The sequence below is a fragment of the Haloferula sp. A504 genome (assembly GCF_044385805.1).
Taxonomy (GTDB): Bacteria; Verrucomicrobiota; Verrucomicrobiia; order Verrucomicrobiales; family Akkermansiaceae; genus Haloferula.
In genome coordinates this window covers 1-57,671 of record NZ_JBISBU010000021.1, presented here as the reverse complement: position 1 = coordinate 57,671, position 57,671 = coordinate 1, and the positions used below count along the sequence as shown (strand labels likewise).

The 57,671-nt window shown below is 64.8% G+C and carries 47 protein-coding genes (1 of these 47 running past the window's edge); 30 read left to right on the top strand and 17 right to left on the bottom strand.

Features of this window, described 5'->3' with window-relative positions; all coding sequences use genetic code 11:
- The 16 genes from ACG2LG_RS11975 to map form a co-directional block, all read left to right on the top strand.
- Positions 1 to 256: the final stretch of a hypothetical protein gene (locus ACG2LG_RS11975; RefSeq protein WP_396259276.1), read on the top strand. The gene continues 470 nt to the left of window position 1, outside the view; 256 of the gene's 726 nt are visible here — the last part of the coding sequence; its start codon lies off the left edge, out of view; it ends in the stop codon at positions 254 to 256.
- Between the two features lie 32 nt (positions 257 to 288).
- Entirely contained in the window at positions 289 to 678 is a 390-nt protein-coding gene (gene rplV / locus ACG2LG_RS11970; RefSeq protein WP_396259274.1) for a 50S ribosomal protein L22, read from the top strand.
- A 21-nt stretch (positions 679 to 699) separates the two neighbouring features.
- Positions 700 to 1,398, top strand: coding sequence for a 30S ribosomal protein S3 (rpsC, locus tag ACG2LG_RS11965; protein ID WP_396259273.1), 699 nt, complete (start codon positions 700 to 702; stop codon positions 1,396 to 1,398).
- Between the two features lie 44 nt (positions 1,399 to 1,442).
- Positions 1,443 to 1,862 carry a 50S ribosomal protein L16 gene (gene rplP / locus ACG2LG_RS11960; RefSeq protein ID WP_396259271.1) on the top strand — a complete coding sequence of 140 codons (420 nt, stop codon included), beginning with the start codon at positions 1,443 to 1,445 and terminating at the stop codon, positions 1,860 to 1,862.
- Between the two features lie 23 nt (positions 1,863 to 1,885).
- Positions 1,886 to 2,089: a 50S ribosomal protein L29 gene (gene rpmC, locus ACG2LG_RS11955; protein ID WP_396259269.1), complete on the top strand. Its 204-nt coding sequence runs from the start codon at positions 1,886 to 1,888 to the stop codon at positions 2,087 to 2,089.
- A gap of 28 nt (positions 2,090 to 2,117) precedes the next feature.
- A complete protein-coding gene (gene rpsQ / locus ACG2LG_RS11950; protein WP_396259267.1) occupies positions 2,118 to 2,387 on the top strand; it encodes a 30S ribosomal protein S17 in 270 nt (89 codons plus the stop codon).
- A gap of 107 nt (positions 2,388 to 2,494) precedes the next feature.
- Positions 2,495 to 2,860 carry a 50S ribosomal protein L14 gene (gene rplN, locus ACG2LG_RS11945; protein ID WP_396259266.1) on the top strand — a complete coding sequence of 122 codons (366 nt, stop codon included), beginning with the start codon at positions 2,495 to 2,497 and terminating at the stop codon, positions 2,858 to 2,860.
- Positions 2,861 to 2,886: 26 nt separating this feature from the next.
- Positions 2,887 to 3,111, top strand: a complete 225-nt coding sequence (rplX, locus tag ACG2LG_RS11940) for a 50S ribosomal protein L24 (protein WP_396259264.1) — start codon at positions 2,887 to 2,889, stop codon at positions 3,109 to 3,111.
- A gap of 67 nt (positions 3,112 to 3,178) precedes the next feature.
- On the top strand, positions 3,179 to 3,757 hold the full coding sequence (rplE, locus tag ACG2LG_RS11935) for a 50S ribosomal protein L5 (protein ID WP_396259262.1): 579 nt from the start codon (positions 3,179 to 3,181) through the stop codon (positions 3,755 to 3,757).
- Between the two features lie 32 nt (positions 3,758 to 3,789).
- Positions 3,790 to 4,188, top strand: a complete 399-nt coding sequence (gene rpsH, locus ACG2LG_RS11930) for a 30S ribosomal protein S8 (protein ID WP_396259260.1) — start codon at positions 3,790 to 3,792, stop codon at positions 4,186 to 4,188.
- A 27-nt stretch (positions 4,189 to 4,215) separates the two neighbouring features.
- Positions 4,216 to 4,755: a 50S ribosomal protein L6 gene (rplF, locus tag ACG2LG_RS11925; RefSeq protein WP_396259258.1), complete on the top strand. Its 540-nt coding sequence runs from the start codon at positions 4,216 to 4,218 to the stop codon at positions 4,753 to 4,755.
- Positions 4,756 to 4,775: 20 nt separating this feature from the next.
- A complete protein-coding gene (gene rplR, locus ACG2LG_RS11920) occupies positions 4,776 to 5,132 on the top strand; it encodes a 50S ribosomal protein L18 (RefSeq protein ID WP_396259257.1) in 357 nt (118 codons plus the stop codon).
- Positions 5,133 to 5,333: 201 nt separating this feature from the next.
- Positions 5,334 to 5,819 (top strand): 30S ribosomal protein S5, encoded by a 486-nt coding sequence (gene rpsE, locus ACG2LG_RS11915; protein WP_396259256.1) that lies wholly within the window; start codon positions 5,334 to 5,336, stop codon positions 5,817 to 5,819.
- A gap of 53 nt (positions 5,820 to 5,872) precedes the next feature.
- Positions 5,873 to 6,328: a 50S ribosomal protein L15 gene (rplO, locus tag ACG2LG_RS11910; RefSeq protein WP_396259254.1), complete on the top strand. Its 456-nt coding sequence runs from the start codon at positions 5,873 to 5,875 to the stop codon at positions 6,326 to 6,328.
- 104 nt (positions 6,329 to 6,432) lie between these two features.
- The gene (secY, locus tag ACG2LG_RS11905; RefSeq protein WP_396259253.1) at positions 6,433 to 7,944 is read left to right on the top strand and encodes a preprotein translocase subunit SecY; all 1,512 of its coding nucleotides are present in this window, start codon (positions 6,433 to 6,435) and stop codon (positions 7,942 to 7,944) included.
- Positions 7,945 to 7,961: 17 nt separating this feature from the next.
- Positions 7,962 to 8,756 carry a type I methionyl aminopeptidase gene (gene map, locus ACG2LG_RS11900; RefSeq protein WP_396259251.1) on the top strand — a complete coding sequence of 265 codons (795 nt, stop codon included), beginning with the start codon at positions 7,962 to 7,964 and terminating at the stop codon, positions 8,754 to 8,756.
- A 59-nt stretch (positions 8,757 to 8,815) separates the two neighbouring features.
- On the opposite strand, the gene ACG2LG_RS11895 is transcribed toward map, so the two are convergent.
- Positions 8,816 to 9,889 (bottom strand): substrate-binding domain-containing protein, encoded by a 1,074-nt coding sequence (locus tag ACG2LG_RS11895; RefSeq protein ID WP_396259250.1) that lies wholly within the window; start codon positions 9,887 to 9,889, stop codon positions 8,816 to 8,818.
- A gap of 170 nt (positions 9,890 to 10,059) precedes the next feature.
- On the opposite strand from ACG2LG_RS11895, the gene ACG2LG_RS11890 reads away from it, so the two are divergent.
- The 5 genes from ACG2LG_RS11890 (at position 10,060) to ACG2LG_RS11870 (ending at position 16,279) form a co-directional block, all read left to right on the top strand.
- Positions 10,060 to 10,752, top strand: coding sequence for a PEP-CTERM sorting domain-containing protein (locus ACG2LG_RS11890; protein WP_396259248.1), 693 nt, complete (start codon positions 10,060 to 10,062; stop codon positions 10,750 to 10,752).
- An 81-nt stretch (positions 10,753 to 10,833) separates the two neighbouring features.
- Positions 10,834 to 11,664 (top strand): PEP-CTERM sorting domain-containing protein, encoded by an 831-nt coding sequence (locus tag ACG2LG_RS11885; RefSeq protein WP_396259246.1) that lies wholly within the window; start codon positions 10,834 to 10,836, stop codon positions 11,662 to 11,664.
- 130 nt (positions 11,665 to 11,794) lie between these two features.
- Positions 11,795 to 12,820 (top strand): hypothetical protein, encoded by a 1,026-nt coding sequence (locus tag ACG2LG_RS11880; protein ID WP_396259245.1) that lies wholly within the window; start codon positions 11,795 to 11,797, stop codon positions 12,818 to 12,820.
- Positions 12,821 to 12,915: 95 nt separating this feature from the next.
- Positions 12,916 to 14,457 (top strand): arylsulfatase, encoded by a 1,542-nt coding sequence (locus ACG2LG_RS11875; protein WP_396259243.1) that lies wholly within the window; start codon positions 12,916 to 12,918, stop codon positions 14,455 to 14,457.
- A gap of 34 nt (positions 14,458 to 14,491) precedes the next feature.
- Positions 14,492 to 16,279 (top strand): FAD-dependent oxidoreductase, encoded by a 1,788-nt coding sequence (locus tag ACG2LG_RS11870; RefSeq protein WP_396259242.1) that lies wholly within the window; start codon positions 14,492 to 14,494, stop codon positions 16,277 to 16,279.
- 38 nt (positions 16,280 to 16,317) lie between these two features.
- Here the strand turns inward: ACG2LG_RS11870 and ACG2LG_RS11865 are convergent, their stop codons facing one another.
- On the bottom strand, positions 16,318 to 17,379 hold the full coding sequence (locus ACG2LG_RS11865; protein ID WP_396259240.1) for an N-acetylmuramoyl-L-alanine amidase: 1,062 nt from the start codon (positions 17,377 to 17,379) through the stop codon (positions 16,318 to 16,320).
- Between the two features lie 128 nt (positions 17,380 to 17,507).
- On the opposite strand from ACG2LG_RS11865, the gene ACG2LG_RS11860 reads away from it, so the two are divergent.
- A complete protein-coding gene (locus tag ACG2LG_RS11860) occupies positions 17,508 to 18,608 on the top strand; it encodes a hypothetical protein (protein ID WP_396259238.1) in 1,101 nt (366 codons plus the stop codon).
- Positions 18,609 to 18,695: 87 nt separating this feature from the next.
- Here ACG2LG_RS11860 and ACG2LG_RS11855 read toward each other — a convergent pair whose 3' ends face one another.
- From ACG2LG_RS11855 to ACG2LG_RS11825, 7 genes are all read right to left on the bottom strand, one after another.
- Positions 18,696 to 19,580 (bottom strand): thiamine pyrophosphate-dependent enzyme, encoded by an 885-nt coding sequence (locus tag ACG2LG_RS11855; RefSeq protein WP_396259236.1) that lies wholly within the window; start codon positions 19,578 to 19,580, stop codon positions 18,696 to 18,698.
- 36 nt (positions 19,581 to 19,616) lie between these two features.
- Positions 19,617 to 21,383, bottom strand: coding sequence for a 2-oxoacid:acceptor oxidoreductase subunit alpha (locus tag ACG2LG_RS11850; protein WP_396259234.1), 1,767 nt, complete (start codon positions 21,381 to 21,383; stop codon positions 19,617 to 19,619).
- A gap of 131 nt (positions 21,384 to 21,514) precedes the next feature.
- Positions 21,515 to 23,791, bottom strand: a complete 2,277-nt coding sequence (locus ACG2LG_RS11845; protein ID WP_396259232.1) for an FAD-dependent oxidoreductase — start codon at positions 23,789 to 23,791, stop codon at positions 21,515 to 21,517.
- Positions 23,788 to 25,518 carry a Na+:solute symporter gene (locus tag ACG2LG_RS11840; RefSeq protein ID WP_396259230.1) on the bottom strand — a complete coding sequence of 577 codons (1,731 nt, stop codon included), beginning with the start codon at positions 25,516 to 25,518 and terminating at the stop codon, positions 23,788 to 23,790. Before ACG2LG_RS11840 ends, ACG2LG_RS11845 begins: the two co-directional genes overlap by 4 nt.
- A 96-nt stretch (positions 25,519 to 25,614) precedes the next feature.
- The gene (locus ACG2LG_RS11835) at positions 25,615 to 31,068 is read right to left on the bottom strand and encodes a hypothetical protein (protein ID WP_396259229.1); all 5,454 of its coding nucleotides are present in this window, start codon (positions 31,066 to 31,068) and stop codon (positions 25,615 to 25,617) included.
- Between the two features lie 180 nt (positions 31,069 to 31,248).
- Complete coding sequence (locus tag ACG2LG_RS11830; protein WP_396259227.1) at positions 31,249 to 33,321, bottom strand: hypothetical protein; 2,073 nt, start codon at positions 33,319 to 33,321, stop codon at positions 31,249 to 31,251.
- Positions 33,322 to 33,520: 199 nt separating this feature from the next.
- Positions 33,521 to 34,684, bottom strand: coding sequence for a substrate-binding domain-containing protein (locus tag ACG2LG_RS11825; RefSeq protein WP_396259225.1), 1,164 nt, complete (start codon positions 34,682 to 34,684; stop codon positions 33,521 to 33,523).
- Between the two features lie 110 nt (positions 34,685 to 34,794).
- Here ACG2LG_RS11825 and ACG2LG_RS11820 point away from each other — a divergent pair, with 110 nt between their 5' ends.
- On the top strand, positions 34,795 to 35,508 hold the full coding sequence (locus ACG2LG_RS11820) for a PEP-CTERM sorting domain-containing protein (protein ID WP_396259223.1): 714 nt from the start codon (positions 34,795 to 34,797) through the stop codon (positions 35,506 to 35,508).
- 316 nt (positions 35,509 to 35,824) lie between these two features.
- On the opposite strand, the gene ACG2LG_RS11815 is transcribed toward ACG2LG_RS11820, so the two are convergent.
- Complete coding sequence (locus ACG2LG_RS11815; protein WP_396259222.1) at positions 35,825 to 36,238, bottom strand: hypothetical protein; 414 nt, start codon at positions 36,236 to 36,238, stop codon at positions 35,825 to 35,827.
- Between the two features lie 266 nt (positions 36,239 to 36,504).
- On the opposite strand from ACG2LG_RS11815, the gene ACG2LG_RS11810 reads away from it, so the two are divergent.
- Both ACG2LG_RS11810 and ACG2LG_RS11805 read left to right on the top strand, forming a co-directional pair.
- Entirely contained in the window at positions 36,505 to 37,158 is a 654-nt protein-coding gene (locus ACG2LG_RS11810) for a PEP-CTERM sorting domain-containing protein (protein WP_396259220.1), read from the top strand.
- Positions 37,159 to 37,266: 108 nt separating this feature from the next.
- Complete coding sequence (locus ACG2LG_RS11805) at positions 37,267 to 40,437, top strand: GDSL-type esterase/lipase family protein (RefSeq protein WP_396259218.1); 3,171 nt, start codon at positions 37,267 to 37,269, stop codon at positions 40,435 to 40,437.
- Positions 40,438 to 40,441: 4 nt separating this feature from the next.
- Here the strand turns inward: ACG2LG_RS11805 and ACG2LG_RS11800 are convergent, their stop codons facing one another.
- From ACG2LG_RS11800 to ACG2LG_RS11780, 5 genes are all read right to left on the bottom strand, one after another.
- Positions 40,442 to 41,851 carry a hypothetical protein gene (locus tag ACG2LG_RS11800; RefSeq protein ID WP_396259216.1) on the bottom strand — a complete coding sequence of 470 codons (1,410 nt, stop codon included), beginning with the start codon at positions 41,849 to 41,851 and terminating at the stop codon, positions 40,442 to 40,444.
- A 372-nt stretch (positions 41,852 to 42,223) separates the two neighbouring features.
- On the bottom strand, positions 42,224 to 42,751 hold the full coding sequence (locus ACG2LG_RS11795) for a DUF6036 family nucleotidyltransferase (protein ID WP_396259214.1): 528 nt from the start codon (positions 42,749 to 42,751) through the stop codon (positions 42,224 to 42,226).
- A 1-nt stretch (position 42,752) separates the two neighbouring features.
- Positions 42,753 to 43,058 (bottom strand): hypothetical protein, encoded by a 306-nt coding sequence (locus ACG2LG_RS11790; RefSeq protein WP_396259212.1) that lies wholly within the window; start codon positions 43,056 to 43,058, stop codon positions 42,753 to 42,755.
- A gap of 253 nt (positions 43,059 to 43,311) precedes the next feature.
- Complete coding sequence (gene ppdK / locus ACG2LG_RS11785) at positions 43,312 to 46,140, bottom strand: pyruvate, phosphate dikinase (RefSeq protein ID WP_396259210.1); 2,829 nt, start codon at positions 46,138 to 46,140, stop codon at positions 43,312 to 43,314.
- A 262-nt stretch (positions 46,141 to 46,402) separates the two neighbouring features.
- Positions 46,403 to 48,067, bottom strand: a complete 1,665-nt coding sequence (locus ACG2LG_RS11780; RefSeq protein WP_396259208.1) for an esterase/lipase family protein — start codon at positions 48,065 to 48,067, stop codon at positions 46,403 to 46,405.
- A gap of 162 nt (positions 48,068 to 48,229) precedes the next feature.
- Here ACG2LG_RS11780 and ACG2LG_RS11775 point away from each other — a divergent pair, with 162 nt between their 5' ends.
- Positions 48,230 to 49,060 (top strand): YihY/virulence factor BrkB family protein, encoded by an 831-nt coding sequence (locus tag ACG2LG_RS11775; protein WP_396259206.1) that lies wholly within the window; start codon positions 48,230 to 48,232, stop codon positions 49,058 to 49,060.
- A gap of 21 nt (positions 49,061 to 49,081) precedes the next feature.
- Here the strand turns inward: ACG2LG_RS11775 and ACG2LG_RS11770 are convergent, their stop codons facing one another.
- The gene (locus ACG2LG_RS11770) at positions 49,082 to 50,311 is read right to left on the bottom strand and encodes a mechanosensitive ion channel domain-containing protein (protein ID WP_396259205.1); all 1,230 of its coding nucleotides are present in this window, start codon (positions 50,309 to 50,311) and stop codon (positions 49,082 to 49,084) included.
- A gap of 178 nt (positions 50,312 to 50,489) precedes the next feature.
- Between ACG2LG_RS11770 and ACG2LG_RS11765 the strand changes: the two genes are divergently transcribed.
- Genes ACG2LG_RS11765 through ACG2LG_RS11750 form a run of 4 tightly spaced genes read left to right on the top strand, consistent with a single transcriptional unit; the run spans position 50,490 to position 57,115 of the window.
- Entirely contained in the window at positions 50,490 to 53,162 is a 2,673-nt protein-coding gene (locus ACG2LG_RS11765; RefSeq protein WP_396259203.1) for a PD-(D/E)XK nuclease family protein, read from the top strand.
- A complete protein-coding gene (locus ACG2LG_RS11760; protein ID WP_396259201.1) occupies positions 53,159 to 56,164 on the top strand; it encodes a UvrD-helicase domain-containing protein in 3,006 nt (1,001 codons plus the stop codon). The genes ACG2LG_RS11765 and ACG2LG_RS11760 overlap by 4 nt, the downstream gene beginning before the upstream one ends.
- 56 nt (positions 56,165 to 56,220) lie before the next feature.
- Complete coding sequence (locus ACG2LG_RS11755) at positions 56,221 to 56,664, top strand: antitoxin Xre/MbcA/ParS toxin-binding domain-containing protein (protein ID WP_396259199.1); 444 nt, start codon at positions 56,221 to 56,223, stop codon at positions 56,662 to 56,664.
- Between the two features lies 1 nt (position 56,665).
- The gene (locus ACG2LG_RS11750) at positions 56,666 to 57,115 is read left to right on the top strand and encodes an RES family NAD+ phosphorylase (protein ID WP_396259197.1); all 450 of its coding nucleotides are present in this window, start codon (positions 56,666 to 56,668) and stop codon (positions 57,113 to 57,115) included.
- 9 nt (positions 57,116 to 57,124) lie between these two features.
- Here ACG2LG_RS11750 and ACG2LG_RS11745 read toward each other — a convergent pair.
- The coding region (locus ACG2LG_RS11745) for a hypothetical protein (RefSeq protein WP_396259195.1) at positions 57,125 to 57,671 on the bottom strand (547 nt) is incomplete at its 5' end.

Sequence of the window (57,671 nt, the reverse complement as noted above, 5' to 3'; positions counted from 1 at the left end):
TCAAACCTCGGTTTCGCCCCGTCGGGCCAAGGTGCTGAGCATCGATTCGGAAAGCGGCATGCTGGTTCTCAACATCGGGGAACAGCAGGACGTCCGGATCGGATCCACCTACCGCCTCCACCGAGGCGACCAGCCCTACGGCACCGCGATCATCGCCGACGTTCGTCGACGGATCTCCGGTGCCTTCGTCGAGTCTATGGAATCCGGTCAGGGTCCCGTGCGCCTCGGCGACATCGCCCTTCTCGAAATCGAATAAGCCTTTCTCCCAACCCCTCATCCCACCGTCTGATGGAAGTCAAGAGCACCACCAAGTTCGTCCGCCTGTCGCCGAAGAAGGCGCGTGACGTTGCCCGTGAGATCCAGGGCCTGCCGGTCTCGGCCGCGCTGGACATTCTCGCCTTCACCCCGAAGAAGGCCGCGTTCCTGATCAACAAGACCCTCAAGACCGCCATCGCGGACGCCGAGAACAACTTCGCGCTCGACGCCGAGAGTCTCTACGTCAAGGAGGCGGTCATCGGCGAGGGTCCCACCTTCAAGCGCTTCAAGCCCCGTGCCCGCGGCTCCGCCGGCGCGATCCTCAAGCGCACCAGTCACATCTTCGTCACCCTCGCGGAAACTCCGGAGGAAGAGGAAGCCAAGCCGAAGAAACGTCACCTTTCCCCCAAGGCAGAAGCCTGATTTCCCGAACCTCGATTTATCATGGGCCAAAAAGTCAATCCCATCGGATTCCGTCTCGCCGTCAACAAGGACTGGCGCTCGAAGTGGTATGCCTCCGGCAAGGACTACGCCGAAAAGCTCCACGAAGACCTGAAAATCCGCAAGTATCTCTCGGAGCGCCTGCAGTTCGCCGCCCTTTCGAAGGTCGTGATCGAGCGTGCCTGGGCCAGCGTCCGCGTCACCCTCCACACCTCCCGCCCCGGCCTCATCATCGGCCGCAAGGGTTCGGAGATCGAGCGCATGACCAAGGACCTCCAACAGCTCTGCTCGGAGGGCAACGTCAAGATCGACATCATCGAAATCCGCAAGCCGGAACTCGACGCCCAGCTCGTCGCCGAGAACGTCGCCGTCCAGCTTGAGCGCCGGATCTCCTTCCGCCGGGCCATGAAGCGGGTCGTGCAGACCACCATGGACTTCGGCGCCGAGGGCATCCGGATCCGCTGCGGCGGCCGCCTGGGTGGCGCCGACATCGCCCGCGCCGAGTGGTATCGCGAGGGCAAGGTGCCGCTCCAGACGCTCCGCGTCCCTCTCGACTACGGTTTCGCCGAAGCCCGGACCGTTTACGGGATCATCGGGGTGAAATGCTGGATCAACAAGAAGGAGGACGCCGACAAGGGTGCCCTGCCGCAGGGAGTGGAGCGCCGCCCGCGCCGCCCCCGCAACAACGCGCCTTCCGCCTGAAGCCCTGTTTTCAAACGACAACCTACCCCTAGGAGGACCAAGCCATGCCTTTGATGCCCAAACGCACGAAGTTCCGGAAGTCGCACCGCGGCTCCCGCGCCGGTAATGCCCAGCGCGGCACGACCGTCGCATTCGGTGACTTCGGACTTCAATGCCTCGGTCGCGGATGGATGACCAACCGCCAGATCGAAGCCTGCCGTATCGCGATCAACCGTTACCTCAAGCGTAAGGGGAAAGTCTGGATCCGGATTTTCCCGCACAAGTCGATCACCCGCCGTCCCCCGGAAACCCGGATGGGTAAGGGCAAGGGCGCCGTCGATGCCTGGGTGGCCGTGGTGCGTCCCGGCAACATGCTCTTCGAGGTGTCGGGGGTCCCCGAGTCGCAGGCCCGTGAGGCCATGCGCCTCGCCTCCTACAAGCTGGGCGTTCCGACCCGCTTCGTTGTCCGCAATCCGCATTCCTGAACGACTCCAACCGCTTTCCGATCATGGCATCGACCAAGACCAACGAATTCGCCGAGCTCACCGTCAAGGAGCTCGAGGCCCGCATCCGCGACCTCAAGGAGGAGGCCTTCAACCTGCGCCTCCAGAAGGCCACCGGCCAACTTGAAAACTCGGCCCGCATCCGGCAGGTCCGCCGCGACACCGCCCGGGCCATGACTTACCTCAACGCACGCCGCCGCGAGGCCTGAACCGATTCCATCCCATCACTCCCAAGCCATGAGCGAGACCCAGCAGGACAGCCGTCCGCACCTCCGCAAGACCCGCGTCGGCGTGGTCGTGTCCGACAAGATGAACAAGACCATCGTCGTCGAGCACGTCGCCCGCGTTCCGCATCCGGCCTTCAAGAAGATCGTCAAGAAGTCCAAGAAGTACTACGTCCACGACGAGAACGGCGAAGCGGCCGTCGGCGACAAGGTCCGGATCGTCGAAACCAAGCCGATCTCCAAGTTGAAGTGCTGGAAACTCGCGGAGGTCCTCAGCCACTAGTTCCAGCAAAAGCTGAAAATCGGAAATGCTGAAATCACTCAGTCCGGCATCAATTCCAGTTTCAGCGTTCTAGTTTTCAAAGTTTCAGCATTTACCCCACTACTGCCATGCTCCAGATGGAATCCCTCGCCTCGGTCGCCGACAATACCGGTGCCCGTTCCGCCAAGATGATTGGCGTCCTCGGCAAGCGCTCCCGCAGCGCTGACGTCGGCGATATCATCACCGCCCACGTCCGCGATGCCATCCCCACCGCTTCGATCAAGAAGGGCACGGTGGTCAAGGCGGTGGTCGTCCGCACGGCGGCGCCGATCCGCCGCTCCGACGGTTCGATCCTGCGTTTCGACAACAACGCGATCGTCATCATCGACAAGGACAACAATCCGCGCGGCACCCGCATCTTCGGACCGGTCGCCCGCGAGCTTCGCGAGAAGCAGTTCATGAAGATCGTCTCCCTCGCTCCCGAGGTCCTCTGATTCCTATCCCATCCCACCGTTTTCCCATGAAGACCCACGTCAAGAAAGGCGACGAAGTCGAAGTGATCGCCGGCAACCACAAGGGCAAGCGCGGCACCGTGATGCTCGTCAATGCATCCAAGGGCCAAGTGGTCGTCGAAGGTGCGCGCAAGGTCAAGAAGGCCGTCCGCCGTTCCGAGAACCATCCCGATGGAGGAATCATCGAGGAAGACGCCCCCATCCATATCTCCAACGTCAAGAAACTGGGCTGAGTCCCGACCCTGTCGGGGTCCGGCCCGCGCTTAAGCGCCACAACCAAAGCGCTGACCCGCTGAAAAAATGAGCACACCAGTACTGAAACAACACTACCTGGACAAGGTGGTGCCGGCTCTCAAGGAGAAGCTCGGCTACACCAATCCCCACCAGGTTCCGCAGATCGAGAAGGTCGTCCTGACCACCTGCCTCGGCAACGAGCCCGACCGCAAGGTGGCGGTCGACGATGCCGTCATCGAAATCGCCAAGATCACCGGCCAGAAGCCGTCGATCACCTTCTCGAAGAAGGCGGTCGCGAACTTCAAGTTGCGCGCCGGGGAGCCCCTCGGTGCCAGGGTCACCCTGCGTGGCGAGCGCATGTGGGAGTTTCTCTACCGCTTCATCAACGTCACGGCGCCGAACATCCGCGACTTCCGCGGCATCAGCCCGAGGGGCTTCGACGGCCGCGGCAACTTCGCCATCGGCTTCCCGGACCAGTCGATCTTCCCCGAGATCGAGCTCGACCAGATCAAGCGTCAGATCGGCTTCGACCTGATCGTCGTGACCACCGCCACCACCGACGACGAGGGCCGCGCGCTGCTCAAGGAGATCGGCATGCCGTTCCGCGAAACCACCAAATCCACCGAGGAAGGCGCCGCCGCCTGAGTCCCTCCGACGCAACTTCAGCTTACAAGAAAATGGCAGTTCTCACCGATCCCATCTCCGATTTCCTGACCCGCTTCAAAAACTGCTGCCGGGCCGGAAACGAGGAGTTCACCGCGCCCTATTCGCGGATCAAGGCCGACATCGCCAAGATCCTTCAGGAAGAGGGCTACATCTGGGGCTACGAGGTGGTCACCACCGAGAAGTTTCCCGAGATCAAGGTCAAGGCGCGCTACGTCGACGGACGCTCCGTGCTCACCGATCTGAAGCGTGTTTCCAAGCCGGGCCGCCGCGTTTATGCCGGGGCCGATGACATTCCGCGTGTCCTCAACGGACTCGGTATCGCGGTCGTCTCGACCTCGAAGGGCGTGATGTCCGGAGCCACCGCCAGGCGCCAGCGTCTCGGCGGAGAGATCCTCGCCAACGTCTGGTAACCCCAACCCGAGAAAGGAACCGATACCATGTCACGAGTTGGACTCAAACCCATCGCCTTGCCCGACAAGGTGAAGTTGAATATTTCAAACGGCAGTGTCGCCGTCGAGGGACCCAAGGGGAAACTCGACCTCGACCTCCCCAAGGGCGTTTCGGTCGCCGAGGAGGACGGCCAGGTCGTCGTCTCCCGCGCCTCCGAGCTGCGCGAGCACCGCGCCCTCCACGGCACCGTGCGCAGCCTGATCAACAACATGATCACCGGCGTCACCGATGGCTTCGTCAAGGAGCTTGAGATCCAGGGCGTCGGCATGCGTGCCGCGGTCAAGGGCCAGGCCCTGGACCTCGCGCTCGGCAAGTCGCACCCGATCCTGCACCCGATCCCGTCCGAGCTCACCGTCAGCGTCGCCGACAACACCAAGATCAAGGTGGAAGGCATCGACAAGCAGATGGTCGGGCAGTTCGCGGCCGAAGTCCGCAGCTTCTATCCGCCGGAGCCCTACAAGGGCAAGGGCGTGCGCTACGCAGGCGAGCGCGTCCGCCGCAAGGAAGGCAAGAGCGTCGCCAAGTAATCCGCAAACATCCACGAGTCATGAGTCAATTGAATCGCAAGGAAGTGCGTCGCCGGATCCACAAGCGGATTCGTCGCAAAGTCGAGGGCACCGCCGAACGCCCCCGTCTCGCGGTCCACTATTCCAATCAGCACATCTACGCCCAGGTGATCGACGACGAGGCCGGCAAGACCCTCGCTTCGGCCTCGACGCTCGACAAAAGCGTCGAGAAGTCGGCATCGAATGTTGCCTGTGCCTCCTCAGTCGGTCAGCTTGTCGCCGAGCGCGCCAAGGCGGCCAACATCAGCGCCGTGGTCTTCGACCGCGGTGGCCATCTGTATCACGGCAAGATCAAGGCCCTCGCCGACGCCGCGCGTGAAGCCGGCCTCCAGTTCTAAATTCCAGACAAGCGCAAATCCATCGTCATGGTGACTACCAACGAAACACCCCCCGCCTCCTCGCCCAAACCGGACCAGCCTGCAGCGCCTGCCGCCGCTGGTGACTCGGGTGATGCCGCCAGGTCTGGACCATCTGAAGCAAGACAGGGCCGCGGTCGTGGTCGCGGCCGCGGGCCTCGCCGGGAAGAACGCGCGCCGGCCATGGTCGACGGCAAGGAAGTGACCGAGAAGGTCGTTTTCATCAACCGCTGCGCCAAGGTCGTGAAGGGCGGTCGCCGCTTCAGCTTTTCCGCCCTGGTCGTCGTCGGCGACAAGGAGGGCAAGGTCGGCCTCGGCTTCGGCAAGGCCAACGAGGTGGCCGACTGCATTCGCAAGGCGAGTGAGGCCGGCCGCAAGTCGCTCAATCCGATGAATCTGGCCGATGGCACGATTCCTCACGAAAGCTACGCCGAGTATGGTGGTGGCAAGGTGCTGCTGAAGCCCGCCTCCCCCGGTACCGGCATCATCGCCGGCGGCGGGGTGCGCGCGGTCTGCGAGGCCGTGGGCATCCGTGACGTGCTGGCCAAGTCGCTGGGCTCCGCCAACCACGCCAACGTGGTCAAGGCGACCCTCAAGGCCCTTTCCCAACTCCGCACCCGCGACCAGATCTACGCGGCCCGCGGCAAGGCGAAGAAGGAGTCGATCTAACCGAAATTTGAACATCGAACGTCCATTCCTGCACGCGCGGGAAAAATCGAATCATGAAACTCCACACTCTCAAGCCCAACAAGGGCGCCAAGCACCGGAACAAGCGTCTCGGTGCGGGTGAAAGCTCCGGTCGCGGCAAGACGGCAGGCAAGGGCCACAAGGGCCAGAAGGCCCGCTCGGGTGGGTCCATCCGTCCCGGTTTCGAAGGGGGCCAAATGCCCCTTCACCGCCGCCTTCCGAAGAAGGGCTTCAACAACATCGACTTCAAGACGAAGGTCTCGGTCGTCAACCTCGCCCAACTCGAGCGATTCTTCGAGGAGGGAGAGACGGTCAACGAGGAAAGCCTGCGGGCGAAGGGCCTCGTGAGCCGCAAGTGCGACATCGTCAAAGTCCTTGGCCAGGGCCAGCTCAACAAGAAGCTGACCATCGCGGTGGATGCCGCGAGCGCCTCGGCCAAGGAGAAGATCGAGAAGGCGGGTGGCACGCTCGAACTGCCGGCCGCCGGGTGATCCCGATCCCCAGCCGACCATGATTCCGAGTCGTTGGGGAAGCGCTGGCACGCTTCCTCAACGTGTTTGAAAGAGAGCCTTTTTCCCGACCGACCCACACACCCATGATTTCCGCATTCGCGAATACCTGGAAGGTTCCCGAACTCCGCGACCGCATTCTCTTCACCCTTGCAATGATCGTGATCGTGCGCCTCGGCGTGCACGTCACCCTGCCGGGCGTCGATGCCTCGGTGATCGACGCATGGATGCAGGATGCCAAGGAGCAGAGCGACGCCACCACCGCCGGTGGACTGCAGGCGATTCTCGGGATTTTCTCCGGTGGTGCGCTGCAGCAGGCGGGTGTGTTCGCCCTCGGCATCATGCCCTACATCTCGGCATCGATCATGATGCAGCTGATGTCGGCCGTGGTGCCCAAGCTCTCGCGGCTCCGCCGCGAGGACGGCGGCCAGCAGAAGATCACCCAGTACACCCGCTACCTCACCATCGCCATCGCGCTGGTGCAGGGGGTCTTCGTCGCCAAGGCACTGATGGCCCCGGAGAGCAATCCACTGATGGGCGGCATCGGCGACACGATCAACCGCCTCGGTCGGGATCTCGTGCCCCAGCCGGACGTGTTGTGGCAGATCATCACGGTGCTGACCATCGTCGCGGGCACGCTGCTTCTGATGTGGATCGGCGACCAGATGACCGAGCGGGGCATCGGCAACGGCACTTCGATCATCATCACGGTAAACATCATCGCCGCCCTCCCCGGAGCGCTGCTCCAGACCTGGCAATACTTCGTGGCCCGTGAGGGTGCCAGCACCTTCGAGGTCATGATGCTGGTGGTCATGATTGCCATGCTGCTGCTGGTGATTGCGGGAACCATCGCCATCACCCAGGCCCAGCGGCGAATCGCGATCCAGTACGCCAAGCGGGTCGTCGGCCGCAAGCAGTTCGGTGGCCAGACCCAGTATCTCCCGCTCAAGGTGAACTACGCCGGCGTCATGCCGATCATCTTCGCCACCGCGGTGCTGTCGTTGCCGACCATCATCCTGACCCAGATGTTTCCGAATGCCGGCTGGTCGCGCAGCCTCCAGGACGCGCTCCTCGGCGGCACCTGGTATTACGTGCTCGGAGCGATCTTCATCTTCTTCTTCTCCTACTTCTGGGTGGCGACGATGTTCCAGCCCTCGCAGATCTCGGAGGACCTCAAGCGCAACGGCGGCTACATCCCCGGGGTGCGCCCCGGCAAGCCGACCGCCGACTTCCTCGACTTCACGATGACCCGCCTGACCTTTGCGGGTGCGATTTTCCTGACCCTCATCTTCTTCCTGCCGGTGGCCATCGGGAAACTGGTGGGCCTGCCTCCGGGCTCGATGGTGCTCCAGTTCTTCGGCGGCACCAGTCTGCTGATTCTGGTTGGCGTGATCCTCGATGTCATGCGCCAGGTGGAGACCCACCTCCTCCAGCGCCACTACGACGGCTTCCTGCGGAAGGGCAAGCTCAAGGGCCGCTACGACCGGCTCTCGCAAAACTCCGGCACTGCCGGCGCCGGCACCGCGATCGTCTACCTGTGGGCCTTCATCGGCCTGCTGTTGGTGATCGGTGCGGTCGCCTGGATCGCGAGGGGCTGATCCGCGGTTCATCAGCGATGGCCAAGCGACACAAGATCCGGATCAAGGGCCCGCGTGAGATCGAGCACATGCGGGTCGCGGGCCGCACGGCCAGTGCGATTCTTCAGGAGATTGTGGCAGCGGTGAAGCCGGGGGTGACGACCGGCGAGATTGACGAACACGCGGCGAGCCTGATCAAGCGCGAGGGGTGCAAGAGCGCTTTTCTCGGCTATCGCGGCTTTCCCGGGCACACCTGCATCTCGGTGAACGAGGAGGTGGTGCACGGCATCGGCGGACCCCGCGTCGTGCATCCCGGCGACATCCTCAAGATCGACGTGGGGATCGTGAAGAACGGCTGGATCGGCGACAATGCGACCACCTTCCCGGTCGGTGAGATCCCTGCGGACACGAAGCGCCTGCTGATGGCCACCGAGCAGTCGCTCTACGAGGCGATCGACAAGGCGCGGGCCGGACTCCGTCTGGCGGAGCTTTGCGGAGCCGTGGAAGAGTATGTGAAGCCGCTCGGATTTTCCGTGGTCCGCGAATTCGTCGGTCACGGGGTTGGGCGGGAACTCCATGAGGAACCCCAGATTCCGAACTATCGGCCGGCCGGCAAGACCCCCATTCTCCAACCCGGCATGATTCTCGCCATCGAGCCCATGGTGAACGCCGGGACGCCGCATGTCCGGATTCTCGACGACGGCTGGACGGTGATCACCGCCGATCGTCGGCCATCGGCGCATTTCGAGCACACGGTCCTGGTCACGGATGGCGACCCCGAACTCCTGACCGACCGGCCTCGCATTGCGACGCGCGAGTTGCTGGGGATTTGAGAGCATGGGGCGAGCGGCTTTGCAGGCCGCCGCGTGGTGGTGCCGGATGCTCCGGTCGCTCACCGGCCCTTCGGCACCGGGCCGATGGTGGCACCCTCGACGAAACTTCCCTTCGTCAGGGACTTCCGCGGGTCCTCCTGGCCGCGGCTGGCCTTGTCGGCCCACCGGACGATGCGTCGAATCATCGGCTTGAGATCCCAGCGGATGTGCGAGATCGGAGGGTGGCTCCACATGAAGGCCGGATCGGGGTCGGTCGAAATCAACGAAACGTCCTGCGGAATCCGGAGGCCGTTGGCCATGCAGAACTGCAGCGTGGGAACCACGAACAACGCTTCGTCCAGCAGCATCGCCGTGGGCGGAGTGGTTCGGAACAGTGACCTGAGCCCCGCCTGGTAGCCCTCGACCCCCTCCGTCCAGTCCGGCAGGTTGTAGCGCCCCGTCACCACTCCCTGCGCCTCGAGTTCATTGAGGAAGGTCCGCTCGGTCAGGCCCGGATCCGGAATTCGGCGGATGGGGCGCGACATCAGGACGATCCGACGGTGCCCGAGTTCCACCAGGTGCCGCAGCGCCGCGCGCATCGGCGTCAGCTTGTCCGGAGCGACGCTCGGCAGTGCGATCCGGTTGGCCCGGCCCGCCAGGGCGAATGCCGGTCGCGGTCCCTGCGCGAACCATTCCAGCACCGGGCGCGTGGCGCACATCACCACCCAGGCGTCGGTGGCGGACTGCTCGACGAAACGCGCCACCCGCCCGGGCTTGTCGTTCATGCCGGCCAGCGTCTTCCCCGCGACACCCGCCAGGTGACCCGCATCCTGCAGCGCGCGCACCAGTTGATAGATGATGGGCGAATTCCGGTCGGCCGCGTCCCCCGCAAGGACCGTCACCCGGAACCTCCGCTGGCCGGCCGGGTGAACCCCGGAACCGATGGCCCGTCCGCGTCCCGGTCCCTGGGCGTGCAGCACCCCGGCGTGCTCCAACTCCCGCAGCGCCTCTTCCACCAGGTCCCGCGACGCGCCGAGTTCGCGGGCCAGCCGGATGACCCCGGGCATCCGGCCCTGCCACCGGCCCTCCTGCAACTCCGCGCGCAGGTAGGCGGCGAGCTGCAGCTTCTTCGACACCGGTCTCCATTCCGCCATGCCGCCCAAAGCACAGGGGAAAACAGGATAGTGGGCAAGGGCCAAAATTCTGGAATCCCGGGGTGGCCCTGTTTCCCTTGAGCCGCAATCGAAAGCCTCTTCAAGGCCGACCGGAGGTTCGCTGCGCGGACCCTCCGAACGACACAAGGATTGAATCACGCCCCCGAATCATGAATCACAAAGCACTTACCCTGGCAGCAGCTCTGGTGATCACCCCGGCAGCCCATGCGGCCGTGATTGCGGAGACGAACTTTGACTCGGCGACGAAGTCGAGTGCCAGCGAGACCATGACCGGCATCGTCTGGACGGGCGATGACCTGGTGAATGTGACTCCTGGCACGTCGGCAAGTTACACACTGCTCGACAGCGATGCGGGCTTCGATCCCGCCGGTTTTTTCACCACCGGTTATGGCAAAGAGGCCTTTGCGCCCGCCCTGAATGTGCAGAACACGGGCGACTGGGCGGCAACCTTCCAGTTTGATTTGGCTGCCGGCGCGACAGGCACCCTGACCTCGATATCGTTCGGTTACCAAGGCCTGACAAACGCGGGGGCGAACCAAGGCGGGGGCCGGGCCATCCCGATGAATGTCACGGTCAACGGCACCGCCTTTGACGCGACCCTTTCGACTTCGACGATTTCCTCCGGGGGGACGCTGAGCTTCACCGACAGCGAAGCACTGATCAGCGGTACCAATACGATTGTGATTTCGACGGATGCCTACGAGAACAAAGACGGCTGGAATATCGGCATCGACAACCTCTCGTTCGCGGGCACCATTCAGGTCATCCCCGAGCCTTCGGTGGTCCCGCTGTTGGGAACTCTCGGCGTGCTGATGCTCCTGCGCCGTCGGCGTGATGCGTGAAGAATGTTCAAGCCGGAACCATCACCCCTTCAAGTCCGGGTCCCCACCGACCGCCCCCTGAAAAGCGATCCATCAACCACCATGCGCTTCCCCGCCCCGACCTCCATTACCCTTGCGCTTGCCGCAGGCACTCTTTCGGCGTTCTCGGCGGCTGCCGGTGCCGCCATTGTGAGCAGCATTCCTTCGGCCGTGACCCCGTCGGCTCCGACGAGCGGCAACGGGCAGCACCAGTACCGGCTCGACTCCACGACCGGCACGGTCCAGTTCGACACAGACGGCGGCAACAACTCCTTCGTCGACACCGACAAGAGCGGGGGCGACTGGATCCTGAACGGCTTGAATGTCTGGCAGTCGTTCAACAACGAGGTGCTGCAGTACATCCCCGGTTATCCCTCCGGCGGCAACCTGCGGGCGAACCTTCTCTTCGTCGAGGATGGGGGAGCCACCATCAGCCCGCAGACTGTCGGAATCGACGTGTATCTGAACGACTTGACGCACGGGACGGATTCAAACGGGCCGCTCTACCTGTGGTTCGAGGTGTTTGCGTGGAATGCCGGGGAAACCGGCCCCGTCCTGAGTGCCAACGGTCCGAATGCGAGCATTTACAACCCATGGCTCCAAGGCGATGCGGTGAAGCTTCTGGACGTCAAGGTGGCCCAGACGGGGAGCGGGATCGCCGGTGCCAAGGAGGTCCCCGCGGAGTACACGACCGTCGAGCTAGGTGAGATCGATGTCGGCGACGGCTATGACTTCTACGCCTGGCGGATCGGCGCGGCGGGCTATGATGGAAATGACGGGACGACCGGCCCCGACCAGTTTCGCCTGAGCAACATCACCGCGGTTCCGGAGCCGTCCTCCGCCTTGTGTCTGGCGCTGCTCGGCCTGGCGACCGGCTTGCGGCGTCGCCGTTGAGGCGGCTTCCGCGTTCCCGCCACGATCCCGCAATACCGGGTGCCATCCCCGACCCGCCGCCTTGTCCGACCGTCGCTGCTGTCCCACCCAAGCCCGTCGTTCTGTCCAACCTCCCTCAGTCCAAAGCATCATGAAACCTGCTTTCCAGCCGATGAAGCCGCTCTGCCCGCTTTTCGCCCTCGCCCTGTCATCCCTTGTTTTCACTGCCAATGCCGACGTGGTGACCGGCATCCCTTCGGCCGTGACCCTGTCGGATCCGTGGAGCGGCGACGGGAGGCACCAGTATCGGCTCGACACCACGACCGGCACGGTCCAGTTCGACACCGACGGCGGCAATGATTCCTTCGTCGACACGGACAAGAGCACGGGCGACTGGATCCTGAACGGCTTGAATGTCTGGCAGTCGTTCGGCAACGAGGTGCTGCAGTACATCCCGGGTTATCCCGCCGGTGGCAATCTGCGGGCGAACCTCCTCTTCGTCGAGGATGGCGGGGCCACCACCACCCCGCAGACCGTCGAAGTCGACGTGTATCTGAATGACTTGACGCACGGGGCGGATTCGAACGGGCCGCTCTACCTGTGGTTCGAGGTCTTTGCGTGGAATGCCGGGGAAACCGGTCCGGTCCTGAGCGCCAACGGTGGGGATGCGAGCTTCTACAATGGATGGCTCCAGCGCGATGCGGTGAAGGTTCTGGACGTCAAGGTGGCCCAGACGGGGAGCGGGATCGCCGGTGCCAAGGAGGTTCCCAAGCAATACACGACCGTCGAACTCGGTGAGATCGATGTCGGGGCCGGCTATGACTTCTACGCCTGGCGCGTCGGCGCGGCGGGCTATGATGGAAATGACGGGACGACCGGCCCCGACCAGTTTCGCCTGAGGAACCTCACCGTGTCGGCCCCGGCGGCGGAGCCCTTGCAACTCACCATCGTCGCCAGCGCGGACACTCCGGGTCACTACGACTTCAGCTGGAACAGCCAGGCGGGCCGGGTGTATGATCTCGTGAGTGCGACCGACCTTTCAACCCCGCCGGAGACCTGGCCGGTGTGGGGAAATCAGGGCGATATCGAGGCCACGCCCGACACCAACTCGCTCACCGGCATCCCGGGGGGTGGCGATTCGCGGCGCTTCTTTGCGGTCGTCGAAAAGCTGCCATGAGCCGTGCCGGAAGCCGGCGGATGGCTGCGAACGATCGCTGAAGGTCCGGGCAGCATGTGCGGGGTCCTCAGCGGCCGACGAGTCGGTCTCATGTCATGAATCCTAGCCAGCCATCAACCGGCGGACTTGCCGCGACATGGCCACTGGCGGCAGGGATGGTGCTGCTCGCGCTGTCGGTGCCGGAGTGGGCCGCAGCCGCGGAAAGTCCGCGGGAGCGCCTGCCCAACATCGTGTTGATCCTCGCCGACGACATGGGTTACGGCGATCCCGGTTGCTACAACGAAGCCAGCAGGATCCCGACCCCGCACATGGACCGCGTGGCGGCGGAGGGCATGCGCTTTACCGATGCCCACTCGCCCTCGGCGGTGTGCACGCCGACGCGCTACGGCTTGATCACCGGACGCTACGGCTGGCGGACGCTACGGAAGGGGGTGATCGGTGGCTACAGCCCGCCGTTGATCCAACCCGGCGAGCCGACCCTGCCGTCGCTGCTGAAGGAGCGCGGCTATCGAAGCGCCTGCATCGGCAAATGGCACATCGGCGCCACCTTCCACGACCGGGAGGGCAGGCCGACAAGCCGCGAGAAGGAGGTGGACTTCCGCAAACCAGTGACGGGAGGGCCGACTTCGGTCGGATTCGATCAGGCGTACTGGAATGCGGGCTGCGGCACCTGCGCGCCGCCCTACGGGTTCATCGAGGACGAGCATTTCGTGGCCAGCCGCTTCAGCCATCAGGCCGTGCCCCACGGGGACCATGGCATGGCGGCGGAGGGCTGGAGCCACGCGCGGGCCGATCTGGTGATCGCCGGGAAGGCCCGCGCCTACATCCGGCAGGCGGCGGACCATGAGCGTCCCTTCTTCCTCTACCTGGCCCCAAACGCGCCGCATGAACCCTGTGTCGAGGAGGTGGTGCCGGAGTTCGCCCGGGGCAAGAGCAAGGCCGGCTCGCGCGGCGATCTCGTGTGGCTGTTCGACTGGATCGTCGGGCAGGTGGACGAGGCGCTGACAGCCAGCGGCCAGCGGGAAAACACCGTAATCATCGTCACCAGTGACAACGGCGCGCTGCCGGGCGACTTCAAGCGCGGGGAGGGTGGCAAACGACTGGCGGGGCCCGGGCGCAACTGGCTGTTCGAGCGTCATGGCCATGCCTCCAACGGGGAGCTTCGCGGTTGGAAGGCCCATATCTGGGAGGGCGGGCATCGCGTGCCCCTCATCGTGCGCTGGCCGGGCCGGATCGAAGCCGGGACGCAGGCTGGCCAGCTGTTTTCCCTGACGGATTTTGTGGCCACGCTGACGGCGGTGGCCGGGGCACCGGCGATGCCGGAGGCAGGGGCACGCGACAGCGTCAACCAGTTGCCGGTCCTGCTGGGCGAGGTGCATGACGATGCTCCGCCCCGGCGCTCGATGATCCAGCATTCGAGCCACGGCGTTCTCGCGATCCGCCGTGGCGATTGGAAGCTGATCGCCGGCACCCGGGGTTCCGGGGGTTGGCCGCCGCCACGCGACAGCCAGCCGGTCCCCGGCGCACCCGGACAACTCTATCACCTGCGGACCGATCCCGCCGAGCAAGAGAACCAATGGGACCGTGAACCGGACAGGGTTCGTGAGTTGAACCAGCTTCTTGAGGAAGCTCGCTGAACCGAAGCCCCACCTTCACCGATCATCCACCAGCATGAAGCCATTCTTACCCATTGCCGCCGGGCTGCTGATTCTTGCCCCATGTGTGCCAGCCGAACCCGTTGTTCCCCGCGAGGCCGATGTCTGCGTCTATGGCGGCACGGCGAGTGGCGTGATGGCCGCGGTGGCGGCCAGCCGGGAAGGGGCCACGGTCATCCTGGTGGAACCCAGCCGTTGGCTGGGCGGTATGACCGGTGGCGGTATCGACCATCTCGACTGGGGCCGCGAGGCGGCGGTCGGAGGTTCGACCCACAAGTTCCTTACCGAAGGGCTGGACGACTTCGCCGACCGCAAGCCGGGCGGCAACAGCACCTACTCCCAGACCACGCGGATCGGTCACAGCAACCGGACCTACCGTGAGCGCTTTCTCAAGCTGGTGGAGGACCACGGGATCGAGGTGATTTACGACCATCGCCTCGGCAAGGTGCAACTCACCGACACCACCATTCACTCGGCCACGCGCCAGGACCCGGCCAAGCTGCGCGAGGTCATCCGCGTCTCTCCCGGAGGCAGCGCGATCCAGGCCATCTGGCTCGACCATGCCCCGGTGGACCGGACGGGCTGCCCGATCCCCGAACCGCTCGCGCACAATGCCGTCCACATCCGGGCCAGGGTCTTCATCGACTGCTCCTACGAAGGTGATCTGCTGGCGATGAGCGGCACGAACTACACCTGGGGCCGCGAGTCGCGCGAGCAGTATGGCGAGAGCCTCGCCGGGGTGCGGCCCAACCTGTGGCTCTACGAGATCGACCCGTGGCTCGAGGAGGGAGATCCCGGGAGCGGCACCATTCCCTTCGTTCAGGATCGAAAGATCGGCCCCGAGGGCAGCGCCGACGGCCTGACCATGGCCTACTGCTTCCGCTACAAGTTCAACCGCAGGGGTGAGGGCATCGCGATCCCCGAGCCCGCCCGCTACGACCCCGCCGAGTTTGAATTGTTCCGCCGGGCCATGCGCGATGGTGTCGACATCTATTCCGCCCGATCCTTCAACCGCCTGGGGCAGCCCGTCATCGACACCTTCAAGCCGCGACAAGCGGATGCCGGTTCCAGGCTCAGGCCGCGCCTGCCGGACACCAACCTGAGCCGTGCCCTGATGACGACCACCATTTTCGGCAGTTCGGAGAACTACCCCAACGGCGATTGGGCCACCCGGGCGTCCATCTGGAAGTTCCACCAGGAGTTCTTTTGCAAGCTGATCCATTTCCTGCGCACCGATCCGGTGGTTCCTGCGAAGCTCCGGGCCCAGGCCCGGGAGTTGACCTTCGACCGGGGCGACTTTGATGAAACCGGCGGCTGGCCGCATCAACTCTACGTCCGCGAGGCGCGGCGCATGATCTCGGACTACGTCGTCACCCAGAAGGACCTGGAGGCAAAGACCGCACCAAAGCACTCGGTCGGTCTCGCCTCCTACGGTGTGGATGACTGGTCCTACGCGACCGTGGCGCTTGACGGCAAGGTGGCGCTTCAGGGCGGGGAATTCTCCATCCTGTATCTGGACGGAGGAAAGCAGAACGGCAGCTACGCCATTCCCTACGAAGCCATCGTTCCCAGGAAGCGGGAATGCTCCAACCTGCTGGTGCCGGTCTGCTGCTCGGCCAGCCACATCGCCATGACCTCCATCCGCATGGAGCCGGTGTGGATGATTCTCGGGGAATCGGCGGGTGTCGCGGCAGCGATGGCGGTGGAGGAGGAGTTCCCGGTGCAGGACGTGCCCTATGGAAGATTGCGCCACAGGCTCTTGAAGATCGGCCAGAAACTCGATCCGCTGCCCCCGGTCGAGTAGGGCGCGGGTAGCGGCCCTGGCCCGTTGCCTCCCGCGCTTCAGTTTGTCTGCATCCTCCCGCGCTGCGGCGCGGTGCCGGAAGTGCCGGAAGTGGCAGCCTGCGGGCGCCCGACGGCTGCCCGGTACTTCTGCACGGCGAAGGCAATCGACTTCGCCACGGTCCGTTGGTAGCCGGGGTCGTTGATCAAGCGGGCTTCGTACGGATGCGTCATGAACCCGCACTCGACGAGCACCGAGGGATGCTTCACGCCGCTCAGCACGCTGAAGCGGGCGCGCTTGATTCCCCGGTCGAGCGTGTAGGGTTTGCCGGTCTTCTTGTCCTTGAGCGTGGTGAGCAGGGTGCCGTGGATGGCGGTGGCCAGCGCGACGTTGGCGGAGTCGTGGTAGTTGCCGGTCTTCGGGCTGAAGTCGCTGGCCTTGAGCCCACGGCCGTAGTGGGAGACCCCGACGGGAGACAAGGTGAAGGTCTCGATGCCACGCGCGGCCGAGCGGCCGGAGTTGTGGTGGATGGAGATGAAGACGGCGTTGTCCCGGATGCGGTTCGCGATGTCCACCCGCTGCTGGAGTGACAGGAATCGATTGTCTTCACGGGTCATGATGACCTTGTACTTGTAGTCCCTTTCCAGGTGTTCCTTCAGGTGCTTGGCGACAATGAGGTTGTAGCGGGCCTCGGTGCCGATGGCGTTGGTGGCTCCGGGATCCTTGCCTCCGTGACCGGGATCGATGATGACGGTTCGGAAGCTGCCGGCGTTCTCGATGATGCTCGGTCGAAGGACCGGGTGGACCAGCTTCATCAGGTCGATCTTTGACAGCCACGCCTTTCCACCCGAGACTTCAACCGGGTAACTGAAGACGAACTTCACCCCGTTCATGAGGCACTCGTGCGAACCCGTCTTCAGCCGCATCTCCACCTTGGCGTCCTCCAGTACGATGCTCTTCCCCGACCAGTTCATCTGCTTGAAGTTGTAGAACTTCTTGATCGAGTTGACGCTGACATAGCCACGCCCGTGCAGCGTCCGCTCCTCCCAGGCGGCATCGGCCACCATCATGCCGCCGAGAAGCAGCATGAGGATTCGAACGGTGATGGGGAGGCGGGTCATGAGTGTTCGTGGGGCGATCCTGACGCAGCCGGATGGTTAGCGGCGAATATGCCTCATGACAAATGTGTTTTCCGGGCCGGGGGAGGGCACGCGGCTGCGTGAAAATCCGGTGAAACCCGCCTCCTGCCTTGCCCACACGGCCCGGGTCGAGGGAGGATGAGGGCGTGGAAGCGGTGCTCAAGAACGACCTTCCCGACCGCTTCGGTTCGATGCTGGTCAAGGAAATGCGCCAGAACATGCGGCGCGGAAGCTTCGTGATTCCGTTCCTCGCGGTTCACGCCCTGGCCATTGCCGCGGTGATCGTCGAGTTCCAGACCGGTGCGACCGAGGGCTTCGCCGAGATGGTCGGGATGATGAACATCCTGCTGCTGGGCTCCTCGGGGCCTCTGTGGTTGGCGATTACCATCGTCTGCGTGGTCGTGATGCCACTCGGGGGACTGGTCCTGATGGGCCAGGAGCTGGACGAGGGAAACCATGAGCTGCTGCTGCTGACGAAGCTCAGCCGCTGGAAGGTGGTCCGTGGGAAGTTCTTCAGCCTCTGGTCGCTGTGCGTGCTCACGCTCTTCTCGCTGCTGCCCTACGTGCTCGTCCGCTACCAGATCGGGGGCATCGAGCTCGTCCGGGATCTTGCCTGCACCCTCACGGTTCTCGGTCTGTCGGGCGTCGTCTGCGCGGGGGCGATCGGGGCGTCGTCGTTTCAAGGGCTGGGTGCCCGGATGGCGGTGATGGTGCTTTTCCTGGGCTCGACGCTCGCCTCCGGGGGCATCGCGCTGGCGGCCTGTGGTGCCCAGACCAAGGGCGCAGGGGTGTTCTGGCACCTGAATGCCTTCGCGGCGACCCTCTGCTTCATCATGATGGGCCTCGGGCTGGCCCGATCGCGGTTGAGACTGGTGATCCATGCGTATGAGGTAAAACCCAGCTTCATGGTGGTGGGTCTGTTGTTTTTCACGCCTTTCGTGGTCGGGATGACCACCGCGATGACCGCCGGCTTCGCGGGTCTGGTCGGACTCGTCGGGATGGGTCTGGTCGCCGTCTATGCCGATGTGACTCCCAAGGCGCCCGCCTGGGTCAAGGCACCGCAGGCGAATGTTCCCGGGGGCGCGACTCCGCCGTCCCAGCCAGCTGTGGCGCAGGGAACCGTGCTGACCCAAGGTACACCGCCAGCACCCGCGCAGGTGGTGAATCCACCGGTCGCGGCACCGGAAAAACCGGAAGCGCCTCCCGGGTGAAAGGTGGTGGCGGGGGAAGTCCAGCCCCGCGATCCGGCATGAGTGGATGACCGCTCTCCCTGTGGTATGGGAGCGTCTCAGCTCCGATCACCTCATTCCCGCGAAACGCTGGCGCAGAAGATCCTTTTCGGAGAGGTCGGGGGTTTGGGCCTGTGCGTCCTCGACCCACTGCCATTCGAGTTCGTTCTTGGTGGGCCTCCGGGTCTCGTAGTAGACGCCGAACTTGCCAGGGAAATCCTCTTCCGCGAGCGCCATCGCCGCGGCGGTCGATTCGAGGTTCTGGTTTTCCTCATCGACGAGGTCGAAGACGCCGCCCTTGCGGGGATTGGCCGAGTCGAAGGACCCGGGATAGAACATCGTGCATTCCGAGAGGGTTTCGACCACCGCGAAGCCGGGATGCAGGATGGCCCGCTCGAACATCTCGTTCATGTGCTTCACCTGGGCCGCATGGGTGCGGGCAATGAAGGTGGCACCGCTGGCGACAAGCTGCGCCATCGGGTTGATCGGTCGGTCGATGGCCCCACGGGGATCGGTCTTCGACGGATGCCCGATCGGCGTCGTCGGAGAGGTCTGGTTCTTGGTCAGGCCATAGACGAAGTTGTCCATGATCACGTACGACAGGTTGACGTTCTTGCGCGCGGCATGGGTGAGGTGGTTGCCGCCGATCGAGTAGCCGTCGCCGTCGCCGCCGAAGACGAAGACATGCAGGTCCGGACGCGAAAGGGAGATGCCGGTCGCCAGCGGCACCGCACGGCCGTGGATGAAATGGATGCCGTGGGCATTCACGAAGTAGGGGAAGCGCGACGAGCAGCCGATCCCGGCCACGCAGACGATCTTCTCGTGCGGGATCCCGAGCTTCTGGACGACATTGAAGAAGGAGGCCAGCACGGCGAAGTCGCCGCAGGCCGGGCACCAGGTCGGGTGGTCGGCCTTGAGCTGCTTCTTGGTGAGTTTCTCGGTGGAACTGCTCATGGGTGGGATGGGGGATTGGCTTTCCTGGCGCTGGGCTTACCGTTTCAGCACCTTCAGGGCTCGTTCATGGATTTCCCGGACCCGGAAGGTCAGGCCCTGGATCTTGTTGAAGGATTGGATGTTCGGGTTGCACGTGACGGCCCGCAGCAGGGTGGCAAGCTGGCCGAAACCGTAGATGCCGGGGTCGTTCATCTCGGGAACGAGGACGTGCTTGAAGCGCCGGAAGATGGTGCCGATGCCGTTGCGCAGCGGATGGATGTTGCGCAGGTGGATCGAACCGACCTTGTAGCCCTCGTTGCGGAGCCGCTCGGCGGCCTCCTTGATGGGGCCGTAGGTGGAACCCCATCCGACGAAGAGGAGATCGCCCTGCTCGTCGCCGAAGAAGTCGGGGGCGGGCAAGGAGTTGGCGAGCTTGATGAGCTTCTCGCGGCGCTTCGCCGACATCTTCTCGTGCATCTCCGGATTGGCCGAAGGATGGCCCCACTCGTCGTGCTCGAGGCCGGTGACGACCGGATATTTTCCCTCGGGCGACGGGCAGCCGGGCGGCGCGTGGCGTGTGATCCGGTCGAGCGGGTAGGGTTTGCAGTCGGCCGGGCAGGCCGAGAGATCGAGCATCGGCTCGACCCAGTGTTCTTCGAGATCCGGCTCGGGGAAGGCCTCGGTCCGGGTCGCGATGGCCTGATCGGAGAGGATGATGACGGGCGTCGAGTAGTCGCGGGCGATCTGGCAGGCGCGCACGGCGGTGTAGAAGCAGTCCTCGACGTCGCGCGGGGCGAGCACGACGCGGGGTGAGTCGCCGTGGGAGCCGTAGATCGCCTGCATCAGGTCCGACTGCTCCACCGAAGTCGGCATGCCGGTGGAAGGTCCGCCCCGTTGGATGTTGACCACCACCAGCGGCAGTTCGGCCATCGTGGCGTAGCCGATGGCCTCGGACTTGAGCGACAGCCCGGGGCCGGATGAACCGGTCACCGCCAGGTGGCCGGCGTAGGACGCGCCGATCGCGAGGGCGACGGCGGCGAGCTCGTCCTCGGCCTGGATGAACATGCCGCCGTACTTCGGCAGTTCGGAGCGGAGCAGCTCCATGATGCTGGTCCAGGGGGTGATCGGGTAGCCGGCGCCGTAGCGGCACCCGCCGGCGATAAGCCCGAGCGCGAGCATCGTGTTGCCGTCGGTCGAGATCCGGTTGGCCTCCTCGTTCTCGCCGGGCGCGAAGGGCATGTGGTTGATGTCGTGGACCGGATAGGAGTAACCTGCGTCGAAGGCCAGCAGCGCGTTGCGCAGGACATCCTCGGATTTCCTCCCGAACTTGCGGGTGATGATCTCGACCAGTTTCTCGCGGTCGAGCTTGTAGACGGCGCACAGCATGCCGAGGACGAAGATGTTCTTGCCGCGGTCCTTGGCGGAGCCGCCGATCGCCTCGATCGAGGCCGAGGTGAAGGGGACTCCGATGTGGCGAATGTCGCGCTCTTCCTTCAACTCGGTCACCTGGTCGCTGTCGTAGAAGCAGATGCCACCGTCGCGCAGCGCTCCGAGGTGGTCCTCGTAGGAATCCTGATAGAAGGCGACCAGCGTGTCGGCCTCGTCACCGGGGTGGAGCACCTCGCCGGAGCCCAGATGGACCTGGAAGATGCTCGGGCCGCCGGAAATGGTGCTTGGGATGGTCATGTAGGTCATGACGTCCTGGGCGGTGGATCCGGCAAGCTGGGCGAGAAATCCACCGATCGACTGGATGCCGTCCTGGGAGTAACCGGCGAGCCGGATCACGGCGTCGCGGAGCGGGGTGGTCGCGGATGCGGATGACATGGGTTTGAAGTTTAGTATCTGGATTCCTAAAGCTTCGGAGCCCGGTCGGAAAGGAAAACTGCCAGAGTTTCGTGGCATCACGGAGCTGAAAGAAAACCGCCTCTGCCGCGCGGGGCGGGATGGATCATCGTTCAGGGCAGCACACGGATCCGGAACACGGCCGCCGGGGAGCCGTGGGTCGCATGCACGCGCAGGGTCAGACGGCGGGTCGTCAAAGGATGGGGGAATGGCTGGTCAAAGCGAGCCGACCGGTGGTCCCGGGCTGCCGCGACAACGTCGCCCGCCTCATCCAGGAGATCAAAGTCGCGCACCAGGAACGGGACCACTTCTTCAGGGTGGGTCATGAGCACGCTCTCCATCGGGTGGTCCCAGTCGGCGTCGAATTCGAGGATCACCCGGCCGATCTGGACCGGTTCGGGCCATGTGAGCACGAGTTCCGGCTCCCGGTCGGCGGGGTCGGCGACCCAGGCATTCACGGTGCGGGTCGGGCGTGCCGGGCCCCGGGTCACGTTGGCAGGACCGAAGACATCGAGTGGAGGATTGATCGTCATGGCGAGGTTGCGACCCTCGGGGCGCCGTTTCGGGAGCCAGAACTCGAAGGAATCGATTCCGGTTTCCTCGGGCGGTGTCTGCATGCTCGAGGTCGCAACGGCCTTGTTGTAGGCGTTGGAAACCGCGAGGACGCCGGTCCGGCGTTCATCGCTGAGCCGGACGTGGATGGCCGGGTGCTCGTTGAGTTTGACGAAATGGTAGCCTTCGCGCGTGACCGGCGTGCGGAAGCGGGCCTCGATGCGCGTTTCGCCCTCGGGGAAGGGGACCTCGATCGCCTCGATCAGTTCATCGGGCGTGAAGTTGGCAGCCTTCCTGGCCCGCCGGAGTTCGACACGGAGTGCTCCATGTTGTTCGCTGGAGATCTCGAAGCCGAAGACCGGACACGGACCTTCCGCGAGCGGCAACAGCATGGCCCAGCCGCTGTCGAGCCGCAACCAGGCGTGATTGCCGGGAAGTTCGCCGAGTCGCAACTGCGAGCTTGCGGTGGCGGTGGCGGCGGGAGCGAGATCGTCGGGGTCGTCGGGATCGATCCCCGGCAGGAACTGGCCGGCCCGGTCGAGTCGCTGCTGGAGTTCGCGCAGGGCATCGTCGCCCGCGATCTCCCGTGGCAGGCAGGCGCGCTCGCGGCAAAGAGCGGCGGCGGTGCCGACGGCCTGGCCGCCAGCGGCGCAGGTCGCCATCACCCGGGTGGAGCCGAAGGCAACGTGGGTCGCGCTGATGATGCGGCCGGCGAGGAACAGGTTCGAAATATTGCGGCTGTAGTAGCAACGCCACGGGATGCCGTAGACCCCCTTGGCGTGCCACTGGGTGCAGCCGGCGCGCTCGGAATAGACCCCGTCGGCGGGATGCAGGTCGAGCGCCCAGCCGCCATGCGCGACGACATCCTCGAAGGGCGTCTGCCCGATGACGTCCTGCTGGCGCATGAGGTAGTCGCCCTCGAAGCGGCGGCTTTCGCGTTTTCCCGGAATGTGTCCGACCCATTCGAGGATCAGGTTTTCCGCTTCGGGGTGCTCGCCGGAGTTCTTGATGTGGTCCCAGATGCCGTAGACGACCTTCCACAGCTCCCACTTGATCGTTTCGGTGTCGTGCACCGTGTCGAGCCGGCCGCCGTATTCGAGCCACCAGAAGTTGCAGCCCTGCATGTTGGTGTTGAAGCGGCGGTGGCGGGCGATGCCGCTGACGTCCTTGAGCGCCCAGCTCGGGGCGGTGAAGCGGACCGGCGTGCCGACGTCCTTGGTGTAGAAGTACAGCGAGTGGCCGAGCAGGTGGCCGTAGCCTTCATCGGGCGCGAATCCCTCGCCGAACTCATCCGCCGACTCCGCCCCCATGCGGAAGGCCGCGCCAGCGAGGAAGGCGACGATGCCGTCGCCCGAGGCGTCACAGAAAAGGGGAGCGCGCAGTACGTAGCGGGTCGAGTTCTGCGGGCAGAAGGCGACAACGGCCGACACGGTGTCCGGGTCGCTCTTCTCGACCTCATGCACCGCCGTGTTGAGCAACAGGGTGATGTTCGGTTCCTCGACGACCTTCTCCAACAGGATGGTGTCGAGGATGTAGGGATGGCCCTGGCGGTTGCGATAGACGTTCTCCTCGAGGATCTCGTTGATGATGCCGCCCTCGCGCGACCAGCGGTTGTTGTTTCCCATGTGGGAGGTCGCGCCGAGGACCCACAGCCTGACCTCGCTCGAGGCGTTGCCGCCCAGGACCGGGCGGTCCTGGACGAGGACCACCCGCAGGCCTTCCCGGGCGGCTGCGATCGCGGCGCAGGTGCCCGCCAGTCCGCCGCCGACGACGACGAGGTCGGATTCGGGGCTTTCGGTCTTGAGTTGCCGGATGGTGGTGGGGCCTTCGTGGATCATGAAGCGTTGCGGGATTGAAGGTATCTTGCGCCGCCGAGCATCGCGAGCCCGATGGCGGCGACCAGGAGGGCAAAGAGCAGAATGATGCTCCGCTGGCCGGGATTGAGCGGAATCAGGCAGGTCATGCCGGCGCCGAGCACCACCATGCTCCAGCCGACGATGCGCGCCGGGGCGGCGTCGGCCCTGCCGGTTCGCGTGGCTTCCGCCTCGGTCTCGGCGGCCTGCAGTGCCTCGATCCGCCGCCAGCGGTGGTCGACGCCCCGCGCCCGCAGGTGGGCGACGAGGACGATGACCATCGGCAGCACCACGCCGACGAAGGTCTTCGACTGGTCGAAGAGCCATTGTCCGATGGCGCTGTCCTGTGGCGGCACGATCAGCCTGAAGTGCAGCATGAGCCCCAGCGGAATGCAGATCCCTGCGGTGAGCCACAGGGCGCCGACGTTCACCTTCCTGCTGAGCAGGCCGATGAGGATGGGCGCGAGCAGCGGCACCACCATCAGCTCGGTGATGGAAATGATCACCCGCTCCGCGCCGCCGAGCATCGGGATGCACAGGGCGATGCCGGCGATCACGGCGCCTAACAGGAGCGTGAAGAGTCTTCCTGCAAGGAGGAGGCTGCGGTCGGTGATCTGGTTCCTCAACGGACGGTAGATGTCATGGGTGAGGACACCGGAAAAGACATTGAGCTGCGAGCTGATCAGGCTGGCCGTGGCGGAAAACATCGCGGCCATCATCAGCCCGACCATGCCGATGGGCAGGACATGGCGGCAGGACTTGATGTAGGCCTCCTCCTTGAGGACGCGGATCATGTCGTCGGTCGCCCCTTCCGGGATCGGGCTCTGCACGCGCCACAGCAGGGGAGGGAGCAGCCAGAGGAACGGCGAAAAGAGATACATCAAGCCGAACAGCACCGTGCCCCGGCGGGCGTCGCGCGCGGTGGGCACGCACAGGTAGCGCTGCACGAAGGCGAACTCGGCACCGATCATGAAGTAGTGGATCGCCACCCAGCCGAAGAGGAAGAACCAGGTGTAGCGCCCCGAGGTGAGCGACAGGAAACCCTCCGGGGCCTGCGCGATGAAGCCGCCGAGCCCGCCGATATCGAGCAGGATCAGCGCCACCACGAAGATCACCGCGACGTTGAGCACGATGAACTGGATCACGTCGGTCATCAGCACCGCCCACAATCCGCCGATCATGGTGTAGAGGACGACCACCGCGGCGAAGATCAGGATCGCGGTGACCAGTTCCGGCGGCATTCCGCCGACGCTGACGGCGGTGTCGCTGCCGCGGGTCACCGCCACGGTGAGGGTGGCGATGGCGTAGAGGGCGCCCGCCGCGCCGACCATGCGGTAGATCATCATCGACCAGGTGTAGAAGTGCAGCGCGCCCTTGCCGAAGCGGCGCTCGACGAATTCCGCCGGGGTGCGGATGCCGAGCCGCTTCCATTTTCCGGCGACCGTGTAGCCCGCCAGCAGCGCGGCGATGCCGTAGCAGAGGTTGACCATGATCGCGACGATGCCGTGCTCGTAGGCCATGCCGCCCCACACCACGAAGGTGTTGGCGGAGAACATCGTCATGAAGGCGCTGAGTCCGCTGGCCCACCACGGCGAGGCCCCGCCGGCGGCGAACAGGTCGGCGGTGCTCTTCACCTTGCGCCCCAGCAGCACGCCGATCCCCACCGTGGCGGCGAGGTAGGCGCTGAGGACGATCCAGTCGGCGGAGTGCATGGAGGGTCGGGTCGGATTCTATCGGGTGTCACGGGTTCCACCCATCCGCAGAATCCGGCAGGGCGAGGTCCAGTTCGGCGATGACGAACCCACCGATCATGGTCCGGTCCGCCAGAAGGCTGCGTCGGTCGCCCGGGTGAGTTGGAAAATGATGGGTCCGCGATCGATGGGATGCAGTTCATCGACCCATGACCAGGTGTTCAAATCGGAACTTTCCCGGAGAACGAGCGCCTCCTCGGGATTTCCGTAGGTCACCAGCCGCCACGCATCCGGGTCGGGCCCCTTGAGCAGGCGGGTGGATCGGGCGAGGACAGGCTCGGTATCCGGCGGGAAGTCGGCGGGGCCTTGCGGCGGCGAGGTCGGCGGTGGCGGAATCGCTCCCATTTCCAGCCACGCGGAGACATCGAAGCCCGCGGCCGAAGGACGCCTGTGCTCCGTGTGGGAGCTCAATCCGGTGAAGCAGACCTCCCCTTCATCCGGAAGGTGCTCGACCAGCATCCACTCCTTCCGTTGCTCGGAAAAGCACAGCGGATAGGCGAGTTCGCTGGTGTAGATCCACCCCATGCCATCCATCCAGCCCCACAGCGAATCGGTTCCCTGCCAACCGACATAGACCCACCCGAGTTCGGTGTGGAAATGCCACGGGTGCGACGATGGATCGACGGCGCCGAACCAGGTCCAGAGGTAGGTCGTGTCGAGCTGGCTGCCATCCAGTGAGGATCCGGATTCGGGCTCGGTGATTTGGATGGCGGTGGCGGCCGCCGGATCGAGAGTGGTTTCCAGACTGCCGCCGGTGGTGGTGAGAAATCGTCCGGACGCCGTTTCCTGAAGGAGCGTGCCCGCCTCCCCGGCATCGACCCAGCGGAAGGCCTGGGCCCCCTCGGTCCCCGGCGGCCGGAGCACGAGTCGGTGGCCTGCAGTCCCGCGCACCCGCAGCCTGGGGCCTTCGAGGCCGTTCACGCCGTCGTCCTCCTTCGACGCCAGCCAGAAGAAGCTGCGTCCGGTATTCTCGCGGTCGGAACGGAGCAGCAGGTCGAGCTCGCCCGCCAACGCGCCCTGCACGGCGGATACGAAAGCAGCGTTGCCCGGGAAAACGAGGTCCTGACCCGGGTTGACGTTCGCCGGATTCGCCGCGGCCGTGCCGAGTACGGCGGGATCGTGGGTGCCTCCAGGCTGGTTCCATGGGCCGGGTCCGGCGGTGGTCCAGGTCGCTCCGGTGAAGCGGTAGGGTTGGGTGAGCTTGAAGAGTTGGAGCGTGTGCGCCGCGCCTTCCGACGTGGCGTCCCGGATCCGGACGTCGAGCGCGAGCTCGGCATCGGTGGGTGTGAAGCCCGGCGGCAGGCCGGAGAGGTCGAAGCGCATCAGCGAGCGGAAGCTGGTGGTGGCATTGATCGAACCCGCCGCGAGGTCCGCGTCGATCGCCTGGGCTTCGTCGCTTGAACGAATGCGGATGTCTTCGACAATCGGAACCTGGATCCACTCGGAGGCCTCCTCGACCAGCGTGAGGAACTGACCGCTGGCGGCATGCACGACCCGAATGGTGCCGTCCGGTGTCTCGAAGACTTCCCAGCGGAGGGCGTTTCCGGTGGTGCCGGCAGGCGCGACACCGACCATTCGATCCACTCCGGAGCCGGACAGCATCGCGCCCTCGGATCCGAGAATGATCCGGGAGGACAAAGGCGGCGTGAGTGTCCAGCCCGCGTCGGCTCCGATGTCGCGGGCGAGCACGATTCCATCTGCGCCCGGGAGAAGATGGATACCGCTTTCCAGATGCATCAGCGCCTGCCCGCCCTCGGAGACCGGCTTGAGGGCGAAGCGGTCCGCACCCGCGGCATCGAGCACCACTTCGGCACCGGCTGCGAAGGCGGTGCGGTAATCGAGCACCAGACGCGGGGCGATCGTCGCCTCCTGCTCGGACGAAGCGAGGTAGGCCTCGCTGCGTTGCAGGTTGTCTTCCCGGTTCGAGCGAATCAGCAGGTTGAACGGAGTGCCCGCCGCGATGGCCGATTCGACCGCTGAGCGAAATGCCGGCTGATCCGGGAAGACGAGAGCTTGTCCTTCGCCGGCAGCCGATGGGTTGTAGGGAATCGAAACCAATGCGTCTCCGGCCACATCGCCGCCGGGGGGCGTCCACGGCACGCCGGTGCCGGCCGAGAGCCAGGTGGCCTGGCCGTTCACGAAACCGCGAGCCAGTTGATAGACCGCAAAATCCTGGTCGAGATCAGCCGGGTCGCCGGCCGCGTTCGCCCCACGGACCAACCTCAACTCGACCGAGTCGGGGTTCGTCGGAAGCCCTGTTAGATCGAAGTTCAGCAGCGAGCGCACGGCTTCCGATCCGCCCAGCGGCCCCACGCGCAGGCTCCAGTGGGCGGCGATCGGAGATGAAGGCGAGGTGCTTTCGATCCGCTGGTCGAACGAGGCGAAGACCTCGCGCAGTGGCTCGACCCCATCCGTGGAGCTCAGGGCGAGGTAGTGGCCGCCGACACCGTCCCGGAGCGTGAATTGCCCCGGGGCGACTTCATCAAGGAGCCACGTGCGGGCCGACTCTCCGAGGGCCGGAGTGCCATCGGCATGGTCGAGAAGTCGGCCGTCCGGCGCCTTCATCACCACCCGCCTCGATGCGGCGGCACCACGGTCCGCGAGCAGGCGCTGACCCGGCACCCGCGCGGCGGTCGAGCCGGGAATGACGCGGCGGGTGGCCGTCGAGTCACCGAGACGAAATCCACCGGAGGCATCCTTCACCAGCACGCTGGGACCGAAGGCTTCCACGACACCGTCGGGCCGGGTGGCTTCCAATTCGAAGAGCACCGATTCATCCCCGGACCCGAGGGGCACGGTGAACTCCCAGGGGAAATCCGCATCCGCCGCCTCGCCGTAGCGACCGTCGATTTCGTAGCGCAATCGCAACGGGCTGAAGGCTCTCTTGCTGTCCTTGAGGTAAAAGTAGAAGGACCGGTAACGGGATCCGAAATTCAGGATCATCGCCCGGGCAGCCGGGTCGGTCCACTCGAGATGTCCCTCGACCCACGCATCCGACTCGGAAAGATCGGCGAACCCCTCCTGGAAAACCGGAACGACTTCGGTCGTGTCGATGATCACCGCCGCGATGCCCTTGGCCGGGACGGTCAGGGAGAAACGTCCGTCGGAAACCTGTACGGCAGCGGCGGGCTGGTTGTCGATCCACACCCGGGCGGTGCGGGTGCGGCCGGACAGGGCGGGCACCAACTCGGTGTCGAGCGTCACCGTGGCGGCTTCCTCGCTGAAGTTCTGGTTGGTGAAGGCGAGGCAGAGGGTGTCTTCCCCGCGGGCCGCGATGTAGTTGAGTTCGTTGCTCGACACCTCGGCCAGTCCCTTCGGCATCCACAGGCGCACCGGTTGCTCGCCATGGAATTCTCCGGGCCGCATGCCGTAGTAGCTGCTCTGCAGGTACGCGTAGCCTTCGATGAATTCCCGCTCGAAGGAGATGGCTCCATCCGAGCGGGTCTCCGCGTCGGTGACCAAGTAGTCGAGCGCGACCGACATCAGCGGCCAGATATGGTTGAAGTGAAAGGAATTGTAGCTCAGCTGGTTGAACGGCCGGAGCGGGTAGTCGGGCTTTTCATACACCGTGGTCCGGGCGGTGTTCATGTGGTAGCCGGGGAAATTCATCCAGCGCCCGACGATCGCGCTGCGGGCGATGTCGCGCAGAAAATCGTCGTCCTTGAGCCAGGCAAGCCGGAGGAACCAGGGCGCGTAGTTCGCCATGAAGATCGCCCGGTGGCCGGTGCTGGTGCCAGAGGACTCGCAGGTCAGGCCCTGGGCGGAGACCCGCCATGCCGGCACCGTTTCCTCCGGAATGCTGATCGGCCCGACGGTTCGTTTCTCGAGGTAGTAGTAGACCGGTGCCTGGTTCCCCTGGTTGACCGTGACGTTTTCATCCGGAATCCGCGGCGCGAACCAGCAGTGCATCGCGAAGAAGCGTGCCGCCTTCCATGAGGCGTCGAGGAAGCGCTGCTCGCCCGTCGCCTCGTAGAGCAGCAGGAGGTCGATGAAGCGCGGGGCATACCCCGTCCAGAAATACAGGGCCGCGTCCGGGTCGTTGAAGTCCTCGGGCAAGTCCGTGATGCGGCGCGCGATGTAGGCGTCGGCCCCTTCGATCGCCGTCTGCAGGTAGGACGCGTCGCCGGTGGCGCGATAGAGCTGGAGGGAATTCTGCCAGGTGTCCCCCGGTTCGGCCACGTTCAGGTTGCGGACCCGGCTGGACTCATACTCGGCTTCGGCAAGTTCAAGCATTTCGGAAGCCGCGCCGTTGCTGATGCGGTTCAGCGCGACCAGCTCGGAGATTGGGGCCACCGGACCCTCGAGCGTGTAGGAGGGATTCTGGATGTTCTGCGACTCGTCGGTGGTGAAGAGGAACTTTTTCCGCGAGAGCATGTATTCGATGTAGGGATAGGCACGGCGCTTCCAGATCGTCTCGTCGTCAGTGGTCAGCGCCATGTCCAGCGGGCTGAGCGACGACACGTTCTTCACCGCGCCCGGCGCGTCGGTCGCATAGCTACAGCCTTTCTCTTCCTCGAGAAACTGGCTGTAGTCGGACATCCCGTAGGCCAGCATGTTGTCGAGCGCCGTATTCATCGAACCGATCTGGTTGTGGCGCACATCGCGGAAATCGTAGAGGTCGCGGGCGATGCGCTCGAAGGCGATCGTGGTGTCGCCGGTCGCGACAAAGGGGCACATGCGGAAGGTGAAGGATTGTCCGGCTGTCAGTCGCGAACCGGTCCCGCCGAGGATCGGCGCGGCAAGGATCGGCTGCGCTTCACCGGCGGCATTGCGCACCGCCACGCCGAAGCGCGAGTTCTCGAAGACCGGCAGCGGCATGAAGGGAAATTCCGCAGGATGTGCCACCACACCCACGGTGCTGCCCGCCTTCGTCACCAGGGTGGAGGGCACCGGGCAGTGGTAAGATGCTGTTAGATAGCTGGTCGATGGAAACCGCCGACCCTGCCAGACGAGCGGCTGCCAGACCTGTTCGGTATCCGCGAACGAACTGGCGGGTGCTCCCAGATAGGCCACCGAGAACCACGCCGTTCCGGTGGATTCAAGCGTCGTCGTGATCGTCGGCACGCCGGTTTCTGCGTCGAATGCGATCCGGGTGCTGAAGGCAAATGTCGGATCGGCGGCGAACTGGTAGCGGATGCCGTCCGCCTCGACCGTGTCGCCCGTCGGCCGGATTTCCTTCGAGGCGGCCGCATTGAACAAATTGGCGGTGCGGCTGCCCGGATTGGTCACGATGTCCGGATCGAAGCCATCGCCCCAGTCCGGGTTGTCGCCCCCGCCGATGCCGCTGTCCGGGTCGGGCACGGAGGCCACCCACGAGGTGCCGCCATTGTAGTCCACGCCGGAAACCTGCGTCTTTGCCGGCTTGGGATCGCTGGTGGCCAGGAACACCCGAAAGGTCATGCCAAAATCGGCGGTCGCGCCGTCCGGCCCGGTGAGCCGCACGGTCTCGCCGTCGATCCGGTCGATCGTCCACGACCCGTTGGTCAATGGCTGGCCGGCGGCCGGTGCCACCACCCATGCCAGAGCCAGGCAAAAAGCGACTGCTGCCGCAGTCCGTCCGCCTGATGCCGTCCCAAACCGAGATGCTTCCTCCATGGTCGTTCGTTGTGTGATTTCCAGAGATGAATCGAAAAATCGGCTGCCCGTTTTTAAAGGCAACCGAGTTCGCAGCGGCCCTCCATGCTTCCGGCATCAATTCTGCGTCACCTCCACCCGCACGAACAGCTTCTGGATCGCGGTCCCTGTCACGGCCGCGGTGACGGTGGTGGGAGTGCCTGCCACCACAGGATCCGGCACCGTCGAGAAGTTGACGGTCGTTCCGCCACTGGAGGCACCATCGTCGTGGAAGATGGCGAGGTCGGTGGACCATTGGTAGCCGGCGGTCAGGTCGCTCGCGAGCGAACCCTGCGGATGGGTGAAGGTGAAGGTCCCGGCACCGGTGTCGACCGCGGTCACCACGAGGCCCTCGGAGAAGATCCCGGGCTCGGTGCCGAAGAAGTTCTCCACTCCGTTGTCGTTGCCGTCGCCGTCGGGATCGTCACCCAGCGCGGACTGCCCACCGACACCGGATTTTCCCGAGATCCAGTCGGTGAAGGTTTCTCCGCCAGCGGCGGCGACGTAGGTCAAGGTCGGCTCTGCGCCTGGGTCTTCACTGCTGCCGAACCACTTGAAACTGCGGTCGTTTGCAGCAGGTGCGAGGCCTTCGCCGTCCGAAAGGATGCCGAGATAGAGATTGCCGCCGACCGCGTTGTTGAAGGCGGTGGTCAGGGCCGCACTGCTGAAGCTCAGGTACTGGGTGTCGTCGCCGGTTGTGATGGTGAGTGTGACCGTGCCGAGGATGGTTCCCGGGTTGGGTCCGGGCGCGGTTGTGCCGTCCCAATCCGACGCCAATGCATACAAGGTGAAGGTCTGCTCAAGTTCGAGGTCGTTGGCTTCGTCCCGTGAAGTAAAGCCAGTGCTTGAGAGCGTCAGGACCGACTCGCCGGTGGCGGTGCTTTCACCCGATAGGTCGAATGTCAGGTAGCTGCGGAAGTAGTCGTCGGAACCCGAGACCGGTCCCACCCCAAGGTTTCCGGTGCTGGCGTTTACGGGATCGGTATTGCCACCGCTGGCCTTGAATCGCCCTATGCTGTCAAAGCTGGGATTGAGCGTGATTGCTGCCAAAGTCGTGGTGATGTCCACCTTCTGTGGGCTGGCCTGCAGGTTGGCAGAGCCATCCTCCGCCACGAAGTAGACGTCGTAGGCGGTGCTGGACGCGAGTCCAGTTACGGCCGCGGTATTCTCGGTGTCGGCTGTGCTCAGGGCGATGCTGCCGCTGGCGATTTCACCCGAGCCGCCCGAGCCGGTGCCTGCCTTGACTTCCACCGAAGTGGGTGGGGTGGCACCGTCGGCCACGACCACGTAGTAAGCGGTGCCCGGCTCGTTGGTCGCAGCACGTGCGGTGAAGCCGTCAACCGTCTCCGTATCAGCTTGCGGGTAAGTCGCGGTCCAGGACGGGGCCGTGATATCGGTGACTTCCACAATGCTGTAGTTGTCAATCGTGTAGGCGTCGTTGTTCGAGCCTACCCCGTTTTGGCCGTTGGGGATCGTCAGGCCTGTTGCGAGCAGGACTTTGGGCCCCGCACCGTAGCTGGCCCACACCGCGCCGGAGGCCGTGTTGACTTCGACAGTAATGGGAGTCGGGTCATGGCTGAAGGTGATGTCGCCCACGCCGTCGTAGACCAGGGTACTCTCGCCATCGACGATCTGAAACAGTCTCAACAAATTGTTCCCCAGCACTGTCGCCCCAATGAAATTGTCCTCATCCTCATAAGCGAAAACAATCCAATGATCCTGGTTGTTGTTGCCGGGCTCCAAACTTTCGAAAACAACAGTGATCGCGTAATGGCTGGTGGTGACAACTCCGGACCCCGACAGGGCAATCCCACCAATCGAAGGGATGCTATTCAACGCGTCGATGGGGAAGGTGTAGTTCGCCACCGTCTGCTCCAACTGCTGGTTCTGCTCGGCAAAGGACGGCGAGGTCCCCGAACCGCCAGTCGTGGTCATGAGGGTCGTGCCGCCACTGCGGTCCAGGTAGGTCCAGCCGGTGTTGGTGTTGTCATCGAAGTTGTCGCTGTAGATTTGCGCACCCGCCGTCGCGGCGAGCATCAGGGCGGCAACCGTGCCGATGCCAAGTACTCCTGCTATCCGGCTGAGATCTTGGTCGAGCATTCGGGCGGCAGTGGCAAACGGGAGGCGGAAGAAGCAAAATGCAGGTTTCATGGGTTCTTTGTGGTTGGGCCGATATCATAGGTTTTGTTGAGGGGGCCACTGGGGAATGGCTCACGAAAGCGGCATCCGAAACTCTTCCTGACTACCACCTTCAACTGGGTAGAGATATCAGTTGCCGTCCATCCAAGGCAAGACGTTCCAGCGTTTTTCTTTTCGCTTTGTGCGTCTGATGGAATGATCCGAAGAGGGATCACCTGCTGCCACCTGTGAGCCGATGGGATTGGCGGAACGATCCAGGTGCCACGCTGAGTTCGCGGCCGAACACCTCGGTCATCCGCTGCGGCTCGCTGAACCCGCAGCGGATGGCGATCTCGGCGACCGGAAGGTCGGTCTCGATCAGCATTTCCTTGGCCCGCTCCAGGCGCACCCGCCAGATCTCCTTCTGCAGCGTGCGCCCGGTGTCCCGCTTGAACCGCAACTCGAGCGGACGCCGCGACAAAGGCACGACGGCGAGCACGTCGCCGACGCCGATCGGTTCGCTCGCGTGCTCGCGGATGAAGGTCAAGGCCCGGCGAACCATCTCGTCGCCGGTGGCGACCATGTTGGACGAGCGCCGAGCCACCACCCGCCGGGGAGGTACGCGGAGTTCCTTCGCCGGCTTCTGCTTGTCGATCAATTGATTGAGCAATTGCGCCGCCTCGTAGCCCACCTGCTCGCCGGGCAGTTCCACGCTCGAAAGCGCCGGGTCGCAAAACGGGCACAACACGTTGTCCCCGCCGATGCTGATCACCGCCGCCTGCTCCGGCACCGCGATGTCGGCGCTCCGCAGGGCGTTGAGCAGGTCGAAGCCGGTGATGTCCGTGGCGGCGAGCACGCCGAAGGGCGGTTCGAGCCCCTTCAACCACTTCATCGCGCTTTTGGTGACCGCCGCCGCCTTGCCGGCCCGGTGACCGCCGGGCTCCAGTTCAAGGGCATCGATGTCCAATTCGTGCTCCGCCGCCGCAAGCCGTGCACCCTGCAAGCGCTTGGACACGTAACCGAGCCCGAAATCCGTGCCGACAAACGCGATCCGCCTCATCCCCAGACCTGCCAGATGCCCGACCGCCATCCGCCCCGCCAGCACGTCATCCCAATCGACCCGCGGCAGTTTCACCTCGGAAAAGTGCGGACCCACGCAGACCACGGGACACGGCAATCCGAGCAGGAAATCGATCCTCTCCCGGGTGTTCGGAAAGGCGATCACCCCGTCCACTTCCATTCCCTCCGGCAACGACCACAGGTCCAGATCCGCCCACGGGATCATCGGCTGCCAGCGGTGACCTTCCCGTGCGTAGCGCCCAAGCCCCTGCACCATCTGCCGCCGGGCGGTGTGCTCCAAGTCCGTGTAAATCAGGATGCGGTGTGCGCGGGTCATGCGCTTAAGTTCAGCCAATCGACGCTAAAAGCGAAAGGAAAAACGCTGGAACGTGTTGCGGCGAATTGGGGAGGTCGCTAGGCTTGGCGCAGATTTTTAAGGTCAAGCTCATGAAATCCATTTCCACTCTCCTCATTGCGGCAGCGGCCGTTGTCTTGGTCTCCCGAGCACAAGCGGTCGTGTTGGCCTCTTACGAATTTACCGGGAGTGACGCGGCGTCGAGGGCGGCGGTGACCGCCTCGGCAGGTGATTTGACCGCTTCGAGCTTCAGCTTCAATGCTGCCATGACAACCAACACGGGCTTCAGCTCTGGTGGCAACATATTCGCCCGCGTCAATGGAACCAGTGAAAGCAACCTCTCAGGTGCCATCAGCGACAGTCAATACGTCACGGTCACCATCACCCCCGATACCGGATTCGAACTGAACCTTACCAGCCTCACGGTCGATCTGGGATATACGCTGAACGGGGTATCTGTCCCTGATGGCATTGGAAAGACTTTGGGTGCTTCCGTGTTTTCGAGTGTCGACGGCTTCACGGTGCCTGACGTGCTTGGATCGAAGAGCTTTACGGCGGCTGATCAGGGCGCCACTGGCTATTACTACGAGAATCTCGACATCGATCTCAGCGGTGCCGCTTACCAGGGTCTTGCCGGACCAATCGAGTTTCGAATCTACCTCTACGACAACGAAAACACTCTTACCCAGCCCATTCACCGGATTGACAATTTTACCCTCAACGGCGCGGTCGTTCCCGAACCCTCGATCGCTCTCTTGGCTGGGCTAGGTTTCCTCGGGTTGCTGCGCCGTCGGAGGCACGTCTGAGGGTGTGCCGTAAGCCGGATCAGTGGCTGTTGCCCCGCTGTCCAACGAAGCCGACGGTTCACCGTCGGCTTTTCATTGCCACTCATGAATCCCAACAAAAACCATTCCATCAGCTCATGCGGCCTTTCCCATGCCGCTGCAGTGCTCTTTTCCCTCGTGACTCCATCGGCTCACGGAGGAGTCCTCCTTCCCACCTACGACGCCGCGGGCAGGTTCGCCCTGGGCCCCTCGACAGGGACTACGTCGGGAACCTGTACGTGGGTCCGATCGGGACCGATGACTTCGCCCGGACCTTCCTGACCTTCGACCTGTCGGGTCAATCCGCTGCGGCCGGCGCCACCACTCTCACCTTCTTCGTGACCGGAGCTCCGCTCGCCGAGAACAGCACTTCCTCGTCGCCGCAGACCTTCACGCTGTACTCGCTGGCCTCGGATTTGGACGGAACGGCCGCACCGGGACCCGACCCCGGCACCGTCCTGGCCACCGTCAGCTTCACCCCCACGACCGGCGATGACACCCAGGCCCTCAGTTTCAGCAGCACGGCCCTGACGACCGCCATCTGCCCCGTCAGTTCGTCATCCCAATCGACCTGTGGCAGCTCCACTTCGGAAAAGTGCGGGCCCACACAGACCACGGGGCACTTCGATTCGAGCAGAAAATCGATCCTCTCCCGGGTATGCGGAAAAGCGATCACGCCATCCGCATTCATCCCCTCCGGCAGGGCCCACACGTCCAGATCCGCCCACGGAATGATTGGCTGCCAGCGGTGCCCTTCCCGCGAATAACGCCCCACCCCCTGCACCATCTGCCGCCGTGCGGTGTGCTCCAGAATCGTGAAAATCAGGATGCGACGCGGTGGGGCATGTTGGTCATCGTAATCGATCGACGCTTAGAGCGAAGCAAAAAACGCTGTAACGTGTTGCCGGAGGCGCGGAATCGCGAATAGGGTATTTCACAGTCCCTGTTGGTCATACGGCCTACGAATCGCCACGCCCCATGAAATCAAAAAACCGGTTCCTCTTTTTCCTCGCAGTGATCGGCACGTGCCCGATTGCGAGCCACGCTGCTACCCTGATTGATGGCTCGGGCATCACGGTCACCGCGTCGGACACCAACACCAATGCTGCCTACGAGAATGAATTTGTCGTCGATGGCTCAGGCATCACCGCGAACTACGGTGACACTGGGACGGAGTGGTTCACTAACAGCACTGTGGCCCGAGCGGATACCTGGATCGCTTTCGATTTGGGTGCCGGATATGTTCTGGATTCCATTCAAGTTTGGAACGCGAACCGCTACATTGATTGGGGTATCAATCAACTGGACGTTTACGTGTCCACAATCGCGTTGCCCGGAGATCCGGAAGGGGCGGGTGCGGCCAATTGGACCCAAATCGGCACGAACGTGAATTTCGCCCAGACTCCCACTCAACGAGCGGCTGACACCGGCTTTGATTTCGAAACCCAGACCGGCATCAACTTGCCCACAACCGCAGTCAGGCACATCCGGTTTGAGGTGGATTCGGCATTCGATGGCAATGCCACCGGCTATGTTGGCTTGAATGAGGTCCAGTTTACCGCAGTTCCCGAGCCAAGTGCCGTGCTCCTGGGTGGCCTCGGCCTGCTGGGCTTGCTGCGCCGCCGTCGCTAGAGGCGCTGCCCGGTCACGAACCCCTTGCTCAGGGAGGCCCGCACATCGTGTGGGCCTCAATTGTCTGTGCAGCCTGCTCATCGCCCCCGCAACTCATCTCACACCGTCATGAAACATCTCACAACCGCACTCGCCGTTCTGGCTGGCTGCCTGACTTCCACGCTCGATGCACAGATCACGCTGGACGAAGATTTCGAATCCTCGACCGCTGGGAGCAACACGCCACCGGCCGGTTGGAGCTTGGTCCAGACGGCCGGCACCGCCACTTACGCAACTTCGTCGGCCGGAGCCGGAAGCAACGGAGCAGGGGGAAGTGCGGGTCTTGCAGGACAAGTGTCCGCCACCGCTGGCGTCGGCAACAACGGGCTTCCCGGAGCTTATCTGGTCAATACGGCGGCAATCGACCTGTCCAACGCGGTTTCCGGCACCTTCGACTTCCTGATGCCCAACGAAGCCGGCTTCGATGACGTCGGCTTCATCATCGGCGACGTGGCCAACGGGATCACGGGCACCTCGGCAGGCGAATTGCTTTACGCACGCATCACGGAAGGAAATCCGAATGCCATCGCCGGCATCATCCAGGACGGAACCTCCGATGGGACAAGTGACGTACTGGCTTCAGAGGGCGCGACCATTTCTGACGACACTTGGTATCGCGCCACGGTCACCTGGACCCCGACCGGCGGCACCACGGGCGACTTTACCATCACGATCAACGACTTCAGCACCGACATACTGACCGTCGGGGTGACCGGCTTCACCTTTGATTCTGCGAACGCGCAGATCGGCTTCGGTTCGATCAACGACACGATCCGTTTCGACAACGTGGATTTCACCTACACCCCTGTTGGTCCGGATCTCTCTCCGCCCACCTTGGTTGGCATCACCGACGACCAGGGAGGCGCGTCCGTTGAGGTTGATGTCGATGTGACCTACACCGTGGAGTTCAGCGAGGACATCGACGAAGGTACGGTAAGTTCCGCTGACTTTGCCAATGCGGGCAGTTCGAACCTCAGCTTCGGCACCATCACCGAAACCTCGCCGGGGATCTTCTCCGTGGTGGTCACGCCGACCACCTCAGGCACGCTGCAGTTGAGCATCCCGACCACCGCCGACATTCAGGATCCTTCGGGCAACCTACTCGACAGCGACCCGGCCCTTCTGGACGACACTATCATCACCGTCACCATGGCCGACACCACGCCACCTGCCTGGATCGCCGGTTGGCCGCAGGTCGACGGGGTCACCACCACTGGTGCCACCGCACGCGCCCGGATTGACGAGACCGGCACCGCTTACTTCGTGGTCGTCGCCGATGGCGATCCGGCTCCCTCGGCCGCTCAAGTCAAGGCAGGCGACGATTCCAGCAACAGTCCCGCCATCGCCGGTGGCAGCATCGCCTTGAGCGCCGACACCGAGAGCACGGCAGCCATCACCGGACTGACACCCGGCACCACCTACGACGTCTACTTTGTGGCCGAGGATGACGCCACCGCCCCGAATCTTCAGACCAATCCGGCGCTCGTGATCGGCATCACGACCCAAACCCCCAGCCCGAGCATCGTCTTCTATGACTTCGAAGATGCATCGCTGGACAATCCGACCACCGAGGCAACCAACACGAGCTCGTCCACCATGACCGGAGCGGGGTGGACATCGGGCAGCTCGGCCTCGTTCGGTCGGTCCACCGCCGGCAACTACTTCGGTCGCGGCCCCAGCGACACTGCCGGGACGAGCTACATCGAATTCACCATCACCGCGGTCGGCGGCTACTCACTCCATCTCACCGAGTTGGCTTTCGACTACTACGTTCAGGCGGCCCAGGCAGGTTCGCAGTTCACTTTCGAAGTGAGATCGAGCCTCGATGGTTTCGTGAGCAGCATTCCGGGAAACTATTCGGCGAATCCTGCAACGGTAGGCACCCCCTATGAGTCTGCCACGCTCGATCTCTCGGGCGGTTCCTATGACGGTTTGGCATCCATCACGTTCCGTCTTTATGCCACGTCGAGCGCGCCGCCCCTATTCACGGACATCCTTCGCTGGGACAATATCACGGTGAGCGGCAGCGTGGCGCAAGCGGACCCGGATCCCGACCCTCCCACCTTGGTTGGCATCACTGACGACCGGGGAGGCGCATCCGTCGAGGTCGATGTTCCGGTGACGTACACCGTGGAGTTCAGCGAGGACATCAACGAGGGCACCGTCAGCGCGGCTGACTTTGCAAATGCGGGCAGTGCGAACGTCAACTTTGGCGCCATCACCGAGGCCTCGCCAGGGATCTTCACCGTGGTGGTCACGCCGACCAACGAGGGCACCCTGCGGTTGAGCATACCCACCGCCGCCGACATCCGGGATCCGTCGGGCAACCCGCTCGTCAGCGACCCGGCCCTTCTGGACGACACCACCATCACGGTCACCGCGCCCGCTGCATTGGGCCTGAAGATTGTCTCGGCGGATCCTGCAGCGAATGTCGATCTGCTTCTCACCGGGCCGGCATCGTCCCCATACTTCGTCTATCGCTCGAGTGACCTCGAGGGTCCGCTGTACCGCAAGCGCTGGGAGCAGCGGTTCGCGGACGCGTTTCCCGCCTCAGGATCGGAGATTCCCCTCCAGGAATCGACGCCCGCCGAGGACCGGTCCTTCTACATCGCCACCAATACCGAGCCCAAGGCCCGGATCATGTGCGTCGGCGACTCGATCACGGAAGGCGGCACGGGCTACTTCGTCTATCGACCGGTCCTGAACGGCCTTCTCACCACCGCCGGCTATCGTTACGAGTTCGTCGGCAGCAAGACCAACACCCAACAGGGCGTGACCCTGAAGCACGAGGGCTACAGTGGACAGAACGCGACCCAGGTCGCCGCCAACCTGGCCACGATCTTTCCCGCTCATATCGCCGACATCGTTCTCATTCATGCGGGACACAACTACTTCGCCGACATCCAGGGCGAGGCCTCCATCGTCAACGAGGTCGATGCGGCGACCCGATCGATGATCGCCACCTGCCGCACCCACAATCCGGACGTGGTCATCCTGCTCGCCCAGGTCATCACCAGCTCGAAGCTGCCGAAGTATTCCTACATTCCGGCCCTGAATACCCGCCTGACGGAAGTCGCCACCGACCTCGATTCGCCGGAGCAGCCGGTGATCATCGTGAACCAGGCCGACGGCTGGGATCCCGTGTCCGACACGGTGGCCGATCAGGTCCACCCGACCGAAGGCGGTGCGGCCAAGATGGCCGACAAGTGGTTCGCGGCGCTTCAGCCACTGCTCGACTAGGCCATCAACCGGCGGTCTCGAACCTCACGGGACCAACGAACTCGTTCGTCTCGATGTCCTCCGGGCCATCGATGGGCTCATTGCCAAGGCGGCAATGGCCGAACAGTACGTTCTCGATCCGGTGCGCGTCGCTGTGTCCGGTGAGTTGGACGGAAGTGCCTGCCGGGGCGAAGACCCTGACGAACTCCAGTCCGTCGTAGTGGCCGCGCTCGTCGCGGAAGCCGGTCGCGTTGCTGTAGCGGGTCTTCGCGATGTAGATGTTGATGACGGGGCGGTCCTTCTTTCCGCGGGATTCGATGAAGAAGTTCTCGAAGCGGATGTTGCGGCAGAGGGCCCAGTCGGAATGGTCGCTGTAGATGGCCGCACCGGCGTGCTCGAGGACGTCGATGTTGCGGAAGGTGATGTTCTCGAAGAGGTCGGTCTCCATCGAGGCACCGACGCGCAGTCCGTTGCCCCAGCCGGTGTTCCAGATCACGCAGTCCTCAGCCAGGCAGTCGCGGGTCGGTGGTTGGCCGTTGGCTTCGGCATCGACCGCGTGCCAGCCGAAGCCGTCGTCCTCGCAGCGGATGAAGCAGTCCCGAGCGACGAAGTTCTCCGCCCCGTCGATGTCGATGCCGTCGGTGTTGACCGTCTTGCCCAACAGGCTGAGGTGGGTGGCCGAGGCGTCCTTGGTGAGCAGGAAGAGCGTCATCCACCAGCTTCCACCCCGGATGCCGATGCCCTCGAGGTGGACGTCCTTGCAGCGCTCGAAGAGGACGGCGTGGGTCTTGTCGTCACGCACTGAGAAGCCGCGGGAGTCGAGCGTGCCGCGGCCGCGGATGGTGACGCCGGTGGCGTCGCGGGTCTCGATGCGGCCCTTCACCAGGGCCCCGGCGGCGAGATAAACGGTCTGACCGGAGACCGGCTCGATCAGGCCGGGCTCGTGAACACCCGGTCCGAAATACAGGACATGCGGTTCCCCGGGTTCGGGGATCTCCCTTTCCACGGGGGTGGCGCAGAGAGCCAGCGGCAGCATGCCCTCGGTCCGGATGACCAGCTTCAGCGGCTTCTCCAAACGAAAGGAAATGGTGTTGTCCACCACCTTCGGCTTGATGCCGTGTCGCAGGGGGTGGACGGAGGCGTGGGAAGCGTCGCCGGGAAACTCGACCTCGACCGTGACCGGTTCATCCATCGAGAAGAAGGCGGTGTGGAAGTCGAAATCGCTTTCGTCATTGACCGCCACGGGGACGCCATCGATCCGCAGCTTGTAGGATTGGCTCGCAGGGAGTCCGGGAATGGGCGGATGGCCAACCGGGGCGGCCTGGGCAACTCCCAGCACGGTAATCAGGATCGCCGAACGAATGGCGATTCGCCGGTGGAAGGGACTTGATGTCGTGCGGGTGGGACCAGTTGCTTCCGCTGAGTGGGGGTTCATGTCGACCATCTCCTCTTGGGAAGCTGGCCTGCCGGCGAGTTGGCGTCAATGAAAGGGACTGTCGGGCATTGGAGGACGCGCCGTCGGCGATTCGAGCAGCGGTTCATGCGTCTGTTGGGCTCCGTGGTGCGCAGTCGGTCTGCAAAACAAACCGCCCCTTCCGCGCGGGGCGGAAGGGGCGGTGGGAATGGGAGCTGGCCGAGGCACGGCGGCTGGAAGCCACCACCGCGATTACTGCTTGCGCGCGGCCTTCTTGGCGGTCTTGCGAAACGTCTCGCGCTTGGTGGCCTCTACGGCTTGCTGCCGTCCGTGATCGCGGCGTGGGCGGCGGCTCTCGATCATGGGGTGACTCGCGGCAGACCACTGCCCGGGCTACTCCATGGCGGATTTGAAATTTGCCAGAAGCCTTGGCTTGAGTTCGACCGAGATCTCCAGGGCATCGATCCGCTCGCGGACCGTCCCTGCTGTGATTCTTCCAGACTCATGGAGTTGGCGTATCAGCTCAAGATCCTTGGGGCGACCGACGAGGAGCTTCACCGCGGCAAGGTCATTCACTTCGAGCGCCAAAGCGGTCGGGCAGTCGGGAATGGTCACGAGTCGCTCCCGCCATCCTGTTGGCAGGGTATTGAGGATGGAGTCTCTCAAGATATCGGCGTGGTAGCCGTGGCGACGGAAGTAGGCGCGATTCTCTCCGAGTGCCTCATCCAGCATGATGCCGGTGAGTTCATCGAAAGGTTCCGGGCACAGGTCCGCGTCGTAGGTGGTCGCAAGAATGGAGTCTGCGTCGCCGAGGTCCGGAAACGTGGCGAGCAGCGATGCGGAGCCAAGGACAAGAAAACGCCGGTCATCCGCCAAGGCAGTGGCGGAACGAAGAAGGTGCTTGAGGGCCTCGAGCGTCATGCTAGCGAACGGTCCTCGGTAGACCGACGAAAGGGGAGCAGGATTTGATCGGCTCGGAATCGTGGTTTGGCGCCGCCATGAATCGGACCAGAGCGCGCAGTCCCTTGGGAGAATCCTGCGCGGCGTGGATTCGTCGTCGCCAATCGTGAATCGGTCCCGGATGCACGCGTCCGAGCGCCTGCCATCGATCGAGGTTTTCCAAGGCGATGGAAAGATCATCCGGATGCTCCTCGATGTGCCGCGCCGTGCGCTGCCAGAGCAACGCGCGGTCCTCGCGGCGGAAGTGGTGATCTTCAGGTGGCATCATGGTGATGATGAAGCTCTTTTCGGGGAGTCGCAAGCGAGGAAAGGAGCGGCTCAAGGAGTGCGTGTTGCCTCACAACAGGAGACGACTGGGCTTCACGAATTGCAGGTTCAAGGCCCGCTGGAAGCGGGCCAATCGGCTCGCACGCTGGAAGCTTGCGCCACGCGAACGCAAAACCGCCCCTTCCGCGCGGGGCGGAAGGGGCGGTGGGAATGGGATCTTGTCGAGGCAGGGGGGCTGGAAGCCACCGCCACGATCACTTCTTGCGCGCGGCCTTCTTGGCGGCCTTGCGCTTGGTGGCCTTCTTCGCCGCCTTCGGCTTGGCGCCGTCCTTGATCGCGGCGTGCGCGGCGGCGAGGCGGGCGACCGGCACGCGGTAGGGCGAGCAGGACACGTAGTTGAGGCCGAGCTTGTGGCAGAAGGTGACCGAATCCGGATCACCACCGTGCTCGCCGCAGATGCCGAGCTTGATGTTCTTGCGGGTCTCGCGGCCCTTGCGGGTGGCGACTTCCATCAGGCGACCGACACCGACGGTGTCGAGCGAGGCGAAGGGGTTCTTCGGATAGATGTCGTTCTCCGTGTAGCTCGACAGGAACGAGCCCATGTCGTCGCGGCTGACGCCGAGTGCGGTCTGGGTGAGGTCGTTGGTGCCGAAGGAGAAGAACTGCGCGTGCTTCGCGATCTCGTCGGCGGTGATCGCGCCGCGGGGCACTTCGATCATGGTGCCGACGAGGTATTTGAACTTCACGCCCTTGGCCTTCATGACCTCCTTGGCGACGCGGTGAATGATCTCGACCTGGAGTTCCAGTTCGCGCTCGTAGCCGACGAGCGGGACCATGACCTCGGGGTTCACTTCGATGCCCTTCTTCACGCACTGGGCGGCAGCCTCGAAGATCGCCTGGGCCTGCATCTCGGCGATTTCCGGGTAGGAAATGGCGAGGCGGCAGCCGCGGTGGCCGAGCATCGGGTTGAACTCGTGCAGGTCGTGGACGCGCTGCATGATGGTCTCGACCGGGATGCCGATGGTGCGGGCGAGGTCCATTTGCTGCTCCTTGGTGTGGGGCAGGAACTCGTGCAGCGGCGGGTCCAGCAGGCGGATGGTGCCGGGTTTGCCGTTCAGGGCCTTGAAGATGCCGAAGAAGTCCTTGCGCTGGTGCGGCAGGAGCTTCTGGAGCGCCTTGCGGCGGTCGGGCTCGTTGTCGGCGAGGATCATCTCGCGCATCGCGTCGATGCGGTCGCCCTCGAAGAACATGTGCTCGGTGCGGGTCAGGCCGATGCCTTCGGCACCGAAAGCAACGGCGGTCCGGACCTGCTCGGGGGTGTCGGCATTGGTGCGGACGCCGAGCTTGGCGGCCTGCGAGCACCACTCCATGAGCTGCACGAAGTTCTTGTACTTCTCGGTCTGCTGCGAGGACTTCTTGCCCTGGATGAGTCCGGTGATGATCTCGGAAGGCTCGGTGGCGAGGGCACCGGCATAGACGGTGCCCTGGGTGCCGTCGATCGACAGGTAGTCGCCTTCCTTGAAGATCCTGCCGCCGGCCTTGACGGTGTGGCGGTCGTAATCGACCTCGACGCCGGCAGCACCGCAGACACAGACCTTGCCCATTTGGCGCGCAACCAGCGCGGCGTGTGAGGAAACCCCGCCGCGGGCGGTGAGGATGCCCTCGGCGGCGATCATGCCCCGGAGGTCCTCCGGGGAAGTCTCGACCCGGACCAGAAGCACCTTTTCACCCTTCTGCTGGGCGCGCTCGGCACGGTCGGCATTGAGGTAGATCTTGCCGGAGGCGGCACCGGGGCCGGCCGGGAGACCGGTGGCGACGACCTTGGCCTTCTTGACCTCGGCGGCGTCGAAGACCGGCGCCAGCAGCTGGTCGAGCTGTTCGGCCGGGTTGCGCAGCACGGCGGTCTTCCAGTCGATGAGCTTCTCCTTGACCATGTCGGCCGCAAACTTGAGCGCGGCCGCGGCGGTGCGCTTGCCGTTCCGGGTCTGCAGCATGTAGAGCTTGCCTTCCTGGATGGTGAACTCGACGTCCTGGACGTCCTTGAAGTGCTTCTCGAGGATCTTGCGGACCTTGAGCAGCTCCTTGTAGGCACCGGGCAGGGCCTTGGCCATGCCGATCACCGGATCGGGAGTGCGGACACCGGCGACCACGTCCTCGCCCTGGGCGTTGACCAGGAACTCGCCGTAGAATTCGTTTTCGCCGTTGGCGGGGTTGCGGGTGAAGGCCACGCCGGAACCGGAGTTGGAGCCGGTGTTGCCGAAGACCATGGCCTGCACGTTGACCGCGGTGCCCCAGGCGGCGGGGATGCCGTACTTGCGGCGATAGACGATCGCGCGGTCGTTCATCCAGGAACTGAAGACGGCGCCGGCGGCCCCTTCGAGCTGCTGCCACGGGTCGTCGGGGAAGCCCTTGCCGGTGCGGTCCTTGACCAGCTTCTTGAAGCGCGCGACGAGCTCCTTGTTGTCGTCGGCGGTCAGCTCGGAATCGACGATGTCCTTGCCATAGACCTTTTGCTTGTAGAGTTCGATGGCGTGCTCGAACGGCTCGTGGTCCTCACCCGGGCGCTTTTGCACGCCGAGGACGACGTCGCCGTACATCTGGATGAAGCGGCGGTAGCAGTCCCAGGCGAAGCGCTCGTTGTCGGTGGCCTTGGCAAGGGAAGCCACGGTGGCGTCGTTGAGGCCGAGGTTGAGGACGGTGTCCATCATGCCGGGCATCGAGTCGCGGGCTCCGGAGCGGACGGCGAGGAGCAGCGGGAAGCCCTCGGAGTCGCCGAACTTGAAGCCCATGATCTTCTCCATGTTGGCCACGCCGGCCTCCATCTGCGAGCGGAGCACCTTGGGGTAGGTGCGCTTGTGGTCGTAGTAGTAGGTGCAGACCTCGGTGGTGATCGTGAACCCGGCGGGAACCGGAAGGCCGATGCGGGTCATCTCGGCGAGGTTGGCACCCTTGCCGCCGAGCAGCTCCTTCATGGTGCCGTCGCCGTCGGCTTTGCCGGCGCCCCAGGTGTAAACGTACTTTGGCGCCTTCGTTGAGGCGGCCTTCTTTGAAGCCTTCTTGGCGGTCTTCTTGCGTGTGGCCATCTTTTCGTGGTGGTCGGGTTGTAACTGAGAATTCGCGGCCCGGCGGGCTGCATGCGGACTGCGTGCAAAAGTGCCCCCGGCGCGGACGCGCGGAGCTTAGGGGGCGCGAAACCCGTGTCAATGAACGAGTTCCGGCGGAAACGGCAGGCCTTGCTTGGCTCCGGCCGGGGTGTGGCGGGGTTTCCCGAGAAGGGGTGGCGGCGAGGAACTCCGAAGCTGGAGCTTTGGGAATCACTCGCAAAGCGGAAGCTTTGCGCCACCCTCACTGGGGCCAGCGTCCCGGAGGGCGGGCCATCTCGCGCTTCTCCCGGTCGGCGAGAACCGCTTTTTTCCGGTAGGGAAGGCCGGCGTGGAGGTGGAGGATGCGCCGAACCTCCTCGATGGCCTGTGGGTCGTGGTAGGACGAGTGATTGCTGGGCACGATCTTCTCGGAGGCCGCACCGTCGAGGTGCGAGCTCCAGTAGGCCACGACGCCGTCGCTGCTGTCGGGGGTGTCCCCCCTGCCGCGGTCGCCGACGATGGTGTGGTAGGGGATGTCGGAGCGGATGGGAAACCGGTTGATCGTCTTGATGAACCGGTTGTGCGGCGAAAGCGTGTCGATGCTGTTGGGGAAGCGGTCGAGTTGGGTGCCGGAGCTGTCCTGGGTGAGGATGTTGACGAAGGAATCGCGGACATCGGCGAGCGTCGCCGGGAAGCGCACCAGCTTGATGCCGATCCAGCCGATGATGTTGGTGGCGAGTTCACTGCCGCGGTGGGGGGCGGACATGAAGATGGCCCGGGCGATGTCCGGTCGCGCGTCGAAGACCAGCGCGTCCTCCAGAAGTTGGCGGCTCTCGCCGTCGATCTCGGTGCTGTCTGGCGGGGTGCCGAAGTACTCGAGCCAGATCCTTTCCCCCACGTCGGTGACCATCAGCCGACTGATCAGGCCTCCCATGCTGTGGCCGATGATGACGAGATCCTTGTGATCCGGATGGAGCTGGCGCATGGCGTCGAGCTCCTTTCGCAGTGCGGCCGCCGGCATCGGGTAGGGGTAGCCGCTCGGGTAGCTGAACGCCCAGAACTGGAACCTGTCGCGGACGGCGGGATCGTTCATGAGGGTGAAATACATCGGGGCGAAGGAGGCCGGTGTGTCCTGCAGGCCGTGCACCAGCAGAACGGGAATCTTGTCGGGATCGTAGGGCTGGACCTTCAGCAGCCGCTCGGTTTCGTCGTAGGCGGCGGGATTGATCAGGCGCGCGAACCCGAGCAGGTCGATGCGCTCCCTGGACAAGCCGTAGGCAACCGGCGAGTTGAAGTCGGCCTGCAGCGGCAGGGTCCGTCCGCCGAGCCGGAAGCTCTGGGTCTTGAAGGGGTCGAGCAGGTCGAGGGTGGCGACGTTGGCATCGAAACGGACGACCGCCGTGACGGTGCGGTAGGGGATCGCCCTGGGCTCCATCCGCTGCTTGCCGAGGAAGCTCACGAGCGGGGCACCGACTCCCTGGGTGCGACCGGTATCCCGTGCCAGCAATCCCTCGAAGGAGAGCCGGTCGGCGGGGACGAACTTCCGGTCGGGATCGCGGAGATCGGCGGGTTCGGTTCCACGGAGCAGGTATTCCGTCGATCCGGAGTTCACGCGGACCGCCTGTTGCCAGGGCTGGACCTTCGCTTCGATCAGGTGATCGACCAGGCGGGCCGTGAGGTAGTTGTACTCGGGGACCGCGCTGTCATCGCCGTCGGCGATGGCCTTGCCGGCCGTCCGCAGGGCATCGAGGAGAGGGCCGAGCTTGCTGCGGGCGTCCTTGCCCGGGGTTCGCGCCGAGGCGAGCGTCGTTTCGGGCACCACCCTTGCCGATGGGGGAGTCGCCTTGTGGTTCTTCACGCTGATCGGAGCGGCGCAGGATGCCACCAGCATCAGCAGCGGGAGGAGAGTGAGGAGTCGGCGATTCATAAGACAGGGCGCATGATGCGCAATTCCGGGTTGGGATCAACCTTGAGCGCGAACTTGCCTGATGGGCGGTGAAATTCCGATAGTCGGGGCGTGGGGTGGGCAAGGATCAAACATCAGGCAAGCGAGTTCGGACGGGGCCTGCTGCTTTTCGAGTGCCCATCGATGGCCGCCGGCGTGGCCTTTTACGCGGCGCTCTCGCTTTTTCCGCTGATGTTGATGCTGATTGCGGGCGTCGGCTACTTTTTCCGCTTCGTCGAGCGGGGGCGGGATGCGCGCGAGGAGATCCTCGCGACGGTCTCGCAGCAGTTGTCGCCGCAGGTGGGCGAGGCACTTGGGGAAATGCTCGGCCGCGTCCAGTCCGGCGCGCTGGTCACGGGTCCGTTGGCGGGGGTGGCGCTCGTGTTCACGGCATCGATGGTGTATTTGCAGATCGACCGCGGTTTCAACCGTATCTGGCAGGTGCGCCAGCGGCCCGCGCCAAAGGGGGTGGCCCATGCCCTGAGGCGCATGATCGCAAGCCGGGTGCGTTCGTTGACCATGCTGCTCGGCACCGGTCTGGTGGTGGTGATCGTCTTCGTGGCGGGCCTGCTGCTGAGGGCCGGCAATGCCATCGTGCGCGAGTGGTTTCCGGCATCGGCGAGCATTCCGGGACTCGGAAGCCTGCTGGTGGGCGTGGCCGTCAACACGCTCGTGTTCTTCATGCTCTACCGCTACCTGTCGAAGGAGCCGGTGAGCTGGCGCCTGTGTCTCGGCACGGCGCTCGGGGTCGCGCTGTTGTGGGAAATCGGCCGCTGGGCGCTGGGGGCGTTTTCGTTCGGGCAGGGCTTCAGCGTCTATGGCGTGATCGGTTCCTTCCTGTTGGTGCAGGTCTGGATCTACTACAACGCCATGGTGCTCTTCGCCGGGGCGGTCTTCGTCCGCACCGTGACCAAGCCGCTGGCGCCCGCTTCGCCTGACGGGGCCGTCGCCGGTCAAGGCGAGGGCGATGCCTGAAGCCCGTGCGCCCTCTTTCCGTCAACCGGCCTGGTGCATGTGCACCTCGCGCTGGGGGAAGGGGATGGTGATGTCGGCGGCGTCGAACTCCTGTTTCACGCGCTTGGTGACTTCCCAGTAAACCGTCCAGTAATCGGAGGTCTTGGCCCACGGACGGCAGATGAAGTTCACCGAGGAATCGGCGAGTTCGTGCATCTTGATCGTCGGTTCCGGGTCGTCGAGGACCAGCTCGTGCTCGGCTACGATCTTCTCGAGGATGGCCTGCGCCTTGTCGACGTCGTCGCCGTAGTCGATGCCGAAGACCATGTCGACCCGGCGTTGATCCGCACCGGTGATGTTGGTGATCGTCTGGCCCCAGACGTTCTTGTTGGGGACGATGATGACCTTGTTGTCCCAGCTGCGGATGGTGGTGTTGACGAGGCTCACGGAATCGACCGAGCCGGAGACACCGCCGACCTCGACGGCGTCGCCGACATCGAAGGGTTGGTAGATCATCAGCATGATGCCGTTGGCGAAGTTGCCGAGGGTGTCCTGCAGGGCGAAGGCGAGGATGAAGGCACCGCCACCTACGAGTGCCAGGATGGCCCCGACCTTCACGCCGAGGGTCGAGAGACCGATGACGATGGCGATGATGAGAATGCCACGGCGGACCACGGTAGTGACGAAGCGGTCGAGCAGCTCGGAGCTGGCCTTGTGGCGGTCCATCGCCTTGGAGGCGAGCTTGGAGAAAACGGATCCGAGGATCAGGCCGATGGTGACGATCACCGCGAAGATGATCAGCTTGATCAACCAGGCGCGGGCCCCGTCCTCGGCTTCCATCCAGCGCTTGAAGGCGGCGGCGAGACCGGTCGGGTTGTCGATTCTCAGCTCGGCACCGCGGACGGCGGCCAGCCACGTGCGCATGGTGGCGGGATCGCCACCCTTGGCCTCCCACGAGTCGAGCACGGTGTTCAGTCGGTTGAGGAGTTCCTTTTCCTCGGCAATCAGGGTCTCCACGTTCTTCGTGGTGGTCTTGCCAGCCTCAAGTGCGGCGATCCTGGCCTCGGCCAGTTCGCCGGCCTTTTTCTGGGCAAGTTCCTGCCAGGCGCTGGCTTCCGTCTCAAGCTGGGCCGCCGTGAGTGGTACGAGCTGAAGTTCGAGCTTCTTGACGGCGACGGCCGGGTCTTCGGTGGTCAACGGGGCCGTTTCGTCCTGCGCCGAAAGGTGAAGCAGCGGCAGCAGGAGAAGCGAAATCAAGGGAAGGAAACGCATGGGCACGATTCCATGCAGAGTCCGTGCCGGGCTCAACCCCAAAACCGATTTCTCTCGGCCGACCGGCTGACGGAGACCTTCGGTCCCGATGTGTGGAGGGTCGGACAAGGGCGGGGTGGGTGAAGTTTTGACGGCTTTTGCTTTTGCGTTCGCGCGGCGGGCGTCATGAAGAAGGGCGATGGATGGACGGGTATTCCTCGGCTGGGACGAGCCGCTTCTGGGCTTGCTGGTGGATTGGCTTTGGGAGCGTCGTGGCGAGCTGCCCGGCATGCTGGTGGTGGTGCCGACGGCTCAGTCGGGCCGGCGTCTGCGGGAAGCGCTGGCGGAGCGGGGCGGATGCCTGGCACCCAAGGTGGTGACGCCGGGGGCGTTGATCCGGACCGAGCAGGCGGCGCCGCCAGCGGCGGAGGTGTTGGCCTGGGTGGAGGCGCTGGAGGGGGTTGTTGACTGGGGACGCTACGCGAATGTGTTTCCGAGCCCGCCGGGACAAGATGAGGCGAGCGGCTGGGCGCTGCCGCTGGCGAACTCGCTGATGTCGCTGGAGCGGGCCTTGCAGGAGGCGGGACTGACGCCCGATGTGGCGGCTCGGCGGCTCGGGAAGTCGGTGGAGGGCGAGCGCTGGCGGGAGCTGGGTGAGTTGTGGCGGGTAAAGGAGGCGATGCTTTCGAAGTGGGGGCTGGTCGGGCGCTCGCGGACACTGGAGCAGCGGATGAACGAGACGCCGGAGGGACGGATCGTGCTGGCCGGGGTGCCGGATTTGCCGGAGGCGGCGGTGCGTCGGCTGCGGGGGGCCGAGGTGGTTTGCCTGGTTGCCGCGCCGGAGGGCGAGGCATTCGACGAATTTGGGAGGCCGGATCCTGAATCCTGGAAGGAGCGGGCGATCGCGTGGCCGGAGGCGGGCTCGGTGGAACTGACGGCGGATCCGCGTCAGCAGGCGCGACAGGCGGTGGCGCGGGTGGCGGCGGCGGGGACGGCGTCGGACGAGCTGGCGCTGGGCTCGGCGGATGAGGAGACCGCGGAGGAACTGGTGCGGGCCTTCGGGCGCGAGGGCTGGACGGTGCACAATCCGGCCGGCGGGGCGGTGTCGCGGGTGCGCGGCTGGCTTTCGCTGTGGCGGGCGTGGTTGGCACGGCCGGAGGTGGCGACGGCGATCGATTTGCTGGGGATGGAGGAAACGGCGGCGCTGACGGGTGGCATGCGGATGCGGCGGGTGGAGCAGCTTTCGGCGATGCGGGACCGCGGGCTGGTGAGGACGGGGGAGGATGTGCAGCGGCTGGAAGCCGCTGAGACGGCCTGCGGCAGGATGCCGCTGCCACCGCTGGCGGCGGAGACGATGGAGCGGCTGGGGGCGGTGCGGGGAGCGTTTCTGCGGCAGCCGTTCGGGGAGGCGATGGGGCGGCTGCTGGAGCGGGTGGATGCGGCGGGGAAATGGGACGAGGTGCGCGATTGGCTGACGGCGATGGAGCCGGTGATCGGCCGGGTGCGGCGCGACGCGGCCTTTTGGATTGATTTGCTGGTGGCCGGGCTTTCCGAGGGAGTGAAGGAAGCACCCGACGGGCGCGTGGTGGACGTGCAGGGGTGGTTGGAGTTGCTGCATGAGCCGGGGGCGCACTTGGTGGTGTGCGGGATGAACGAGGGCCGGGTGCCGGCGGCGCCGGCGACCGATGCGTGGCTTTCGGAGGGCGTGCGCGAATTGCTCGGGCTGACGACCGATGCGCGTCGCGCGGCGCGCGATGCCTACGTGCTGACGGCTCTAACGGAGGCGCGGAAGGAGGGCGGCCGGGTGGACCTGCTGCTGGCGAAATCGAGCGCCGACGGCGACGCGCTGTTGCCGTCGCGCTTGCTGCTGGCGGCCTCGGGCGAGGAACTGGCGCGGCGGGTGGAGCTGCTTTTCGCGGAAATCGAGCCGCCGGACGCGGGGATGAAATGGGAGCAGGACTGGGCGTGGCGGGTGCCGACGGTCGAGTTGAAGCCACGGCTGAGCGTGACGGCGCTGCGCGACTACCTGGCGTGTCCGCTGCGGTTCTATCTGAAGCACGGGGTCGCGATGTATTCGCGGGAGCCGGAACGCGTCGAGTGGAATGCCCGGGACTTCGGCAACGTGGTGCACGCCGTCCTCGAGAACTGGGGCCGCCACGAGGAGGTGCGGGAGTTCTCGAAATCCGGGGCGCTGGAGGAATGGCTGCATGCCGAGCTGGAGCGGGTGGTCGCGGAGAAACACGGCGACACCCCGCCGCTGGCGGTGCGGATCCAGGTCGAGGGAGCGCGGCAGCGACTGTCGTGGTTCGCGCGGCTGCAGGCCTGCGAGCGGGCCGCGGGCTGGCGGGTCGAGGCGGTGGAGGAAAAATTCGAGCGCGAGGTCGCGGGCGTGACGCTGGTCGGCAAGGTCGACCGCATCGACCGTCACGACGACGGCCGCCGCCGGGTGCTCGACTACAAGACCTACAACGCGCTCAAGGACGTCGAGAAGGATCACCGGGTCGGCGTGACCGCGGCGACGGTGCTGCCGCCGCACCTTGAGGGGGTGGAGGCGGTGATCGGCACCAACGCCAAGGGCAAGCCGGTGCGCTGGACGAACCTTCAGGTGCCGATTTACTCGATGGAGTTCGGCGAGGTGGACGCGATGGGCTATGTCGTCCTCGGCGCAACCGAGGACGCGGTGGGCGTGTCGTTGTGGGAAGGGTTTTCCGAGGCCGACCGCGACTCGGCGCTGGCCTGTGCGGAGTGGGTGATCGGGCGGGTGAAGGCGCGGGTCTTCTGGCCGCCGGCGGAGCGGGTGCAGTATGACGATTTCGCGCTGCTCGGCTGCGGCCGGCCGCTCGCGGAAATGGTGGAGGAGGTGAAGGCATGAAGGAGATCCTGGACAAAAACCTCCTCATTCTCGCCTCGGCGGGATCGGGGAAGACCTATCAGCTCGGCAACCGGGTGATCGGCATGGTCGGCGCGAAGGGCGTGGACCCGGAGCGCATCGTGGCGCTGACCTTCACCCGCAAGGCGGCGGGCGAGTTCGCCGACTCGGTGCTGTCGAAGCTGGGCGAGGCGGCCCGCGACGCCGGAAAGGCGGAGGCCTTGCAGAAGGCGATCGGCGGGAAGCTGGAGGTTGTCGAGACGCTGGAGAAGGTGGTGCGTGCGCTGCCGCGGTTCCAGCTCGGGACGATGGACGGATTCTTCGCCCGCGTGGTACGGGGGTTCCAGTACGAGCTGGGCTTGACCGGCGGGAAATTCGAGCTGGTGCAGGGTCCGAAGCTCGATGCGGCGTTGTCGGACATCCTGGCCGACATCCTCGGCAACGCGCTGGAGGGCGGCGAGGCGGAGGAGTTCCTGCATGCCTTCAAGCGGGCCACGGTGGGCCGCGAGGAGCGCGGGGTGAGCGACCCGCTGGGCAGGTTTTTCAAGGCCTGGCACGGGCGCTGGAAGTCGGGGCTGGCGGTGAGTCCGGAGCGGCTTCACGCGGCCTTCGGCGAGCTGCCGGAGGTCGGGCGATGGGAGGAGGAGAAGCGGCGTTTCGCCACCTCGCTGCGGAAGGCTGCCTCGACGATCGAGTGGACGCGGAAGGGTCAGGACCAGGCCTATCAGAAGCTTGTCGACGCGTTGGAGATGCACACCGTGGGCAGCGGCTCGCTGGGGACGGCAGGCAAGCTTTTCGACGGCGTCTGCGAGTGGCTGGCGGCGGGCGGGCCGCTGGTGCTTAAGCACTACAAGGAATTCACGCCGGGGCCGGCGGCGGAGGATGCCTTCCGGGGGATGCTGGAGTTGCTGGCCGGCTGCGAGCTGGCCGCGGCGATCGAGCGGACCGCGGCGGTGCTGGACTTGGTGGCGCGGTACGACCGCGAGTGTGAGCGCCGGCTGCGTCGACGCGGGATGCTGGGCTTCGACGACGTCAAGGTGCTGATGGGGAAATGGGTTTCCAGCGAGGAGGAACGGCTGCGCCGGGAGGCGGTGGATTTCCGTCTCGACGCCCGCTACGACCACTGGCTGCTCGACGAGTTCCAGGACACCAGCCGGGCCGAGTGGCGGGGCATGGAGCCGCTGCTCGACGAGGCGGCCAGCGATGCGGAGGGCTCGCTCTTCGTGGTCGGCGACGTGAAACAGGCGATCTACGGCTGGCGCGGCGGGGACGTGACGCTCTTCGACGAGGTTAAGCGGCGCTACGCGGGCGGGCTGACGGTGAAGTCGATGCCCGAGTCGTGGCGCTCGTGCCCGGCGGTGCTGGCGCTGGTCAACCGGGTCTGCGGCGACCGTGGGACGATCACCGACCTTTTCGGCGAAGCCGTGAACGGGCGTTGGGAATGGGAGGAGCACGTCGCGGCGCGGCCGAAACTGACCGGTGAGAGCCGGGTCGAGGTGGTGGCCGGCAAGGCGGAGAATCGCTACGCGCGGATGGTCGAGCTGATGAAGGAGATCGGCGTCGGCGAGCGCGAACTGAGCTGCGGGGTGCTGGTGCGAACCAACGCGCAGCTGGCGGCGGTGGCCGAGCTGCTGCGGAGTGAGGGCTTCGATGTGATCGAGGAGGGCGCGCGCAAGCCGACGGTCGATCATCCGGTGGGCGTGGCGCTTTTCCAACTGGTCGCCTGGCTGGCCGATCCGGCGGATGATTTCGCCCGCGGCGTGGTCGCGATGTCGCGGCTTCAGGAGATATTGTTAGAGCGTTTTGGCGAGGAGCCGTGGAAGGTGTGGGACGGGCTGATGGCCGAGGCGGCGGAGCAGGGTTTTGCCGGGATGCTGGAGGGGGTGATCGAGCCGCTGTGGGACGGGCTGTCGGAGTTCGGCCGGCGGCGGGCCGGAGATGTGATCGGCGCGCTGGCGGCCTTCGATGCCGGGGGCGGCGTCGCGGCGCGGGAGGCGCTGCGCTGGATCACGGAGCTGGAAATCCCGCAGAGTCCGGGCACGGCGGCGGTGCAGGTCATGACGGTGCACAAGTCGAAAGGCTTGGGATTCGACGTGGTGATTCTTCCCGAGATCGAGGACCGGCAGGTGCCGGACGCGGGGAAGTTCGACGTCGCATCGGGCGACGGCTGGGTCTTGCAGAACCCGGCGCGTTGGGTGCGCGACCAGGTGCCGGCGCTGCGCGAGGCGGAGGAATGCTGGGGCGAGGCGCAGTGCTACGAGACGATGTGCGTGCAGTATGTCGCGCTGACCCGGGCCAAGCGCGGGCTTTACGTGCTGCTGCCGGAACCGCCGAAGAGCCGAAAGGATGCGGAGGATTTCGCCTCGCCGGCGAACTGGATCCTGCGGTCGGTCGGAGCCGACGGCGACGGGGTGCTGTGGCAGGAGGGGGACCCGGGCTGGATGACCTCGCTCGGACGCCGCAAGGAAGCGGAGGGTGAACCGGCCGCAAGGCTGGGCGAGGCGGTGCCGCAGAGGGGCCGATCGACGCCGAGCGGCGAGAAGGGCGGGGCGGCCGCGACGACCGGTTCGGCGGGCGGGCGCGCCTTCGGCATCGCGGTCCACGAGGCATTTGAAGCGGTCGGCTGGGTGGATGAAGAGGAACCGGTCCTCAGCGCGGATGAGGCCGGCGAGGCCGTCGCGGCGCTGCTGCAGGTCCCGGCGATCCGCGAGCGGCTCGAACGCCGGGGGCGGGAGGTCGCGCTTTTCTGCGAACAACCGGTCGAGGCGATCGTCGACGGGAAATGGATGAGCGGCGTGATCGATCGGCTGCATGTCTTCGAGGGCGGCAAGCGGATCGAGTTGATCGATTTCAAGACCGACGGCGCGGAATCCCCCGGAATCCTGCAGGAGCGCTATGTGCGCCAGATGCGCGCCTACCGCCAGGCACTGGCGCAGATTTTCCCGGATGCGGAAATTGAGGTGTGGCTGCTGAGCACGAAACTTGCGGCTTGGGTGGAGGTTTGACGCGTCAGCGGGAGAAAAGGGTTGAGTGCTTCATGTGAATGATGTAGGTGTTTCTTATGAAACGCAAAGAGGGGGGGCTGTATGCCCATCTCGTTGAAGAATTGGAGGGGGCGGAAGTCCTGCGGGAGCCCGAGGCGGCCTATGTTGTCGGCCGGGTCCGCGATGGTCTGGCCATGGCCGAATTCCAGGCGGCGAGAGGTCTCCTCGGGGTGACCGAGGAGCGGCTGGCCGGGCTGCTTGGCATGTCGCGGGCGACCTTGCACCGGCGGAAAAAAGCCGGGCAGCTGGATCGGATGGAATCGGATCGGCTGGTCCGCTTCATGCGGCTCTTCGCCCGGGCGGTCGAGGCACTGGGTGGCGAGGAAGGGGCGCGCTCGTGGCTGGCGGCACCCGCGGTGGCGTTTCAGGGTGAGTGCCCGCTCGACTTCGCCGATACCGAAGTCGGTGCCCGCGAAGTGGAGGCGCTGCTGATGCGCCTGGAGCACGGGGTGTTCACCTGAAATGGCCCGTTTCTATCGGCTCGTCCAAGCACGCTGGGCGCAGGATGCGATGAGCGGCGAGGGTGCCCGGTTGGCCGGAGGGAGGTGGAATCCTCCGGGGCTGCCGGCCGTCTATCTGGCGGGGTCGAGGTCGCTCGCGGCGCTCGAAATCGTGGTCCACGCGCCGCGGGAAGTGCTTTCGCTGGATTGGCGGATCTTCGAGGTGGAGGTGCCCGACGACGCCATCGAAGAACCGGAGCGTCTGCCAAAGCACTGGGCGGCGCTACCATCGTCACCGGCCGCCCGGCGCTTCGGCGGGGCCTGGCTGCGCGAGTCCCGGGCCCTGGCCCTGCGGGTGCCCAGCGCGATCGTGCCGCAGGAGTCCGTGCTGCTGCTCAACCCCGGGCATGCCGGTATCGACCGGATCCGAGTATCAAAGCCGGAGGACTTCCGTTTCGACTCCCGGATTTGAAGGATGCCTTCAGTCCTGCGTCACTTCGATATCCACGAACAAGCGATCGAGAGGGGCTCCGGTGATGGTCGCAGTGACGCTGACCATGCCCCCGGCTGGAGTGCCTTGGACGAAATCGACGGTCGTGCCTTCGAATGCATCTCCATCCGCGTTGAATGTTGAAAGGTCCTTGGACCAGCGGTAGGTTGCCGTGAGGTTGGTGGCGGGAGAGGCGTTTAGGGGATGGGCGAAGGTGAAGGTATTTCCGGTGAGTGTGCCGGAGACCAAGCCCTGCGAGAACTCGTTGGGGAAGGTGCCGAAGTAGTTCTCGACGCCGTTGTCGATGCCGTCGCCGTCGGCGTCGTCGTCGAGGCCGGTGAGCCCGCCGAGTCCGGTGAAACCGGAGATCCAGGTGGCGAATGTTTCGCCGGGGGGGGCGATTATGCCGGTATCGAAGGCGATGCCGATCACCTGCTCGAAGTTGGCGGAGAATACCGAGTTGGAATCCGAGGTCGTGGATGTGACCACGAAGGTGTCCCCCACACTGAAGTCGGTGACGTCGAAATAGGCCACATCG

Coding starts and splice junctions, on each gene's coding strand:
- ACG2LG_RS11865 (WP_396259240.1), bottom strand. CDS start 17,379: ATGACCCGCCTCCCCATCACCGTTCGAATCCTCATGCTGCTTCTCGGC.
- ACG2LG_RS11820 (WP_396259223.1), top strand. CDS start 34,795: ATGAAATCCATTTCCACTCTCCTCATTGCGGCAGCGGCCGTTGTCTTG.
- map (WP_396259251.1), top strand. CDS start 7,962: ATGGCCAAGCGACACAAGATCCGGATCAAGGGCCCGCGTGAGATCGAG.
- ACG2LG_RS11870 (WP_396259242.1), top strand. CDS start 14,492: ATGAAGCCATTCTTACCCATTGCCGCCGGGCTGCTGATTCTTGCCCCA.
- rplO (WP_396259254.1), top strand. CDS start 5,873: ATGAAACTCCACACTCTCAAGCCCAACAAGGGCGCCAAGCACCGGAAC.
- rplP (WP_396259271.1), top strand. CDS start 1,443: ATGCCTTTGATGCCCAAACGCACGAAGTTCCGGAAGTCGCACCGCGGC.
- ACG2LG_RS11830 (WP_396259227.1), bottom strand. CDS start 33,321: ATGAAACCTGCATTTTGCTTCTTCCGCCTCCCGTTTGCCACTGCCGCC.
- ACG2LG_RS11895 (WP_396259250.1), bottom strand. CDS start 9,889: ATGGCGGAATGGAGACCGGTGTCGAAGAAGCTGCAGCTCGCCGCCTAC.
- secY (WP_396259253.1), top strand. CDS start 6,433: ATGATTTCCGCATTCGCGAATACCTGGAAGGTTCCCGAACTCCGCGAC.
- ACG2LG_RS11760 (WP_396259201.1), top strand. CDS start 53,159: ATGAAGGAGATCCTGGACAAAAACCTCCTCATTCTCGCCTCGGCGGGA.
- ACG2LG_RS11750 (WP_396259197.1), top strand. CDS start 56,666: ATGGCCCGTTTCTATCGGCTCGTCCAAGCACGCTGGGCGCAGGATGCG.
- rplF (WP_396259258.1), top strand. CDS start 4,216: ATGTCACGAGTTGGACTCAAACCCATCGCCTTGCCCGACAAGGTGAAG.
- ACG2LG_RS11795 (WP_396259214.1), bottom strand. CDS start 42,751: ATGACGCTCGAGGCCCTCAAGCACCTTCTTCGTTCCGCCACTGCCTTG.
- ACG2LG_RS11755 (WP_396259199.1), top strand. CDS start 56,221: ATGAAACGCAAAGAGGGGGGGCTGTATGCCCATCTCGTTGAAGAATTG.
- ppdK (WP_396259210.1), bottom strand. CDS start 46,140: ATGGCCACACGCAAGAAGACCGCCAAGAAGGCTTCAAAGAAGGCCGCC.
- ACG2LG_RS11775 (WP_396259206.1), top strand. CDS start 48,230: ATGGCCGCCGGCGTGGCCTTTTACGCGGCGCTCTCGCTTTTTCCGCTG.
- ACG2LG_RS11845 (WP_396259232.1), bottom strand. CDS start 23,791: ATGATCCACGAAGGCCCCACCACCATCCGGCAACTCAAGACCGAAAGC.
- ACG2LG_RS11805 (WP_396259218.1), top strand. CDS start 37,267: ATGAAACATCTCACAACCGCACTCGCCGTTCTGGCTGGCTGCCTGACT.
- ACG2LG_RS11885 (WP_396259246.1), top strand. CDS start 10,834: ATGCGCTTCCCCGCCCCGACCTCCATTACCCTTGCGCTTGCCGCAGGC.
- ACG2LG_RS11855 (WP_396259236.1), bottom strand. CDS start 19,580: ATGAGCAGTTCCACCGAGAAACTCACCAAGAAGCAGCTCAAGGCCGAC.
- ACG2LG_RS11800 (WP_396259216.1), bottom strand. CDS start 41,851: ATGAACCCCCACTCAGCGGAAGCAACTGGTCCCACCCGCACGACATCA.
- ACG2LG_RS11890 (WP_396259248.1), top strand. CDS start 10,060: ATGAATCACAAAGCACTTACCCTGGCAGCAGCTCTGGTGATCACCCCG.
- ACG2LG_RS11875 (WP_396259243.1), top strand. CDS start 12,916: ATGAATCCTAGCCAGCCATCAACCGGCGGACTTGCCGCGACATGGCCA.
- ACG2LG_RS11880 (WP_396259245.1), top strand. CDS start 11,795: ATGAAACCTGCTTTCCAGCCGATGAAGCCGCTCTGCCCGCTTTTCGCC.
- rpsC (WP_396259273.1), top strand. CDS start 700: ATGGGCCAAAAAGTCAATCCCATCGGATTCCGTCTCGCCGTCAACAAG.
- rplR (WP_396259257.1), top strand. CDS start 4,776: ATGAGTCAATTGAATCGCAAGGAAGTGCGTCGCCGGATCCACAAGCGG.
- ACG2LG_RS11790 (WP_396259212.1), bottom strand. CDS start 43,058: ATGATGCCACCTGAAGATCACCACTTCCGCCGCGAGGACCGCGCGTTG.
- ACG2LG_RS11825 (WP_396259225.1), bottom strand. CDS start 34,684: ATGACCCGCGCACACCGCATCCTGATTTACACGGACTTGGAGCACACC.
- rpsH (WP_396259260.1), top strand. CDS start 3,790: ATGGCAGTTCTCACCGATCCCATCTCCGATTTCCTGACCCGCTTCAAA.
- ACG2LG_RS11840 (WP_396259230.1), bottom strand. CDS start 25,518: ATGCACTCCGCCGACTGGATCGTCCTCAGCGCCTACCTCGCCGCCACG.
- rplV (WP_396259274.1), top strand. CDS start 289: ATGGAAGTCAAGAGCACCACCAAGTTCGTCCGCCTGTCGCCGAAGAAG.
- ACG2LG_RS11850 (WP_396259234.1), bottom strand. CDS start 21,383: ATGTCATCCGCATCCGCGACCACCCCGCTCCGCGACGCCGTGATCCGG.
- ACG2LG_RS11810 (WP_396259220.1), top strand. CDS start 36,505: ATGAAATCAAAAAACCGGTTCCTCTTTTTCCTCGCAGTGATCGGCACG.
- rpsQ (WP_396259267.1), top strand. CDS start 2,118: ATGAGCGAGACCCAGCAGGACAGCCGTCCGCACCTCCGCAAGACCCGC.
- rplE (WP_396259262.1), top strand. CDS start 3,179: ATGAGCACACCAGTACTGAAACAACACTACCTGGACAAGGTGGTGCCG.
- rpmC (WP_396259269.1), top strand. CDS start 1,886: ATGGCATCGACCAAGACCAACGAATTCGCCGAGCTCACCGTCAAGGAG.
- ACG2LG_RS11770 (WP_396259205.1), bottom strand. CDS start 50,311: ATGCGTTTCCTTCCCTTGATTTCGCTTCTCCTGCTGCCGCTGCTTCAC.
- rplN (WP_396259266.1), top strand. CDS start 2,495: ATGCTCCAGATGGAATCCCTCGCCTCGGTCGCCGACAATACCGGTGCC.
- ACG2LG_RS11780 (WP_396259208.1), bottom strand. CDS start 48,067: ATGAATCGCCGACTCCTCACTCTCCTCCCGCTGCTGATGCTGGTGGCA.
- ACG2LG_RS11765 (WP_396259203.1), top strand. CDS start 50,490: ATGGATGGACGGGTATTCCTCGGCTGGGACGAGCCGCTTCTGGGCTTG.
- rplX (WP_396259264.1), top strand. CDS start 2,887: ATGAAGACCCACGTCAAGAAAGGCGACGAAGTCGAAGTGATCGCCGGC.
- rpsE (WP_396259256.1), top strand. CDS start 5,334: ATGGTCGACGGCAAGGAAGTGACCGAGAAGGTCGTTTTCATCAACCGC.